Origin of the sequence: Streptomyces griseus, from assembly GCF_900460065.1 — a bacterium.
GTDB classification, from domain to species: Bacteria; Actinomycetota; Actinomycetes; order Streptomycetales; family Streptomycetaceae; genus Streptomyces; species Streptomyces griseus.
Window position 1 is genome coordinate 229921 of the sequence record NZ_UAVD01000029.1, and the last position, 56771, is coordinate 286691.

The following is a 56771-nucleotide window of genomic DNA, read 5'->3' on the forward strand; positions in this document are numbered from 1 at the left end:
GAGGGCCTGCCGCTCCCGCCCGAACAGGCGCTCAGCACTCCCGCCCCGGCGGCCGACGCGGCGAGCCTGCCGAAGGCGCGCCGGCTCAGGGGTCGGCTGCTCGTGGACATCCTCGTCCTCGTTTCTCTGCGGTACGTGTTTCCGGCCGACCCCGGGAACGGGGCTGGTCCAACCTGGTCCAACTGGTAGGACCAGTTGGTCTACGCGGGACCGTAACAGCAGGGAAACCTCTCCGACCAGACCTCGAAGCGAAGATCCCACGGACCGGACGGGCGAATTCCGCCCCGGCCCGATGGGCGGGGGCTACCGCCCCGAAGCGGTCCGGCGGCCCTCGGTCTGCCCGAGCAGCGTCTCGATGTGGTTGCGCGCCATCGTGTCGACCTGGACGTCGAGATCGGGCCCGTACGTCCGCAGGCCCAGCATCAGGTGCTCCCGCATCCGCGCGCAGGCCAGCTCCACGTCCCGTGCCTCGACCGCCTCGAAGATCTCCGGGTGGTGCGGTACCCCGGGTTCCCCGATCGACGGATCGGAGTTCGAGCGGAGCATCATCTCGAACATCATCCCGCCGATCGACGACAGCATGATCCGCAGCACCGGGTTCTTGCTGGCCACCGCGATGGCTTCGTGGAAGTCCATGTCCGCCTGGGCCTTCACCACGACATCCGTCGCCGACTCCAGGGCGTCCCGGGCGACCCGCATCGCCGTGATGTCCTCGTCCGTGGCCCGCTCCGTCGCCAGCCGGACCATCTCGACCTCCAGCGGGATCCGGGCCTCGATGAGCTGCCGGACCGTGGGCCGGCCCGCCCGGTACAGCGCGTCGTACCCCCGGGCCTGCCCGGACGACTGCTCGCGGACGAAGGAGCCACGCCCCGGAGCCACTTCGATCAGATGCTGGGCCTCCAGCCGCCGCAGCACCTCGCGCACGACGTTCCTGCTGGCGCCGAACTGGGCGGCGAGCTCCCGTTCGGAGGGGAGCTTGGTCCCGACGGCGATCTGACCGGAGCGGATGTCGTGCTCCAGCTCACGGGCGATGCGCTCCGTCAGGAGCCCGCGCCGGGCGGGGTCCGCGACCGGACCCGGCCGCGCGGACCCCGACGGGGAGGAGGAGGCGGACGGCTGCATGATCGCAGCGTACAGGCCGGTCGGGGCCGCGCGGGCCTCTCCGGCACCGCCCCGGGGGCGAGGGGGCGGCGCGTTGGCCGGAGGCCGGAACGGGCCCCGCGCACCGCCGGACACCGGGCCGACACATCGCGTGGGTTCGGCGCGATCCGTCCCCTTCGCGCCGAGCTCGCACCGCTCTCGCCCTCTGGCCCCGCCTCCGGCGGTGCCGCGATACTGCGACGAGCCGTCGACCCGAAAGGACCCACGTGACCCCCTCACCCTCCGCCACCACCCGGCTCGGCCTCGGCGGCGTTGCGCTCCTGCTCGTCCTCGCGGGCTCCGCCCTGCCCGCCGCCGCGTCCCCGGCGGACACCGCGGGCGCCCCCACGGCGACGACGGTCGAGGAGCAGCGCCTCGAACGGACCGCACCGCGGGAGATCCTGCGCCGCAGCGGATTCGACTCCCTCGCCCCGCGCTTCGAGCGTGCCCTGCGGGGCTCCGGCGACTACGCGCAGGCCGAGCGGACGGTGACCCGCCACGCCTCGGCGCTGTGGCGGCGCGCCGTGGACCGCGCCCAGGGCCGGGGGCCCGCCACCGGCGACCTGAGCCGGGGCGACGACCGCCCGCTGTACTGGGCCCGCCTCGCGCTCAGCACCGAACTGCGCGCGTGGACACCCCGGTTCGAGCTGAGCGACCAGCAGCGCACGGCCCTGCACACCGCCCTGGAGACCTCCTCGCGCGGCCAGGACGACATCCGCTTCCCGGGGCACCGGGTGAAGCGGGTCCTCGTCACCGGCTTCGACCCGTTCACCCTGGACAGGGACGTCCGGATCGGCAACCCCTCGGGCGCGAGCGCGCTCGCCCTGGACGGCACCCTGGTGCGGACCGCCGACGGGCCGGCCCGGATCGAGACGGTCGTCTTCCCGGTGCGATGGGCGGACTTCGCGGAGGGAGAGGTGGAGCGGGTCCTCGCCCGGCAGCTGCCCCGCCTGGACCTGTTCACCACCGTCAGCCAGGGCCGCCAGGGGCGCTTCGACGTGGAGCGCACCAACGGCGCCTGGCGCGGTGGCTTCCCCGACAACGAGAACACGGCGAGCACCGGGACCGTGCCCGTCGACGACCCCGGCTCCCAGCCGCAGTGGACGACGACCACGCTCCCCTACCGGCAGCTCACCGCGGCGGACTCGGGCCGCTTCCCGGTGTACGACAACACCCAGGTCACCGAGATCCCGGCGGGTGGCACGCAACCGGTGACCAGGCCGGACGGACCCACGCCCGGCTCGGCGGCGCGGGCCGGTGGCGGCGGCGACTACCTCTCCAACGAGATCGCCTACCGGGCCACCCTGCTGCGCGACCGGCTGGGGCTGCCCGACCTGGCCGGCGGTCATCTCCACACCCCGGTGCTCCAGTTCGGCGCGGAGAACACGGACCCGCGGACCGGCACGGTCACCGACCCGGACTTCGAGCGCAACCGGGCGGACATCGTCGGCCAGGTGAGGGAGCTGGTGAGGACGGCGGCGGCGAACACGCCCCCGCGAGGCCAGGGGCTGTCCCGCCGGGAATCGCGGGACGCCCCATAGGGCTGTCGTCAAACTGCCGCCTGCCGGGCGGGGCCCGCGGCGTCGCCGGCAGTCGGAGGGCGGGCCCGCCCCACCGGGCGATCGCCGCCCGCCCTTCCCGCGCCGCCGGACCCTACGGTTTCGACCGCACCACGGGCACCCCGGTCCGGATGTCAGAGCCGTTCGATCCAGATGTCGCGGAATCTCGGATTCTCACCGGGGTCCCCGTGGTCCTGCAGCCTGATGTGGCCGGGTGCGGGGCCCTCGGGGCGGCCCGCACCGGTCGGCCCCGGGATGGCGACGTCTCGGTGGACCGTCCTGCCGTTCCACCGGAGGGTCACCCGTGCGTCCTCGACCTTCGTGCCGTCCCCGTCGAAGCGTGCCGCCCGGAACTCGATGTCGTAGGTCTGCCAAGTGCCGGGTGCTGTGGCCGCGTTGACGTCGGGGGCCTTGCGCAGGTAGATCGAACCGGCGTCGTTGTCGGCCGGTGCGTCGATCCCGAAGGACTCCAGGATCTGGAGTTCGTACCGTTCCTGGATGTAGACCCCGCTGTTCCCCCGGGCCTGTCCGGTGACGTCCGGCGGGTAGTGGGGCTGGTACCACTCGGCGTGCATCCGGAAGTCGCCGTACCGCTCCTTCGTACGGATGTCGCCGCCCAGGGACTCCATGGACCCGTTCGCCACCGGCCACTTCGCCGGGCCGCCGTCGTTCGACTCCCAGGCGTCGAGGTCCGTGCCGTCGAAGAGGGTGGTGCGCTTCGTCGGGGTGACGGTGAGGTTGTCGAGGTTCACATGGCCGTCGTCCTCGGGTTCGTAGGCGTACGTGATCGTGTTCGCGCCCTTGCGCAGCGGCACCGATTCGGTGTGGGTCGCCCATGTGTTCCAGGCGACGGTGGAGTTCAGCCAGATCTGCTTCCACCGCTCGCCGTTGACGTACAGGGTCATCGACCGGGGAGTGGGCTGGGGGTCGGCGTTCTGGCCGTTGGCGTAGCGGAGCGCCAGGTCGTGCTTCCCCTTCTTGCCGGCCCGTACGGCGAAGGTGGTGCGGGAACCCGGCTCCCAGTTGTTGTCGACGAAGCCGCTGCCGGAGTAGCCGGAGTGGTTGTCGTTGAACTTGGTGCCGCCGGACAGGGACGCTGACTCCGCCTCGTACACCGGCGGCGCCTTCGACCCGTCGGGCAGGGTGTTCAGGCTGTACCAGGCCTCGGTGCTCCACAGTTCCGCCCCGGACTCCGCGGCGAAGGGGCGCGGGGACCGGACGTGCACCACGTGGCCGGGGCGCAGACCGTCCATGGTCAGCGTCACGGTCCTACGGTCCTTGGAGAGCGTCGCCGAGGTGACGTCGAGGGTCTCCTCGCCGACCTTCGGGCCGCCGTAGCGCGGGGTGGCCACGTAACGCCACTGCTGGACCTCGTACGTGGAGGCCAGGTCCTCGGCGGTCTCCGCGGAGAGCGGCTGCGTGTACTCGATCGCGAAGCCGCCGTCCACCGCCCGCATGGCGCGCATGTCGAAGGCCTCGTCGCCGGTGAGCGTGAGCTTCTGGAGGCCGAACTTGAGCTTGCCCTCCTGGCCCCAGTTCCCCGCGTCGCCGATGCCGCCGGCGTAGATCGCCCCGTCCGGGCCGAGACTGATCCGGTTGACCCCGGCCTCCAGGCCCTGCGTCATCCGGAACACCGCGCCCTGGTACTCACCGCCGACCTTCTCCAGGTAGGCCCGCTGGAGGCCGCCGTAGGTCACGTCGCCGAAGACCATCTGCCCGGCGAAGGGGCCTTCGGGCAGGAGGAGGGGGTTGCTCGGCGAGTTGGAGATCTCGCCGTGCGGCAGCCAGAGGACGGGCTCGGTCACCGGCCGGTCGTCGTAGACGCCGTCCGGGTTGGTGTGGTGGTTGTAGAAGGCGCCCTGCTCGATCCGGACCAGCTTCGACGTCGGCACGTACGCGCCCTGGTTGTCGGTGGCGAAGATCTCGCCCTCCGGTCCCCGGCCGAGGCCGTTCGGGGTGCGCAGGCCCCCAGCCACGTACGACACCTTGCCGGTCTTCTTGTCGATCTTGAGGGTGGAGCCGCGGTTGGGCACGTTCTGCGGGTCCTGGGTCGCGCCCCCGGGAACCATGGCGATGCCCGTGCTGACGTAGAAGTGCCCCTTCTCGTACAGCAGCCCGAACGCGAACTCGTGGTAGTTGCCGCCGAACGGCCAGGTCGCGATCCGGCGGTACTCGTCGGTGACCTCGTCACCGTCCTCGTCGACCAGGGTGGTCAGGCCGTCCTTCTCGGAGACGTAGATCGTGCCGTCGACGTACGTGAGGCCCATCGGCTCCAGCAGGTTCTCGGCGACCAGCTTCTTGGTCACCTTCGACGGGTCGGTGTTCCCGGTGACGTTGTCGAGCAGATACACCTGCCCGAGCTCGCTCTCCCGGCTGCCGCCCCAGGTGCTGACGGCCAGCCGGCCGTCCGGCAGCCAGTCCATGCCGGTGACCTGCGGTTCGAAGCCGTCGGGACGCAGGTCGGTGAGTGTGTAGTCGGGGTGCACCCCGGCCAGCGGCAGGCTGTCGCCCGGTGACTCGTCGATGCCCTCGCACAGCTTGCGGCCCGGGGAGGTGACCCGGGTGACGTCGGCGTCGGTGCTCAGCACCGAGGTGGGCACGACGGTGTACGCGTCCGATCCGGGTGGCCGCCACTCCAGCAGGAGGCGCTGGTCGTACTCGCCGTCCCAGTGGTCGATGCGCAGCGCGTGCTGGCCCTCGGTCAGCTCGGCCGAGCCCTCCTTGGGCTGGGCGCCGTGCTTGCCCCCGTTGTCGATGATCTCCGTGCCGTCGATGATCAGCCGGGATCCGTCGTCGCTGGTGATGCGGAAGTCGTACGTCCCGGCCGACTCGACCTTCAGGTACGCGGTGACCTCCGTGACGAACTTGCCGCTCAGCCCGAAGTCATCGGCGGTGGTCCAGTCGATGGTCGGCTTCAACTCGTCGACGTTCGGCGTCTGTCCGGGCTTGAGCGTGCAGAAGTCCTCCAGGGCCATCTGCACGTCGAAGACCCGCATGGTCACACCCGGTTGCTGCGGCGGTATGTCGGGGGCTGGGCGTCGGCCCGACCCTGGACGAGGGTGGAGAGGACCACGGCTGAGACGAGTACGGCCAAGCGCCGCATGGGCCTGCCTCCTTGGGGGCCGAGGCAGCCGGCGGTCGGTGGCTGACGGGCTGCCGCACACCAGTGAAGGGCAGCGCTCACGGAAAAGGCAACAGGACGGTAAGCGCTTTCTCTCTATCGTTGGAAAATGATGCACGGTCGGGCGCCGGAGGGGCTCGGATTCCGCCGCGCCGGGAGCGCCTCGTCGGGATGCATCGGCTGTGGCAGTGCACGGGTGACCAGGAGTAGGCGGTGAGACCGACCCCGGATCCCGAAGTGACCCGGGCAGGAAGCGCTGTCTCTCGGTACGCTTCTCCGTGCTGCCGCATCGAGCCGGACGCGCTGCGGACGGCCGGGGGCCGGCTCGCCGAGCGGCGCACGTCATGCGAACGGGGCCCGGACCGGCTCGGCGGCCATCCGCTCGACGCTTCCGGTGCGCCGGAGCAAGGAGGTCCGTCGTGACCGGCCGTTTCGGCACGCACGCCGCGTTCACCCGGGAACGCCTCTGCTCCGGCTATGTCCTGCTGTACCGCATCGACCCGGACGTCGGATTCGTCTTCGGGAAGGGCGCGATGCACTGCCGGACCCGCTGCCGCTTCCGGCGCTGAATTTCCGAAGACCGCCGATCGCGCGGTTGAACGCCGCGACCTGGAAAGGGCGTCGGGCGACTGTGCCGACCCAGGGGAAGCACTGGGCGGCGAACGCGCCCCGAGAAAGCCGCAGAGTGAATCCGGCGTACGCGCGGTGTTTCCCGACGAGATCCGCGAGCCGATGAAAAATCAACCGGCCGCGTTATGCTCCCAGGGTGCCGGGGCCCGATCGGGTGCCCCATTCCCTGTCATTCTCACGTCCGGAGGAAACATGGCGACGCAGGCGATAGTGGTGGGCGAGTACGGAGGACCGGAGGTTCTCGAACTCTCCCCGACCGAGGTCCGCTTACCGGGACCCGGCGAGATCCGGGTGGACGTGGAAGCGGTGGGGGTGAACTTCAAGGACATCTACCAACGCACCGGCGTCTCCGCCCCGGAGGTGCCGTTCGTGCCCGGCCTGGAGGGCGCGGGAAGGGTCGAACGGCTCGGCGAGGGAGTCACCGCGCTCGCCGTGGGACAGCGGGTCGCCTGGGTGGACGCCCCCGGAAGCTATGCGGGCCAGGTGGTCCTCCCCGCCGAACGCGGCATTCCGGTACCCGATCCGGTCCCCACCGACGTCGCGGCCGCCGCGCTGGCCCAGGGCGTCACGGCCCACTTCCTGACGCACTCCACCTACCCCGTGAAGGCCGGTGAGAGCGTACTGATCCACGCGGCGGCGGGAGGTACCGGATTGCTGCTCGTCCAGCTCGCCAAGCACCTCGGCGCCCGGGTCGTCGCCACGGTCTCCACCGAGGAGAAGGAGAAGCTTGCCCGCGGGGCCGGGGCCGACGAAGTGATCCGCTACGACGGACTGAGCTCCGCCCGGACCTCCGCCGAGGTCCGCCGGCTGACCGGGGGCCAGGGCGTCGACGTCGTGTTCGACGGGGTGGGCGCGGCTCCCGTGGCCCGCCCCCGGCGGAGGCCGTCGCCGCCGACGGGGGCGGTAAGGTGCGGAGCCGTGCGCGCGGCGATGGCCCGGCCCGGCAACCGGCCCCGTGGCCCGCCGAGTTCCGCACGGAGACCGCAGAGACGAGTGAGGCCCTCTTGACCGCCGCCGGGGACACCACCGACCTGCCCTCGTCGGAGGACGGCGATGACACCGCCACCTCCGTCGGGGCGATCCTCGTGGCCAGCTTCCCGCTGGCCCCCGGGCAGTGGCTTCCCGCGCACAGCCACACCCACCACCAACTGGCCTGGACCCGCAGCGGCGTGCTGGGCGTCGGAGTGGCCGACGACTACTGGGTCCTGCCGCCCCACCGCGCCCTGTGGCTGCCCGCCGGCGTCGTCCACCGGACCGGCGCCACCCACGACGCCGTGCTGTGCAGTCTCTACCTCGACCCGGAGCGCTGCCGCCTCGACTGGACCGAGCCCACGCCGGTCGGGGTCGACCCGCTCCTCGCGCAGCTGATCGGCTACCTGGACCGGGACGACCTCAAGGAGGGTGCGCGGCTGCGGGCCGAGGCCGTCGTACTGGACCTGCTGACCCCCCTGCCGGTCACCCCGCTCGACGTCCCGCACCCCAGCGACGACCGGGTGCGCGCCGTGGCGAACGCGCTGCTGCGCGACCCGGCGGACGGACGCAGCCTGGAGGCGCACGCCCGGGCTGTCGGCGTGAGCCGCCGGACCATGACCCGGCTGTTCGTCCAGGACACCGGCATGCACTTCGACCGCTGGCGCACCCATCTGCGGCTGCGTGCCGCGCTGCCGCTGCTCGCCGAGGGCCGTCCCGTGTCGCACGTCGCGCACTCCGTCGGGTACGCGACGGCGAGCGCGTTCCTCGCGGCCTTCCGGCGCACCCTCGGCACCTCCCCGGGGCGCTACCTCAGGGGCCACCTCGACCCGGGCACGGGCGCCGCAGAGGCCGAGGACGACTGAACCCACGGGCCCCGGCGGGCGGGGGAATTCGTGGCCCGCTCCCCGACCGGCAAGAGCAATATGAGTGCTTGACCGGCTACGCAGCGCAGTTTACGTTCAGTGCATGTTGTTGAAGTGAATCCGCTTGCGCTCATCCCGGAGGGGCAATGAACCTCAGTACGCGGCAAATTGAGATTCTGTCTCTCATTGCCAAGGGGCATCGTGACAAAGAGATAGCAAAGCATCTCGGCATGTCCGTTCGCACGGTTGATTCCCATCTGCAGCGCCTTTACGACCGGTACGGCGTACGGAGCCGAGCGGCCATTGTCGCCAAATGGCTGCTGGAAGGCGGCACCCCGATGTCCCCGGAATGCGCCACCCCTGTGGGCGCGGTGCCGGCGCGGCGATAGGCGGCGACCAACCTCGTACGCGCGGGGATCGCCGCACCGCGGCCCGTCGGCTTCACACCGGGACCGCGACGACCGCCGCTTTGGGCGGAGGCCGCGCCTGTTCACGTTCGGCGCGGCGGAGCCGCCCCACTGACGCCACCTCCACCCGCACCCCGGGCGAAGGTGCCCTCCCTACTTTCTGACATGATGTTGTAAAGTATGCTCCGTCAAGCGGCCGGGGGAGCCCGTGTCCCGCACAGCCCGGCCGGACGTAGGCGACATCGCCCACACCCTCCAGACCGGCCGGAGGGGCTCGCCGAGGCGCTGCGCGGCGACGACGGCGTCCAGGGCGACACCGGCGGCCAGTGCCACCGAGGTCGCCGATCACATTCAGGAGTGGTTCGAGGCGGGTGCCGCCGACGGCTTCACCGTCATTCCGCCCTACCTGCCCGGCGCGCTGGACGACTTCGTGGATCTGGTCGAGCCCGAGCTGGACAGGCGCGGGCTGCGGCGGGCGGCCCGGGACGGCGAGACGCTGCGCCGGCGGCTCGGACTGGAGCGCCCGGCGCATCGGGCCCCGGCCCGTCGCCTCTTGGCGGTGTTCGGACCGGGGGAGGACGGCATCGCGGCCGGCCCCGCCCGGGTGCGGGGACGGCCGCGATGCCGTGCACGACGCGCGCCGGCCCGGTCGCGCCACCGCGCGACCGGGCCGGCTCCCTCGATGTCTACGGGCGTGCGGGCTCGTGCGTGTCCGGCTGGGGTTCGTCGGACCCGGTCGGCACCTTGCCCAGCAGCGTGCCCACGAAGACCGCCCCGACCACGATGAAGCCCGCGGCGACCATCATGCCGAACGAGAATCCCTCCGTGGCGGCGCGCACGGACCCGTCCGACTCCGTCAGCGAATCCGTGCGACGGGTGGCCAGCATGACGAGCACCGCCACACCGGAGGCGCCGCCGATCTGCTGCACCGAGCTGAAGAGCGCCGACCCGAGACCGGCGTTCTCCCCGGTCGTGCCGGAGACTGCCGCGATGCTCAGCACCGGCAGGCTCAGTCCGCAGCCGAGGCTGGTGACCAGCATGCTCGGCAGGATCCCGGTGACGTAGTCGTCGCCCGCCTCGATGCCGGACATCATCACGAACCCGACGGCGGTGATCAGGAAGGAGACCACGAGGCTCTGGCGGAATCCGAACTTCATCACCACGCGGGAGGAGAGCCACATCCCGGCGAGGAGGGCGACGCAGAAGGGCATGTACGCGAACCCGGCCTTGAGCGGCCCGTAGCCCACGACCGTCTGCAGGTGGATCATCAACAGGAAGGCCATCGCGAAGAGGGCCGCGGAGAAGATCAGGGTCGAGACGTTGGCGACGGCGCGCGTCCGGTTGGAGACGAACTCCAGGGAGACCAGCGGGTCTTCCGTGCGGGACTCGACCACGACGAACACGACGGCCAGGACCACGGCGAGGATCAGGGACCCGTAACTGGTCACATCGTGCCAGCCGGACTCACCGGCCTGGAGGAGGCCGTACACCAGGGCCACCACGGAGAGCGTGCCCAGAACGGCGCCCGGTACGTCCAGGCGGGTGCTCTTGGAGGCCCGGCTCTCGCCGATGAGGCGGGGGAGCAGAACGAGCGCCACCAGGGCCACCGGCAGGTTGATGAAGAAGATCCAGCGCCAGGAGGCGAGCCCGGTCAGCGCTCCGGAGATCACCAGGCCGAAGGTGCTGCCCAGCCCGGCGATGCCGCCCCAGATGCCGAGCGCCCTGGCCCGCTCCTGGGTGCTCGGGTACAGCAGCGTGATCAGCGACAGGGCCGCCGGGCTCGCCATGGCCGAGCCCGCACCCTGGATGATCCGTCCGAGGACCAACTGCCAGGGCTCCTGGGCGAGCCCGCACAGGAGGCTCGCCGCGCCGAAGATCGTGACGCCGAGGAGGAAGATTCGGCGTCGGCCCAGCAGGTCGGCCATGCGGCCGAACAGGAGCAGCAGCCCGCCGAACGAGAGGAAGTACGCGTTCACCACCCAGGCCAGGCCCGCGGAGCTGAAGCCGAGGTCGTCCCGGATGCTGGGGAGCGCGACGCTCACCACGTTGTCGTCCAGGATGAGCATGAACTGGACGAAGCAGAGCACGACCAGAACCAGTCCGCGGCGATTGGCGCCGCGGGGCGAAAGAAGTGTCGACGTCATGCCACGCATCCCGTAGTCGAGGGATCCACCGCGGACTTGTCACAGGAGCGCGGTTCTCGGCAGCGGTAGAGGAGAGGCATGTCTTCAGGCTAGGTATTTACCTGTCTGGCCGCGATGCTTTACTGGGACACATGATAGCGAGATGGGGCCATCGTGTGCGATCTTCGTGCGGGCCCCTGGCAGGTCAGTGCCGCGCGCCGGCCAACAGCCCCGCCAGGATGGTCTCCAGCTCTTGACGGTGGGTGCTCTCCGATTTCCCGGTGCGCTCGGTCCGTTCGACGGCGGCCCGGTTCTCCAGGGGCAGGGCGGTGGCCGGCCGCACCCGTCCTGAGGGCCGTGCCGTCCGGAAGCTGGTACGTGCACGCGCTCGCGCGCAGACCTGACGCGCCCTCAGTGCACGGCGACGCGGTGGGGCCCGTGCTCGGCAGCGCGCCCGACCGGCTCGTGGTGGGGAAGTCCTTCGGAGACACCGTCCTCAGCTGCCCGCACCGCGGGCGCCCCGTGCTGCTCCGGGTCGCCCAGGCGCCGGCGGTGCTGCACGAGCACCCCGCCGACCCGCGGGCCGAGTCCGGGGCCTGACACGCGCCCGCGGGCCGTGCTCGCGGCGGTCGCGCAGGCCGGGGGCACGTGGCCGGTGGGCCACGGATCCCCGGCCGAAGCCCAGGACGTCACGGGCGTCCGGGCCGTGCCGCGTCCGGTCGCCGGCGCGAGGTCCTCAGTAGCCGCGCCCGTAGCCGTAGTCCGGCTTGTGGCTGTGGCTGGGGCTGGGCTTGGTCGGGGTCGGGGTGGGAGTGGCCGTCGGGGGCCGCGTGACCGGGGGAGTGGTCGGCGGCAGGGTGATCGGGGGGACCGTGACCGGCGGGACGGTGACGGGAGGGACCGTGACGGGTGGGATGGTGATGGGCGGGTCGGTCACCGGCGGCACGGTGATGGGGGGCACCGTGATGGGCGGCACGGTGACCGGCGGGATGGTGATGGGCGGTTCGGTCACCGGGACTTCGGTGGGCGGGGGAGTGGTGACCGGCGGTGATGTCGTTCCGGCACAGGTGACATCGACGTGACCGAGTTCGACGTCGACGAGAGGCCCGTCGTACAGCTCCTGGCCGTTCTCGTCGCGCAGGTTGCCGGAGATGGTGATGTCCAGGCCGGCCCGGGCCGAGGTCTGGGGCTGGTAGCCACCGCCGGCCGGGTCTTCGATCTGCTCGTACTGGACGGTGAGGGTCGCCGTACTCACCTCGTCGGCGCCCAGTTCCGCTCCCGTGACCTCCAACTGCGTCGTTCCGGTGGGCACCTGGCGCCCCAGGACCCCGATGGTGTTGGAGTCGGTGCGCGCGTAGGCGAGGGCGAGCGGGCCGATGGGCGCGGGGATGCACTCGGTGTAGGCGTCCAGGGAGCCCACGCTGAGGAAGTCCCTGTCGTTCAGCGACAGGGTGAAGCCGGATGCCTGTGCCTGGGCCCAGTTCTTCTCCGGTTCGGCGCTCGTCCTGGCCACCGCCTGGCCGCGTACGGTCAGGTAGTCCAGCACTCCGGACGGGTCGGAGAGGTCTCCGTTGTCGAGTCCGCCGTTCGGTGGGGAACCGGCGGTGCCGAAGGTGCCGCTGAAGGCGTCCAGCCCGGCCGGGGGCACGTTGGAGATGGTGAGATCGGCCAGGATGCTGTTGGCCACATCACCGTCCGCGGCCCGCGCGCCCGGGCTGGCCATCGTGAAGCACGCGCCGGTCACGGCCGCGGCCGTACAGACAGCCAGCGCGGCGCGGACCGCGGAACGGCGGATGTCGCGGCGCGTTCCGTGGGGGAGGGGCAGTGTTGTCAGCATGCATTAATGGGAGCGGACCGGGCGCGCAAGTTGAGGGATCCGCCGCCGAACAGGTGTGTTGCGACCCGTGCCGGGGCGGACGGAGCCCGCGGCGGTCGCCCACACGGGTGAGGAGCGAGGTCCGGCCCGTTCCACCGGAACACGCGGCACGTCGGGTACGGCCCGTTCCACGAGCGCGCGGCACGTCGAGTGCGGCGGGGGCGGTCAGACGTCGGTGCGGATGACCACGGCGAGGGTGCGGGGGCCGTGGACGCCCTCCACCCGCTCCAGTTCGATGTCCGAGGTGGCGGAGGGACCGCTGATCAGCGTGGTCGGACGTTCCGGTACGAGCCGTGCCACGGCCTCCGGGACGCCCGGCTCCACCGACGACAGGTCGACGACGCAGACGTGCAGGTCGGGGACGAGGGAGAGGGCGCGCCTGCCCTGGTCCGGTGAGCCGTCCAGGAAGATGGTGCCGGTCTCCGCGCAGGTGACGGCCGAGGCGGTCACCACCCCGTCGAGGTCGCCGAGGCTGGGGGGCGGGATGTCCGCGCAGTCGCGCTGTACCCGGCCGGTGTACGCGGTGAGCCACTCCTCGTCGAGCCCCGGGGGGACACCGACGCTGCGGGCTCCCCGCTCCTCCAGCACGGCGGCGATCACCTCGGCCGTCCGGTCGGCGGTGCAGGGGTGCACCTCGGCCTTGTAGTCGAGAAGCCGGTCGGTCAGCAGTGCCAGCCGTTCGCCGTCCGGGAGGGTGCGACCGGTGCGGTACGCGCGGGGGATCTCCGCCGCGGGGACGGGGGCGAGGGCGAGTGCGTCCCTGATGCGGCCGAGCACCGTGTCGCGGGCGGTGGTCCTCACTGTTCCTCCTGGTGGTCGTCGGCGGCCCGCCGGGCCGCGCCCTCGGCCGAGGCTTCGCGCAGGGTGGCGGCTCCCTCCGCGGAGGCCAGCCAGGCGCGGAAGGACTGCTTGGGCGGGGCGGGGGTGTCGCGGCTGTCGCTCCAGCCGTCGAACGGCGCGGGCAGGCGCGAGATGACGCGGTCGCGTCCGCCGACGCCGACGGAGCGGCTGAGGGAGGCGGCCTTCTGCGCGGCCGTGTAGATCCTGGGCGACTTCATCACGCCGGCCGCCGCCTTCATGGCCAGCTTCTCCGCCGTGGTGCCGGCCTGCTCGGTGTGCTGGTGGCGCAGTTCCACCAGCAGCGACGGGATGTCGATCTTGACGGGGCAGGCGTCGAAGCAGGCGCCGCAGAGGCTGGAGGCGTACGGCAGCGAGCTGTTGGGGTCGTCCTTCGCCGCGTGCATGCCCGCGAGCTGCGGGGTGAGGACCGCGCCGATGGGCCCGGGGTACGTCGATCCGTAGGCGTGGCCGCCGGCCCGTTCGTACACCGGACAGACGTTGAGGCAGGCCGAGCAGCGGATGCAGTTGAGCGCCTCACGGCCGATGCGGTCGGCGAGGGCCGCGGTGCGTCCGTTGTCGAGGAGGACGAGGTGGAACTCCTGCGGCCCGTCACCAGGGGTCACGCCCGTCCACATCGAGGTGTACGGGTTCATGCGCTCGCCGGTGGAGGAGCGCGGCAGCAGTTGGAGGAACACCTCCAGGTCCTGGTAGCGCGGCAGCACCTTCTCGATCCCCATCACGGTGATCAGGGTGTCGGGCAGGGTCAGGCACATCCGGCCGTTGCCCTCGGACTCGACGACGGACAGGGTGCCGGTCTCGGCGATGCCGAAGTTGGCGCCCGAGACCGCCACCCTGGCCGTCATGAACTTCTGGCGTAGATAGGTCCGGGCGGCAGCCGCCAGATGGGCGGGCACGTTGTCCAGGTCCGGGTCGACGCCGGGGATCTCGTCGAGGAAGATCTGCCGGATCTCGTCGCGGTTGCGGTGGATCGCCGGCACGAGGATGTGCGACGGCTTGTCGTCGGCGAGCTGCACGATCAGCTCGGCCAGGTCCGTCTCGTACGGGGTGATGCCCTCGGCTTCGAGGTGTTCGTTGAGGCCGATCTCCTGCGTGGCCATCGACTTGACCTTGATCACGTCGCTGCTGCCGGTCGCCTTGACCAGGCGGGTGACGATCGCGTTGGCCTCGACGCCGTCCCGCGCCCAGTGCACGGTGCCGCCCCGCTCGGTGACCTTGGCCTCCAGCTGTTCCAGCAGCTCGGGCAGGCGGTTCATGGTGTCGGTCTTGATGGCCGATCCGGCGTCGCGGAGTTGCTCCCAGTCGGGGAGCTCGCCGGTGACGCCGATGCGCTTGGCCCGGATGGTGCCGGTGGCCCGGCCCAGGTTGCGGCGCAGCTGCTCGTTGAGCAGTTCGTCGTGGGCGGCCCGGGGGAACTTCCGCTCGCCCCGCAGGTTCCCGGTCCCGTACGGGGCGCGCGGCGGGGTGGCGGGCATGCCGAGGAATGTGCTCATCGGGCGGCCTCCGTGAGGGCGTACGGCGCGGTCCGGGTGGATCCGAGGATCTGGGCGAGATGCAGGGTCCGGGTACCGGACTTGATGCGGGAGAGCCCCCCACCGATGTGCATCAGGCAGGAGGAGTCCCCGGCGGAGCAGACATCGGCCCGGGTGGCGGAGATGTTGCGCATCTTGTCCTGGAGCATCGCGGTCGAGGTGTCGGCGTTCTTGACGGCGAAGGTGCCGCCGAAGCCACAGCAGGAGTCCGCCTCCGGCAGCTCGACGAGGTCGATCCCCTCGACGGCGCGCAGCAGCCGGAGCGGCTTGTCGCCGACCCGCAACATGCGCAGGGAGTGGCAGGTGGGGTGGTACGTGACCCGGTGCGGGAAGTACGCGCCGACGTCGGTGGCGTCCAGCACGTCCACCAGGAACTCCGACAGCTCGTACGTCTTGGCCTTCACCGTGGCGACGCCCGAGCGCAGCGCCGCGTCGCCGTAGCGTTCTGCGACGATCTCGTGCTGGTGGCGGACGGAGCCCGCGCAGGAGCCCGACGGCATGACCACGGCGTCGATGGAGGCGTCGCCGAACTGCTCGGCGAAGTTGCGCACCAGCGGGACCGGCTCGCGCTGGTAGCCGGTGTTGACGTGCATCTGGCCGCAGCAGGTCTGACCCGGAGGGAAGACCACCTCGTGGCCCAGGCGCGCCAGCAGCACCGCCGTGGATTTCACCGCCTCCGGGAAGAGTGTGTCTCCCAGGCAAGTGGCGAAGAGTCCGATACGCATGGAGGCCTCTCCGATCGCAAGTTGTGGTCCGACCATACTAGCCTCAGGTCATTCCGGGAAGCGGCGCGCCGACGGGGTGCCGTGGGCGCGGCGGAGCGGACGGCGGGTGCCGCACCCCTCTCGTCGCCCAGGTGCTCGATCAGTGACCTGACCACTATTTTGGTCTGACCTTATTGACATGCGACATATGCAGTGCCCTACTAATGCCTTGAACCGACTGTCCGGTCCCTCGCGACCGCGGCCGCGACCGGCCCGCGACCGTGCGGGGCGAGGCTCGGCGGTCCACGGCCCGCGTCCTGGTTCGCCCCGCCCCGTGCCGCTCGACGAGGAGTAATTTCGTGGCCTCTGCACCACCCGCCCCCGCGCTTGCTTCGTACACACCGGATGTGCACGCCATCGGCGACAGCCTCCTGGCCACCGCCCTGGTCAGCCTTGTTCCACTCGCCGTGTTCTTCCTGCTCCTGATGGTCGCGAAGCGCTCGGCGCTGGTGTCCGCCCTGGGCTCGGTGCTCACCGCCCTGCTCGTCGCGGTCATCGGGTTCGGGATGCCGGTCGGACTCGGCCTGCTCTCGGCCAGCCAGGGACTGGTCTTCGGACTCCTGCCGGTGATGCTGATCGTCGTGGCGGCCATCTGGTTCTACGAACTCACCGTTGTCAGCGGCAGGTTCGAGGACCTTCGCCGTTCGTTCAGTGCCGTCGGCCGCGGCGACCTGCGGGTGCAGGCGATGCTCATCGCGTTCTGTTTCGGCGGCCTGCTGGAGGCGCTCGCCGGCTTCGGCGCCCCCGTCGCCATCACGGCCGTGATGCTGATGGCCCTCGGCCTGCCGCCGGTCAAGGCGGCGGTGACGGTTCTGCTCGCCAACACCGCACCGGTCGCCTTCGGCGCCATGGCCATCCCGATCACCACGGCGGGCAACCTCACCGGCATCCCGGCCGAGGACATCGCCGCGGTGGTCGGCCGCCAGTCCCCGCTGCTCGCACTCTTCGTGCCGCTGCTGCTGCTGTTCGTCGTGGACGGCACCCGGGGGATTCGTCAGCTGTGGCCGATCGCCCTGGTCACCGGAGGCGTCTTCGCCGTCGCCCAGTTCTGGTGCGCCGGCCACTTCGCGTACGAACTCACCGACGTCGTCGCCTCGCTCGCGGGATTCGCCGCCGCCGTGCTGATGCTGCGCTTCTGGCGGCCCAGCACGCCCGAGGACCAGCACTCCGCGGTGGAGAAGGAAGCCCTCACCCCGCGCCGCGTCATCTACGCCGTGCTTCCGTACATCCTGGTCATCGGCGTCTTCGCCCTCGCCAAGCTCAGTGTCGGCGGCCTCGACGTGCCCGGCATCCTCGGCCACCTGAACCTCGTCGTCGAATGGCCCGGCCTGTACGGCGAGCTGCTCACCTCGGGCGGCGAGCCGTCCTCCAGCGCGATCTACAAGCTGGAGGTCCTGGGCAACCCGGGCACCCTGCTGATCATCTCGGGCATCCTGGTCACGCTGATCTACCGATTCGCCGGGGACCGTGACAGCTACCCGATGACCGGGGCCATGGCGCTGTCCGCCGCCGGGCGCACCCTGAAGAACATGCGGGTCGCCATCGCGACGGTCGCCACGGTGCTCGCGCTCAGCTACGTGATGAACCAGTCGGGCCAGACCGTGGCCATCGGCACCTGGCTGGCGACGGCCGGCGGACTCTTCGCCCTGCTCTCGCCGACGCTCGGCTGGCTGGGCACCGCGGTCACCGGCTCCGACACCTCGGCCAACGCGCTCTTCGCCAACCTCCAGCAGACAGCCGGCCAGGCCGCCGGGATCGACCCGACGCTGCTGGTCGCCGCCAACACCTCCGGTGGCGTGGTGGCCAAGCTGGTCAGCCCGCAGAACCTGACCATCGCCGCCACCGCGGTGCGGATGCCGGGATCGGAACGTATCCTGCTGCGCAAGGTCGCCGGCTACAGCGTCGCCATGCTCGCCGTCCTGTGCGTCCTGGTCTACCTGCAGTCCACGTCCGTGCTCTCCTGGATGCTGCCGTAACCACGCACAGCCAACCTGCTTCGTCACACTGCCGCCTGCCCCGCGGGGCAGGCGGCAGTGTGACGCCAGGGCCTAGCTCCCGCCGCCGTCCTCGACGGCGTCACCGGTCCGGTTCTCGTCCACCAGCGTGCCGTGGAAGCCCCGGATGTGGACCTCGGCCAGATCGGCGGCCTCCTCGCCGCGCCGGGAGCGCACCAGGCGCAGCAGCTCGGCGTGCTGGGCGTTGAGACGGGTCCGGGTGGCGGGCCAGTCGGCCACCGCTTCGAGGGCCCGCAGAATGAGGGGCCGCACCGACTCGCGCACCGCCGAGGTCAGTGTGGAGGTGAGCGCGTTGCCCGAACTGCTGGCCACCTTGACGTGGAAACGGGTGTCCAGCTCGTTGAACTCCTCCGGAAGGATGCCCGGCTCCGACATCCGGCGGACCACCTCCTCCGCCTCGTCCAGATCCGCCGCGTCGGCGTGGTGCGCGGCGGCGGAGAAGCTGGAGCGCTCCAGGGCGACCCTGGCCTCCAGCACGTCGTGCAGTCCGTAGCTGCCGAGGGCGAAGTGCAGCCGCAGCAGCCGGCCCAGCGCGTCATCGGGATTGCGCACGATGCGCGCCCCCGAATCCGGGCCCCTGCCGGGCTGTGCGACCAGCACACCAATGGTCTCCAGCACCCGGAGCGCCTCACGCAGAGCCGAACGGCTCACCCCGAAGACCGGGGCCAGCTCCCGTTCGGGCGGCAGCCGATCACCGGCCCTGAGCTTCCCGGCGAAGACCTGCTCCTCGATGCTCTGCAGCACGAGTTCATGCGTGCGCGACTGCTGCACGGGCTGCCACTCGACAGGCATCCGCAACTCCCTGTTCCGGCCGACATGCGTACCTCGACTATGTCACACACGGTATGTGGTCGGACCAGAAGTGGTGGGGGTGGCTGCGCCCTCGCTCCGGGCGCGCGCAGAGCCCGCGCTCACGCGCGCCGTGCCCGCGTTCAGCGCCCCCCCCGAGGGAAGTCCTGGACGGTACGGCATGCCCTGGACCGCCGCACCCGGGTGCACCCCGGACCGTGTTGCCGCTCTGCGTGGCGTTCCGGGGCGAGGATACTCCCCGGGGGTAAGGTGAACCGTGAGTGGAGGGGGTGTTCCGTGGGCGGTTTCGGTGTGCTGGCGGCTCTCGCCGGGCTGACGCTCGCAGGACTCGGGGGCATCGCGGCTCTCGCCCGACTGGCCGCTGTGGGGCCCGTGGTGACGGAGAGTCTGCCGCATCTGGGCGGGCTGCCTCCCGCCGAGCACGCGCTCTCCCGCTTTCACGTGCGCTGGTACACGGTGACCATGGTCTTCCTGGCCTTCGACATGGAAATGATCTTCATGTATCCGTGGACCCTCGTGGTGCCCATGATGGGCACGTCTTCGGTGGTGGAGATGTTCCTCTTCCTCGCCCTCCTGCTGTCCGGCGTTCTCTACGCATGGCGCGAGGGGGCGCTGCGGTGGACCTGACCCGGGCTCTGCTGCGCCTCGCGGCGCGCACCCCGCACGTGCTGATCGTTCCGGTTCCCGGCGCCGCGCGGTTACGGATGGACGTCGAGGACGCGGTCGGTTCCCGTCGCTGGCGCGAGGCGAGCGGTCCGGCGGACACCGACCTCCTGATCGTCGCGGGGACGCCCGGCCCGGAAATGCGTACCGTCCTCGCCCGAGTCTGGGAACTCGTCCCGGCGCCCAGGGTCCGAATCGACCTCGACACGCAGGCGTCACCGGGGGACATCGGCCGGTACCTGGACGAGGTTCCCGGCCGGCTCGCCGACCCCCTCCGTGCGCGCGACGAGGCGAGAACGGCCGCCCGTCGCCAGGCCGCCGACGATGTTCACGGCCATCGTCCCGGCGGCCCGGCACGCGGTGGGGCGCCCGCTGCCGCAGCGGTCCGCACCCGGCTCGACGAGGAACGTCAGTTGCTGGGCGGTGATGGGGGGCCGGACCGCGAGGAGCCCGCCCGGGACGGCGAGCACGAGGGGCATGGCGGGCACGCGGAGCGCGGCGAACATGGCGGGCACGCGGGGCACAGCGAGCACGCGGAGCACGGTGGGCGCGAGGGGCACGCGGGGCACGGTGAGACCGGCGGGCACGGGGGCCATCACGGCCACCACCACATGGACATGCCGCTGCAGGGCGGGCTGGGCATGGCGGACGTGGCCGAGGACCGGGACGGGCTGGCGCTGGACGTGCTCAACCTCCCGCTCGGCCCGGTACTGCCGGACTGGCCCGCCGGCCTGGTCCTCGACGTCGTCATGCAGGGTGACGTCATCGCCTCGGCGGAGGCGCGCTTCCTCGACGGGGCTCGGGTTCCGCGGGGCGCCGGCGAGTTCGGCCCGGTGGTAGGGGATCTCGACGTGACGGCCCGGGTGCTCGCGGTCGCTGGATGGCCGGGACCCGCCGCGCGAGCGCGAGCCCTGCGCGACCGGGTGCGCCGCGGTGCCGTGCGCGAGGAGGTCGAGAACGAACTGACCGCCCTGGTCCGCAGGGTGCGGGGGTCCCGGACGCTGCGGTTGATGCTGCGCGGCCCGGGCGGCGACCGGAAGGCGGACGTCGCCGGTCTCCTCGAAAGCAGGCTGTCCCGGATCGAGGCGCACGCCGCGGGCCGCCCCACCGGGGAGCCGGACGAGCCGGGCCGTCCGTCCGTGCGGGAGCTGGGCGGTCGGCTGGCGGGGGCGGAGTGGGCGGCGGCCCGTCTGCTCATCGCGGCTCTCGATCCGCACCCGGGCCCAACGGCCCGCCACGCTTCGGCCGGCGCGGGGCCGGCGGAGTGATGGCCGCCCCCGCGATGGTGCTCGTGCTGCCGGTGCTGCTGGTGGCCGCGGTGTGGTGCGTCGCCGTGCTCGACGGCGTACTGGCCGACCGTGCCGCCGGACACCGCGGCGGTGCGGGCCGCTCCCTGGTGCGCCCGGGGCAGGAGGTGGCGCGCCTGCTGGCCGGGCAGCGCCGCACCACGCAGGCGGCCGACGGGCTGCTGCGCTGGGCGGGCATCGCCGGGCTGATCGTCGCCTCTGTGCTGGCGGCCGGTGTGGTCCCGCTGGGCTGGAAGGCGCCCGCGGACCTGTCCGTCGGGGTGGTCTGGTTCAACGCGATGGAGGTCGTGGCGTGGGCGGCGGTGTGGCTCGTGGGCTGGGGCCCCGACAGCGCCCTGTCCCTGGTGGGCGGTTACCGGTTCGTCGCCCAGGGCCTGGCCTACGAACTGCCGCACATGTTCGCGATCATCACCGCCGCACTGGGGGCGGGCAGCCTGCGCATGAGCGACATCGTGGACGCGCAGGCGGGGCTGTGGTTCGCCGTCTGGATGCCCGCCGCGTTCGCCGCCTACCTCCTCAGCGCCGCCGCGATGGCCTTCTGGGGGCCGTTCGACGCCCCCCTCGGCCGGGACGTGGCCGGTGGTGCGGCGGCTGAACTGTCCGGGGTGGACCGACTGCTGTTCGAGGGCGGACGCCGGCTGCTGCTGGTGGCCGCGGCGGCTGTGGCGGTGCCGCTGTTCCTGGGCGGCGGACACGGCCCGTGGCTGCCCGCCGGGGCGTGGGTGCTGGTCAAGACCCTGGCGGTCCTGGCGCTGCTGGTCTGGCTGCGCCACCGCCTCCCGGTGGTCCGGATGGACCGCTGGACGGAGATCTCCTGGATCGTGCTGCTGCCCTTGACCATGGTGCAGGCCCTGGCCGTCGCCCTGGTCGTCCTGGCCCGGGGAGGCGGTGGGCCGTGACGCTCGCCGTCCTCCTCGCGCTGGGCGTGCTCGCCGTCGGCGGCGGTGTGCTGGTCTTCGTCGTCGACTCCATGGCGCGGGCCACGTTCTGCCTGCTCGCGTCGTTCATCGCCGTCGCGGTCATGATCCTGATGACCGGCCTGGCCTACCTGGGCACCGTCATCATCCTCATGATGATCATCGAGATGGTCATCATGGCCGTCTTCATGATCATGTACATGATGAATCCGGCGGGGCTCATGCCCATGTCGATGTTCCACAACACCCGCGGTGCGGCCCTCATCTCCGGACTGCTGTTCGCCGGGCTGACGGCAGGGATCTTCCTGGCGGACTGGCCGGAGAAGCGGGGCGAGCGTCCGAAGGACCCGACGACGGCGCTGGGCGAGACCCTGATGGAAGGTCACATGCTGACCATGATGACCCTGGGCGTGACCCTCTTCTCCACGATCGTCGCCACCGTCGTGCTCGCCACCGGGCGTGGCCGGTACGACCGGCTGGGCGACGGCCTGGACGCCGCGCACGCCGATGATCCCGCGGGCGGGGGCGTGGGCAGGTGATCCTCGAAGCGTTCCTCGTGGTGGCGGCGGCGCTGTTCTCCGTCGGCCTGTTCGGTGCGCTGACCCAGCAGTCGGTCGTCATGCTGATGATGGGCCTGGAGCTGATGATCAACGGGATCATGCTGGCGGCCGCCGCGTTCTGGTACTTCCTCGCCCCCGCCCCGGACGGACAGATGATCGTGGTCGCGGTGGTGACCGCGATGGCGATCGAGATGGCGATGGGCTTCGCCTCGGTCACGGCCATCTACCGGGCCAAGCGCATCGACATGACCGACGCGGCCACCGAGCTGGAGGGCTGAGCGGTGCTGCTCCTGATCCTCCTCGCCCTGCCCCTCACCGCCGGGCTGCTGCTGCCGGCGGCACGCGGCGGCCGATGCCCGGTCGTGGCGGGTGTCCTGGCCGCGATGGGGACCCTGGTGGTGGCGGTGGCCGTGGCCGTCGAACGACCGGCGGGGCAGGCGCCGCTGCTGGCCGGTGTCCCGGCCGGCTTCGGCGTGGACGGACTCTCAGCGGTGCTGGTCGTCCTGGTCGCAGCCGTGCTGCCGGCCTGTCTGATCGTGGCGGCGGCCGAACCGGAACTGCGGACGGGCCGGTTCTCCGGGCTGATGCTCGTCTTCACCGGGGCGATGCTCGCCACGGTCACCGCGACGACGCTCGCGCCGCTGCTGATGGCGTGGGAGGTCATGGGCGCGACCAGTTGGGCGCTGATCGGCTACCGGCTGGACGACCGCGGGGCCACCCGCGCGGCGAACGTCGCGTTCCTGACCACGCGCACCGCCGACCTCGGCCTGTACGTGGCGGGCGGCGCGCTCCTCGCCGGGGGCGCCGCGGCCATGGCCCTGGACGACACGGCCACCCTGGACGGGGGGTGGCTGCACCTCGCGGTCGCCGGGTTCGTGCTGGCCGCCCTGGGCAAGTCCGCGCAACTGCCCTTCAGCTTCTGGCTGTCGGGGGCGATGCGCGGCCCCAGCCCGGTCTCCGCCCTGTTGCACTCGGCGACGATGGTCGCCGCGGGCGGCTACCTGCTGCTTCGCCTGGCCCCGGCACTGGAGGCGGCCGGCTGGGCCGGACCGCTGGTCGCCTGGATCGGAGTGGTCACCGCGCTGCTGATGGGGTTGGTCGCCGTCGTCCAGGACGACCTCAAACAGCTTCTCGCCGCGTCGACGTGTTCGCAGATCGGGTTCATCGTGCTGGCCGCCGGAACCGCCGGCACGCAGGCCGGACTGTTGCAGATGGTCGCGCACGCCGCCGCGAAGAGCCTGCTGTTCCTCATCGCCGGGCTGTGGCTGGCCGCCCTGGGCACCCGCAGCCTCAGCGGTGGCCTGCGCGGAGCCGCCCACCGCCATCCCGCCGTCGGCGCAGCCTTCACCGTCGCCGCCCTGGCCCTGGCCGGACTCCCGCCGCTGGGACTGTGGGTGTCCAAGGACGCCGTCCTCGCCGCCGCTGCCGCCACCTCGCCCGCCCTCTACGCCGCCGGACTCGCCGCCGCGCTCGTCGCCGCCTGCTACAGCGGCCGGGCCCTGTGGTGGGTATGGCAGCCCGCCCCCGACAACGGTCCGCACCGGATGCGGGTACCCATGACGGCGACCGCCGTCACCGCCGTGCTCGCCGCGGCCGCCGCCGGGGCCGGGCTCCTCGTCTACGGTCCCCTTTCCCTGCACCCCGACCCCGCCCCGCACCCCGGGGAACTCGCCGTCTCCGCCGTGCTCGCCGCCGTCGGGCTGCTCATCGCCCGGCGCTGGGCCGCCCGGACACCGGCCGCGAGGCCACCGACCCCATGGCTGCGCCTGGAACCCGCGGCCCGACGTGGCATCGCCCGACCCGTGCTCCGCCTCGCCGCGCTCCTGGCCCGGGCCGACGACCAGGTCCTGGCCCGCGTCCCGGAACGCGCCGCACACGCCGTGCTCACGCTCGCCCGCCACACCGACGGTCACGGCGAACGTGCCGTCGAGGGCGCGGTGTCAGGCGTCGCGGACGGTGCGCGCGCCCTGGGCCGGGCGGCCCGGCGCCCGCAGACCGGGCAGTTGCACCAGTACTACGCCCAGGCGTCCACGGGGTTCATCCTCCTCGGCGCCCTGGCCGTTGTCGTGATCGTGGTGAGGTGACCCGATGCTTTCGCTGATCGTCTTCCTGCCCGCGCTGGTGGCCCTGGCGCTGTCCGTGCTGCCCGCGCGCCTGGGGCCCCGGGCGTTCGCCGGAGCATGGACGGCGACCGGACTCGCACAGCTCGCCCTCGTCCTCGCCCTCTGGACCGATCTCCCCGCCTCCGGGTACGGAGCGGTCGAACGGCGGGAGTGGATCCCGAGCGCCGGGATCTCCTACCACCTCGGGGTGGACGGCCTGTCCCTGCCGCTCCTCGCCCTGACGGCCGTCGTGTTCACCGCGACCGCCGTCCACTCCTGGCGCCAGGCGGACCGGCCGAAGAACTTCGTGCTGGTCTTCCTGGCCCTGCAGACGGTCAGCACGGGCCTGTTCGTCTCCCTCGACCTGATCCTCTTCTTCCTCTTCTTCGACCTGTCGATCGTCTTCATGTACTTCGTGATCGCCGGGTGGGGGATCGGCGCTCCCGCCCGCGAAGCGGCCCTGACCTTCTTCCTCTACACCTTCCTCGGCTCCCTCGCCCTGCTCCTCGGCTTCATCCTCCTCGCCCTGGCCGCCGACACCCCGACCTTCGACATCCCCGAACTCGCCGCCCTCAACCCCCTCGCCGGCGGCGGCACGTATGCGGCACTGACGCTGCTCGCCCTCGGGATCGGCCTCGGGGTGAAGACCCCGGTCTTCCCCTTCCACACCTGGCTGCCGCCCGCCCACACCGAAGCCCCCGCCGCCGGATCGGCGATCCTCGCCGGAATCCTGCTCAAGATGGGCACCTACGGCTTCGTACGGATCGCGATGCCTCTCCTGCCGGCCGGCTGGCGGCAGTTCGCCCTCGCCTTCGTGGTCATCGGCGTCATCTCGGTCGTCTGGGGAGCCCTGGTCGCCCTGGCCCAGAACGACCTCAAGCGCATGATCGCCTACACCTCGATCAACCACATGGGTTACGTCCTCCTCGCCCTCGGCGCCGCCGGGATGGTCAGCGCCGACAACGAGCAGGCCCGCCAACTGGCCACTACCGGAGCCGTCTACCAGATGGTCAGCCACGGCCTGATCACCGCCGCACTCTTCCTCCTCGCCGGCGCCCTCCACACCCGCGGCCACACCTACACCATGAGCGCCTACAGCGGACTGGCCACGCGCACACCGCACTTCGCCGCCCTGTTCTCCGTCGCCGCGTTCGCCTCTCTCGGGCTGCCCGGCTTCTCCGGCTTCATCGCCGAGTTCCAGATCCTCGCCGGCGCCCTCACCGCCACCCCCGTCGCCACCGTCATCGCCGCGACCGGCATCCTGATCACCGCCGCCCTGTTCCTGCTGGCCATCAGCCGGATGCTCACCGGCCCCGTCCGTACCCCGGACGCCCCCGGCACACCGCGGCCCTTTCCCGACCTGAGCGCCCCCGAACTCCTCTCCATCACGCCCCTGCTTGCCCTCGCCACCGTTCTCGGCCTGCTGCCGCGCCCCGTCCTGGACGTGATCGAACCCGCCGCCCGCACGCTCAACGACCTGGTCGCCAGGTGAGAAGAGGGAGAGCGACAACCACGTCATGGGCATGAGCGTGAACAGCGATCCGGCCGCCCTGGTCCCCGAGATCACCCTGCTGGTCAGTGCCGTCACCGGTCTGCTGGCCGGGGCCTGGACACCCCGCGAGCGGCAGGGGACGATCCACGTCCTGGCCGCCCTGGCCACCGTGGTGGGCCTCGTGGCCACCGCCCTCGCCGCCCGGCAGCCGGACGAGACCGTGTTCGGCACCTACGTCCTGGACACCGCCACCCACACCACCCGAGCGATCGTCCTGGTGGCGGTCCTCGCGCTGATCGCGCTGAGCCGCGACACCGTCGCCGGGCACAAACGCGAGACCGAGTTCGTCGTCCTGCTGCAACTTGGAGCACTCGGCTCGATCGCCCTGGCCGGGGCCGGGGACCTGATCATGCTGTTCGCCGCGTTCCTCCTGGCCAGCGTCCCCTTCTACGCCCTGGCCGGTTGGGCGAAACAAGGACGGGCGACCGAGGCCGCCCTGAAGTACTACCTCGCCGGAGCCCTCGCGGGAGTCACCACGGCCGCGGGCGTGACGATCCTGTTCGGTGTGGCCGGCGCAACGGACTACGAGAAGGTCGCCGACGGCATCTCCCGCGGCCCCGCCGCGGCCGCCGCCGTCGGCCTGATCGCCGTCCTGGCCGGACTGGCGTTCAAGGCCGGGGCCGTACCCGCCCACTTCTGGGTCCCCGACATCGCCGAAGGCACCCCGCCCCCGGTCGCCGCCGCCCTGACCACCGTGCCCAAGATCGGTGCCCTCGTCGCCTTCTACCGCCTCCTCGACACCGCGATCCCCGCCGCCGCGATCGACTGGCGGCTCATCACCGCCGTCCTCGCGACCGCCGGCATGACCCTGGGAAACCTCGCCGCCTTCGCCCAGACCTCAGCTCTCCGGATGCTGGGCTACTCGACCGTCTCGCAGGTCGGCTACCTCCTCATGGCCGTCGCCGTCGCCGGACGGACCCCGCTCGCCCAGCCCGCGCTGCTGCTCTACCTCGCCGCCTACGCTCTGACCAACATCGCAGGCTTCGCCGTCGTCGCGACCACCCATGAGCACCGCATCGACCGCTACCGGGGACTGTTCCACCGAGACCCGCTGCTCGCTCTCGCGCTGACCGTCGCCCTGCTCGGCCTGGTGGGAACACCCCCGACCGCGGTGTTCGTCGGCAAGCTGGAGATCTTCACCGCGGCCATGGACGGCGGACTCGCCTGGCTCGTCGTGATCGCGGCCCTCAACACCCTCGCCTCCCTCTTCTACTACCTGCGCTGGATCACCCCGGCCTTCCGCCCCGCCGAGGACGACAGCGCAGCCGTGACCCCGCCCAGCCGTTGGGCCCGGGCGGTCGCGCTGACGACCGCCGCACTGACCTTGCTGCTCGGCATCGGCAGCGGCATCGTCCTCAACGCCCTCGGCGCCTCCGGATAGTGCCCCGGGCGCTCGGGGACGGGATCGAGGTCGCGGCCGTCCGGATGGAACGGGAGCGGGAGCCGGAGTGCTGCGCGGACCGGCCGTCCCCGGCCGGGCACTTCGTCGGGGACGAGACGCCCGGCGCAGGGACACGGGAACGGGTGGTCAGCCGGCCCAGAGGACCGGGCTGTCGCGGTAGGCGTCGCCTTCCTCGAACGAGGCGGCCGCGATGGGATCGGTCTTCGTGGCGCTGAGCGAGCAGGTCTCGTAGGACGCGCCCTTGGTGGTGAAGTCGCGCGGTGCCGATGCGCTGTCGCACTTGTCCGGGAGGTCGCCCACCAGGATGACGCCCGTGGGGCCGCCGTCCGCAAGCTTTCCGCGGAGTTTCAGCGAGGAGTACGACAGGTCGGTGCCGCCGACGTTCTCCACCTTCATCCGTATGTAATAGGGCGTCATTCCCTTGGCCTTGTCGCCGAAGGCGGCCATGTCGGCCTCGGCCCCCTTCTCGATCGCCGTGACGGTCACGGCGATGGTGCCCTTCTTGTCGGTCCCGTACGTGAACGGCAGGACCGCGCGGTCTCCGATCTTGACCTTCGTGCCCGGCGCGGCGATGTCACCGGCCGGAGCGTCGTCGTCGCCGGTACCCGTGGACGGGCTCTCGCTGCTCGGGGCGGACGGCGCCGGGGCGGAGGCCGCAGGCGATTCCTGTGCCGCTGCCGAGTCCTCGCCGTCGTCGCAGGCCGTGACGCCGAGCCCCAGGGTGGCGAGGGCGACTGCGGAGACGATGCGTCCCTTGTTAATCATTTTGTCCTAACTCGCGGTGAGGGCTGTCCCTACGACAGCCGGTGCGTTCGACGGAGCGTCAACGAGGCGCGCCGAGACGCCCTATCAGGCTGAGGTGGGAATGACACAGGCTCGCCACAGCCACGGCACAGGTACGGCACACCGCCGAGGGAGTGGCTCCCGCGGCCGCCGATGACGGCGCGGGGCACGCTCGTGGCGTCGGCGGCTCGGTTTACCCCGTCGGGAAGTCCTCCGACCCCGTCAGAAGGTGATGTGGTCGCCCCAGCCGAAGGTGGCGGCATAAGCCCGTCGAACTGCTTCCCGGCCGCCTCCGCCCCTGATGCGGATGACGGCGAGCGCGAGGACGAACCAGGCGGTGAGACCTCCCGCGACGATCACAGTCCACCGAGGGCCGGAGAAGCTCGCGACAACGATCAGAGCGATGATCGTCGCGGCCAGCCCGATGTGGGCGCCCCCGATCTCCGTGGGGGTTCTCTCGCCGTCGCCGCTTGTCATAGGAGCCCCTGCCCGGAGATCGCACTGTTCTGCGTCAGAGCAGATTACGGGGCTCTGCCGACGTCCTCGGCAGAGCCCCGCGACGGAGCGGGACTGCCCCGGGCGGCACCGGACGGCCAGAACGATCACGTGGCTGGACGCGTACGGGGCGTGAAGACCTGGAAGACGCCACGCGACCCCGTACTACGCGGCCAAGAAGGCCCGTGTCGAGCACCTCTACGGCGGCGGTGAAGCCGCGCGGCCGGCTCGACAGCGGCACGCCGGCCGGTCTCGCCCGGCAACTGGCAGGCCGAGGCCTTGGTCTCGGCGACGTGCACGAGGGTGACAAGGGCGGGTCGACGGAGCGTTCACGGTTGGCCAGGACAGACGTGGGCGAACCGGCCCCGCCATGTCCGAACCGTATCCACGTGCAGGCGGTTCTCGGGCGGCGACTGCCGCTGATGTGGTGCCAGGTCACCGATCACGGCCCGGCACGGCCTGGGCCCTCACGTCAACCCCGACGGACTTCCAGCGTTACCCACTCAGCGTCGCAGTCGGCCCCTGCGCGTTGCAGACGGCAGTGTGACGACAGGACCTAGGAGTCCCAGTAGTTGAGCGGTGCCGAGCCCACACTGTGACCGCGCCGGTCAAGGATGCGCCCCACGTGCTTGACCGTGCGGAGCACCACCGCGCGCTCCGTGATGCGCAGGTCCAAGTGCGCCAGGCGGCTGTTGAGCAGCGCCTCGGTGGTGTGAACCTCGGAAAGGGCCGGCAGCCAGATATCGAGCATCAGATTGTGCGCACCCGCCGTAATGCTGCACATGCGCAGACCCGGCAGGGTGCGCAGTGCGTTCACGGTCTCGTCGAGATGCTGGGCGGGCACCGAGCCGAAGTAGACGACCGAGACCGGGAAGCCGGTCAGCGGCCGGGCAAGGGCGCAGCGCAGCGAGAGCCGCCCGGTGCCGGTCAGCACACGCAGCCGGCGCCGCACGGTCGCGGCCGAGGCGCCGACGCTCTCGGCCAGGTCCGTGAGGGGCATCCGCCCGTCGGCGCCGAGGGCGAGGGCGATGCGGCGATCGAGGGGCCGCAGCGGTTCGTCGGGCAGCGCGGGTCGCTCCACGGCGAGCGCGCCGCGCTGCTGCCGGGTCAGGCTGCGCAACCGCCAGGAGGCTCCCTCGAAGGGCGCCGCGGTGATGACATGGCTGCGCACGGCGCGCACCCCGGGCAACTGCGACATCCGCTCGCCGGAGAGCCGGGCCAGGCCGTCCAGGTCGGCGGCGGCGACGATCGCCAGCAGGTCGCGGCCGCCCGAGGTCTGCTTCAGGCTGAGCACCTGGGGATCACGTGCGAGGAGCCCGATCGAGGCCTCGCTCAGCCGTCCGTTCATGTCGATCTCGACCTGCGCGTAGACGCCCTCGTCGTGGTCGGGCGACAGATAGCCGTCGACCCAGGCCACGCCCGCACCCACCAGGCGCTCCCAACGGCGGGCCACCGTGACCGCGTCCACTTCCAGGACCTTGCCCACCCGCACCCAGGGCACCCGCGGCTGGATCTGCAGGGCATGCACGATGGCCAGATCCAGCTCGTCCAGGGCGGGTGCGCGGGGTGTGTCCGTGTCCATGAAAGCTGCCGAATCCTGCGTCGAAGCCGTTGTGGTGAAGGATTCCGGCGATTTTACACAGTCGTTATCCCTCATGCCGAGGATCGTCGCCCATGAGCCATGCACTGTTCTCCTCCCTGCGCATCACCCGGGCCCGCCTCGTCGACGGCACCGGCGCGGACCCTGTGACGGACGCCGTCATCGACATCGACGACGACGGCACCATCGCCTACGCCGGACCGGCCGCCACGGCGCCCACGGCGCCCGCCAGGGCCCGGACGGTGGATGCCGCGGGCCGCACGGTCCTGCCGGGTTTCATCGACACCCACGTCCACCTCGCCGTCGAATCACCGCGCCAGATGGTCCGCCGCCACGAAGGCGATCCGACGCTGGAGATGTTCCGTACCGCCGAACGGCTGCGCATCACTCTGGAGGCGGGCATCACCACCGCCCGCGACCTGGGCGGCCTGCCGGCCGGCTACCGCGACGCAGTCGCCGCGGGCCTGACCGTGGGGCCCCGCCTGCACACGGCGGTGCGCATCCTCAGCCACACCGGCGGCCACGCCGACTTCCGCTCGGAGTGCGGCTTCGACCCCAGTGCCGGGGTGGGCGAGATCGCCGACACTCCCGACGAGGTCCGGGTCGCGGTGCGTCGCCTGCTCCGCTCCGGCGCCGACGTGATCAAGCTCTGTGCGACCGGCGGCATGAGCAGCCCCTACGACCAGCCCGACGACGAGGGGCTGACCGTCGAAGAGATCCGTACGGTCGTCGACGAGGTGGCCCGGCACGGCGGCCGCCCCGTGGCGGCCCACGCCCAGGGCACCGCGGGCATCGTCAACGCCATCCGCGGCGGCGTCAGCAGCGTCGAGCACGGCTACGGCCTCACCGCGCGGGCCCGTGAACTGGCGGGCGAACAGGGCACATTCGTGGTACCGACCCTGTCCACGGTGTTCGACGGCATCGACCGGTCGACCATGGAGCCCTTCCACTACGAGAAGAAGGTCCGCTGGTCCGGCATCACCCGCGAGAACATCGCCGCCGCCATCGCCGACGGTGTGCGCATCGCGATGGGCACCGACGCGGCGATGGTGCCGCACGGCCGCAACCTGCGTGAGCTCTCCCACCTGGTGTCCCTGGGCATGACCCCGGCCCGGGCCATCGAGGCGGGCACCCGCCACGCCGCCGAACTGCTCGGACTCTCCGCCCAGATCGGCACGCTCGAGACGCGCAAGCACGGCGACCTGGTGATGTGCGAGGGCGACCCGCTCGCGGACATCTCCGTACTGTCCGACCCGTCCCGCATCCTGCTCGTCGCCCAGCGCGGCGTCGTACGCAAGGACACCCTCGGCCTGGCCCGCACCGCTCCGGCGGCCGACAGCGCGCAATCGGAAGGAGCCGCCGGATGAGCCCCTCGGCCACCACGGTGAAGACCCCGGCGGGCGGACCGTCTCAGCGGTCCGCGCTCGACAAGGTCATGAACGGCATCGAGCGCGCCGGCAACAAGCTGCCGCACCCGGTGCTGCTCTTCCTCGGCCTGTTCCTGATCATCGGCACGGTCTCGACGGTCTTCGCCGCCACCGGCACCACGGTCACCGTGCCCGGCGAGGACGAGACACTCGCGGTCAAGGGGCTGTTCACCGGCGAGGGGGTGCGCTGGCTGCTCGAGAGCTTCATCCCGAATTTCACCGGCTTCCCCTCCCTGGGCACCGTCCTGCTGATGATGGCCGCGGTCGGTGTGGCCGAGAAGACGGGCCTGCTCGAGACGGCCGTCCGTGCCTCCATCGCACGGGCCCCGCGGCCGCTGCTGCCCTATCTGGTCGCGTTCGTGGCCTGCCAGGCGCACCTCATGAGCGACGTGGCGATCCTGGTGATCCCGCCGCTGGCCGCTCTGGCCTTCAAGAACGCGGGCCGCAACCCGATCGCCGGCCTCATCGGCGGTTTCGCCTGCACCTGCGCGGGCTACGCGGCGGGCTTCTCGATCGGCGCGCTCGACGCGCTCTACACCGGCATCACCCACCAGGCCGCCGCGGTCGTGCCGGGCGGCGAGAGCGCCCCCACGCACATCCTGATCAACTACTTCTACACCGCCGCGGCCAGCTGCGTCCTCGCCCTGATCGGCGGCTTCCTGATCTCCCGTGTCCTCGAGCCCCGGCTGCCCCAGCCGGACCCGGCCGCGGAGGCGGCGGCCGACGCCGCGGAGGAGGACGGTGCCGGGGCCGAGGACGGGGCGACCGCCCGCCCCTCGGTCACCGTCACCGCCCGGCAGCGCACCGGCCTGCTGCGCTCGGGCCTGGCCGTCCTGCTGTACGCGGCCGTCGTGGTCACCTGCTGGCTGCTGCCGGGCTCCCCGCTGCGCGGCGAGGGCGGCGCGCTGGTCCCCTCGCCGGTCCTGGACGGCATCGTGCCGCTGCTGTTCGTCGCCTTCGTCCTGGCCGGTGTCGTGTACGGCCGTACGGTGGGCACGCTCAAGCGGGCCGAGGACGCGCCCCGCATGATGGCCGAGTCGATCACCGGGATGTCCGGGTACATCGTCCTGATCCTGGTGATCTCCCAGGTCATCGGCGTGTTCGGCTGGTCCAACGTCGGCACCCTGCTCGCGGTGAACTCCGCCAACCTCCTGGAGTCCGCGGGCCTGACCGGCTTCACGGGCCTGGTCGTGTTCGTCCTCCTCGTCTGCGTCCTGAACCTGTTCGTCACCTCGGGCTCGGCCCTGTGGTCGCTGGTCGCGCCCGTCTTCGTCCCGGCGTTCCTTCTTCTGGGCATGGAACCGGCCGTCACCCAGGCGGCGTTCCGGATCGGCGACTCCGCGACCCAGATGATCACGCCGCTGAACCCGTACGTCTTCCTGATGCTGACGATTCTGCGTCGCTACGAACCCAGCGCGCAGCTCGGCACGGTCCTCTCCCGCCTCTCGGTGTTCGTCATCCCGTTCCTGATCGCCTGGCTCGCGGTCCTCGGCCTCTTCTACGGCCTGGGCCTGCCGCTGGGCCCGGGCGCGGACATCCACCGCTGACCCGGCGCATCGCCTGTGGGCGCCAAGGTCTTCCGTACGAGGGCGCCAAGGCCTCCGAACCACGTGGATCATTGCGGTCGTTCTCTGACCGGCGGCCCTGCGGTGGCAGGGCCGCGTCGTGGACCGCACCATCGATGGGAAGACGGAGATGACCCTGACCCGAGGAGGCCCTATGGCGATGGAAGCCGATCCCGCAATTCTGCGCGAGCTGGTCAACCGATACGACGAACTGCAGAGTCTTGACGCGTCCCACTGGGACCGCACGGTCAGGCCGGGCACCGAGGGCACGCTCTACACGCTCTGCGTGCTGACCGGCATTCGCGACGAGTCGAAAGCTCTGGCTGCCGCCCGTAGCTCACTCCCGGCTCCCGACCTGCCCCAGAGGTCCCCGCGCAACCCAGCGTCCTGACAGATCCGGCAGCCGCCCCGGCGTCACGGCTACGGGCCGCTCCGCGCGAGAACTACCAGATCAGAGGCCTGTCGACACAGGTCTCTGATCTCTTTTTCGAGCCGGCGACATCGGGCGTGTGTCCGGGGGCGGCTACTGGGCGCCCGGGAGCGGCGGTCCCGTCGGACCCGGCACGCTCCACATTTCGTGGCCCGTACAACTCGCCGAACCGCGACACACCGGCCCACTGCGCCCGCTCATTTCGCGCTTGATGCGAGAATTTCGTGCGCCCGCGTGCGCTGGTGGCGAATAGCCGATCTTTCACCGTATTGTTATTTGCTTTCGAGCGTGCACGCTCAAGAGTGAATTTAGCGGAACTTTGACGGCGGACTTGCCGCGCAAGCGCATCGCTCCACGCAGGAACCTGTGCGAAGGCGTCCGCGTATTCATCCGTCAACTGGCTTCCCGCTGTGCGGCATTGGCGTGCGCATCAGAGAGCTTCACGAAAGCCATTCGAGTTGCCTCTTACACCTCGGATCCGGCGCAGTCGAGCACGCAAAGCAGTGATTGCACCCCACATCAACATCTCCATAGCGTGGCCGCAGTGACGTTTCACGATGCGGACGGGAATGCGCCTACGCATCCCCGGACATCGATGGGGCCGACGGGCACAGCAAGCCGTCAGAGCCGCCTCAGGGAAACGCGCAACCACGAATCCGCGGTCCCGCCACGAGCCCGACCGCCTCCCTCCTTCAGGAGCGGCACACCATGACCGACACAACCAACGTCCTGACCGGCTGGTTTCCCCAGGCTGTCGTCTTCGACTGCGACGGCACCTTGATGGACACCGAAAGCCACTGGCAGGACGCGCGCAACCAGGTCTTCCGGGACTTCGGCATCCACCCCGCTCCCGGCTTTGCCGAGCGGGCCAAGGGCGTCCATTACATCGACTGCGGCCGGCTGATGGCCCAGGAGGCGGACAAGCCCAAGCTGGCAGCGGAGATGACCGACTCGCTGCTGCGCCACTTCACGGTCCAGGTCGCCGAGGACCCGGTCACGATGCCGGGCGCCGCCGACTTCGTGCGTCGGCTCTCCGGCAGCCTGCCGCTCGCTGTGGCGAGCAACTGTCCCCTGTCGGTGGTGGAGTCGAGTCTCGACCGGGCCGGACTGCTCGGACACTTCGAGCATGTGGTGGTCCCGAGCGAGGAGGGTCCCGCGGGTGTGGGTGGGGAGCATGTTCGCCCGAAACCCTGGCCGGACGTCTACGCGACGGCCGCCCGTCTCTGCGGTGCCGCATCGGAACAGGCCCTCGCGGTCGAGGACTCGATGACGGGGATCGAGTCGGCGCTGCGGGCCGGGCTCCGTGTGGTCGGGGTGGGACCGCGCCCGCGGCCCGAGGACGCGGCACGGGCCGACCTGTGGGTGCCGGCCCTGAACGCTCCGGATCTGTCGGCCTGGGTGGAGTCCTGGCCGGCCGACGGGGCACGGGAGTAGGCCGGCACACCCTCAGTCCAGCAGGGTGCTGATGTCCTCCACGACCGCGCGGGCGGACGTGAAGAGCATGCCGATGCCCACCGCGCCCGGATCGGGAACGCCTTCGGCGCGACTCCCGAGGTAGCTGGAACGTCCCATCCGGGCGCGCAGGCGCGCGGTCTCCCTCACGCCGGCCCAGGCCGCGTCGGCGGCCCGCTCCAGGGATTCCCCCGGCAGGGTGTCCGCCGGGGCGGTCAGGAGGGCCTCGGCCGCCGGACCCAATGCGTCGACCAGGGTCTTGTCGCCGGGCGCCGCGTCACCCACTCGGCGGATGGCCGCCAGCCCCTCTCCCGCTCCGGCTGCGAGGGCCGGCGTGGTGGCGGCCCCGGCGTCGGCCACGGCTACGGCCAGTGCCTGGAACAGCAGGCCGAACAGGGGCCCGCTGGTGCCGCCGACATCGTCCAGGAAGGCGGTGGCCGCCGCGTGGAGGGGAGCGGCGGGGTCGTCGCGGGATGCGGGGTCGGCGTCGAGACGTCGCAGGGTGGAGGCGGCCCCGGTGCTGAGGTTGATGCCAAAGTCGCCGTCGCCCACCTCTTGGTCCAATGAGGTGAGGCCGCCCTTGGCGGCCTGGGCGGACTGCACGAACCGGCGCATCCAGGCGTCGGTGGAGAACGCGTCGGGGGACGTGGTGGTCGTCATGGGGTGCCTCCCGTGCTCGGGGGATCTCTGTCGGGCACGGCCGCGTGTCGCCGCCGTTTCCTTTCACCAGTGCAGGGCGGCGGTCCGCACGGGCGCGTCGAACAGGCGCAGTACCTGGGTATCGGCGGTCAGCAGGGTTATGGAGAAGCCGCGCATGTCCAGGGAGGTGATGTACTCACCGACGAGGGAACGGGCGAGCTCGATTCCGCGTGCGTCGAGGAGGTCGCCGAGTTCGGCGTGGACCGCGTACAGCTCCAGCGGGGTGACGGCCCCCAGACCGTTGACCAGGGCGATGACGGAGGCGCCCCGGGCTGGGCCGAGCGCTTCCAGGAGCGCCAGGACCATGCGCTCGACGAGTGGGCCGAGGGGCCCTCGGGGGATGGTCCTGGGGGCGCGCTCGCCGTGGATGCCGACGCCGTACTCCAGTTCCTCCGGATCGAGCGGGAAGGCGGGTCTCCCGGTCGTGGGCGCGGTGTGGGCGGCCGAGGCAACGGCCAGAGTGCGGCAGCTCGCCGCGAGACGGGTGCCGAGCTCCTGGAGTTCCTGGAGGCCGAGGCCGGTGTCGGCCGCCGCCCCGAGTGTCTTCTCGATCAGGACGGTGCCGCCCGTGCCCCGCCGGCCCGCGGCGATGTCCCCGGAGTCGGTGGCGAGGTCGTCGTCGACCAGGACACGGGCACAGGGAACGCCGTGGTGGGCGAGCCGTTCGGCGGCGATGCCGAAGTTGATCCGGTCGCCGGTGTAGTTCTTCACGATGTGCAGCACGCCCTGGGACCGTGCGGCGGCGAGGGATCCTTCGTACACCTGCCGGTTGTGCGGCGAGGCGAAGACGAGCCCCGGGCAGGCGACGTCCAGCATGCCCCGTCCGACGTAGCCCGCATGCAGCGGTTCGTGGCCCGATCCTCCACCCGACAGGAGGCCGACCCTCCGCGCGGGCGCGGTGTCGCGGGCGAGGAGGAAACCGTGGCCGGAGTCGAGCGTGAGCAGACTCGCGTGGGCGCGGGCGAAGCCCCGCAGGGCGTCCGGTACCAGGGAACCTTCACCGTTCTCGAAATACGATGCCATGCCGGTCCTCCGTCGTCGACGGCCACGAGCGGCCGGGCCGGGCCCCTCCCGCCGAGGTGATGTACATGCTGCGCCCCCGGCCACCACAGAGCAATTCGTAGGAAAATCGGTCATTCATTCGTATGCACCTCGCGCAGGCTGCCGATGCGCACCGTTCCGGCACCGGCGCCGCCCATGAGGACGGCAGCGTGCGACCGGCTGGGTATTCGACAGTCGTCCCGAGACTGGCTTGCGTAGGATCCGCGTTCGGAAAGCGGTCCACCGAATTTTGGTCGATGGCCGCGCGGGTGAACCGCGTCCCCTTTTCGCGCTTTTCCGCCGCGCTTCACTCGACCGGCTCTTTTGTTCATCGCGCGCCTCCGTCCTGATGAGGAACTGATTATCGCGGTGCGGGCCGAAACCGGCCGTGGCAAAGCCGGGCATTCGGAACTCCCGTAGCCGCTGTCTCGACGCATGGTGTTTCCGGAGACCCGGCGTCGGCGAGTAACGGCCCACTTCTCCCGGGTCGTTGCAGTGTTCGGCTCGCGAGAGCGGCGAAGCTCCCCCTCGGCGGGCTGACGGGGTGTTGGGTGGGTCGGCGTGAGGGGCCTGAGGGGCCTGGGGGGCTGCTGCCCGGGCTCGCGACGCGTTGTAGAGTGCCGAAATAGCCCTTGACCTGCAAAAGCAGGCAGGGAGCCTACTCGTGGGAGTGCTCCGATGATGCGCACCTTGTTCAAGTCCAAGATCCACCGCGCCACCGTCACCCAGGCCGATCTGCACTACGTCGGTTCCGTGACGGTCGATGCCGCCCTGATGGAGGCGGCCGACCTGCTCCCCGGCGAACTGGTCCATATCGTTGACATCGACAACGGCGCCCGCCTGGAGACGTACGTCATCGAGGGCGAGCGCGGCTCCGGTGTCATCGGGATCAACGGCGCCGCCGCGCACCTCGTACACCCCGGTGACCTGGTCATCCTGATCAGCTACGCACAGGTCGACGATGCCGAGGCGCGTGCTTTCGTGCCGCGGGTCGTGCACGTGGACGCGGACAACCGGATCGTGGCGCTCGGATCCGACGCCTCGGCGCCGGTTCCCGGGTCCCGTACGGAGCGGAGCCCGCAGGCCGTCGTCGCGGGCGGTTGAGTTCGCCGCCCGTGGTTCCGGGCGAGCGACGTCCAGGTTCACGAACGAGAGAGCAGGGGTCATGACCGAGAAGGCGGCTGTGGAGATCAGGGACGACCGGGAGCACGGCAGTCTCGTGGCGTACGAGGACGGCAAGCCGGCCGGGACCATCGCGTACTTCGTCATGGATCCGGCTCCCGGCGCGCTGGTGGCCGTGCACACCGTCGTCCGGCCCGAGCACGAGGGCAAAGGCATCGCGGGGGCCCTGGTCCGGGAGTTCTACACGATGGCCGCCCGCGAGGGAGTTCCCGTCGTTCCGCTCTGCCCGTACGCGGCGAAGTGGGCGCGGCGTCACCCCGACGAGGCTCCCGAAGCGCCGGAGGCGCTCGTCCAGGAGGCGCAGCGGCAGCTCAGGAACCATCCCGAGCTGTTCTGAGGCCCGGCGCTGGGCGGCGGGCGGTGTGCGGAGCGGTCCCCGGCCCGCCGCCCGCCGTTAACCGCGTGCCGGGCGGGGACGCCGCCGCGGAACAGGGGCCCGTCGTCCGGATGGGCGTGGACGACGGAACGCTCGGCACGGGCAGGCCGGACACTTCTCGTGTCGACGGCTCGGTCGCGGATCCGGCCCGATCCGGCCCGGGGCGGCTTACCGGAGTCGTGGCCGGTGCGGGACGGTCCGGCGCACACCGTCCCGCACCGCTCTGTCGCCGGGCGCAGGTGTGGACTCGGCAGGCGCGGGCAGCCGCTCCGGGAGACGGTGGAGGAAAGCTCCATCTATCCCTTTCATGCCGTTGTGGAGGATCGCGATGACCCACCCGTACCCCGACCCCGTACCGCCCGCGCCGACGCCTCCGCCCGTACCCGGTCCGCCCACTCCGGTCCCCGGTCCGCCGCCCGTGCCGCCGGGCCCCGGGCCGGTGCCGCCCGGCCCCGCGCCGGACCCGATCCCGCAGCCGCCCGCGCCGGGCCCCGACCCCGTACCGGATCCGGAGCCCGAACCGCAGCCCGCAGGCACGTGACCGGTGGCCGGCCGGTCCGCCCGGACCGGCCGGCTCCGGCCCGCCGGGTCCCGGGTGTTCGGGGCCGACGGGCCCGTTCAGCCGCCCCGTTCAGCCGCCCCGTCGATCAGTGCGTCCGCGTGCGCGAGACCGCTCTCCGCCGCGATCTCGTCCAGTGACTGCGCGTCCCGCACGGTCACGAACGTCACCTGCCGGCCGTGGCCCGGACCGTCGCCCCGCCCCGGCACCGCCCGGAAGCCGTACACCGCCGGACGGGGCAGGCTGTTGTACGCCCACGGGGTGGAGAAGTAGTACGCCCCCGTGTCGTACAGCACGACCAGATCGCCCTCGGCCAGTTCCGGCAGCTCCCTGCCGTACGCCACCACGTCCCCCGCGAAGCAGCACGGCCCCGCCACGTCCTGCGCCAGGGGCGGGCCGCCCTTGGGCGCGCCGTCCGGGCCGAACGCCCCGATCCGCAGCGGCCAGGCGTCGGGCATGAGGACGGTACGGGTGGCGGTCTGCGCTCCCGCGTGGGTGAGCGCGATCCGCCGGCCCCCGGCGTCCTTCGTGTACTCCACCCGGGCTCCGATGAACCCGTTCTTCGCCAGCAGGGAGCGGCCGAACTCGGTGACCAGGGAGTAGCGGCCCGAGAAGAGGCCGGGCGCGGCGGCCGTCAGGGCCGCCACGTACTCCGGGTAGGTGGGGCGTACGGTCTCGTCGGCGAAGTTGACCGGCAGGCCGCCGCCGATGTCGAGGCTGGTGACCCGTCGGACGCCCGGCGTCGCGTTGATCTCCTCGGCCAGCTCGTACGTCTGCGCGACCCCGGCCGCGATCAGGTCCAACGGGCAGCCCTGGGAGCCCACATGGGCGTGCAGCCGGGTCAGCCACGGTCGCTCCCGGAAGGCCTCCACGATCGCCTCGCGGGCCCCCGGGTCGCGCAGCGCGACCCCGAACTTCGAGGTGTCGGTCGCCGTGCTCATCGGCCCGATGGACCCTCCGCCCACCTGAGGGTTGACCCGCAGCCCGAGGACCGAGGCGGTGCCCGGGGCACGGAGGGCGTCCACACGGCGCAGTTCGTCGAGGCTGTCGGCGTTGACGGCGACGCCGAGGGCGAGCGCCAGGCGGATCTCCTCGCGGGTCTTCGCGGGGGAGTCCAGGACGATCCGGGACGCGGGGAACCCGGCTTCCAGGGCCAGCCGCAGCTCGCCGGGGCTCGCCACCTCGCACCCCATCCCGCAGTCGGCGAGCAGCCGCAGCACCGGGACGAGGGAGCAGGCCTTGGCCGCGAAGGTGTGCAGCACCCCGGGCGTGGCGGCGAAGGCGTCGTGCAGGGCGCCGACGGAGGCCCGTACGCCCTCCGTGTCGATGAACCCGGCGACCGGGCTGCCCTCGCCCAGCAGCCCCCGCCCCGCAGCCGCCCGGACGACGGCGTCGAAGCGGGCGGCCGGCGGTTCCCCACCGTCCCCGTGGTGTGCGGAGGTCGTCTGCGTCATACGGCCAGAGTCCCTGATGGCTGCCCCCGGGTCTTCGGCGGAACGGGGGCGCCCGGTCGCCCGGACCCGGGCCGGTGAGCGCCCCCGGGGATCAGGCGATCAGGCCGACCACGGCCTCCGGCGTCAGCATCCGGAAGGTGAAGGCCTGCTGGAAGTAGAGGTGGACGCTCGTGGCGTCGTGGTCCGCGTAGCCGATCGACAGGTCCTGGCCCAGGCAGAGTTCGAAGTCCCCGCCCCGGGTGGACAGCAGCACCCCGCCCTTGACCGCGGGCGCCCACAGGATCTCGTCGTCCACCAGGCGGCTCAGATGCGTCTTGACCGGGTACCCGTGGTCCGAGGTCTCGGCGGCCTCGGTGAACGCGTCCGCACCGAGCAGCAGCCGGTACGGTCCGTCGACACCGGCCAGCCGCAGCCGCGTCACGGCCTGGCTGACCGCCACCGGATAGTCCCGCGCGTCGGCGGGCAGCGGGAGGGGATCGTGCGAGGAGCCGTCCCGCAGGCCGGTGATCCCGGCCGCCCCGTACCCGTCGATGATCGCCATGTCCTCGGCGAACGCACAGGTGCGCGCCGCGTCCTTGACGGGCTGCCAGTCGCTGTCGGCGGAGCCGCGCTCCACGTCGTCCACGGCCTGGCGGGTCACCGTGAACGGCACCCGCCACTCGATGACCGGCGTCGACGTCCGGGCCCGGGCCGCCACGTCCGGGGTGGGCGGATCGATGTCGGTCAGATGGCCGTCGCCGACGGCGGCCAGTGTCGGACCCGCCGGGTCGGACACGTCGACGACACGGCGGCCGGCGACATGGCGGCGGAAGGTGCGCCGGGCCTCCTCCTCGATCTCCTCCCAGGCGGACGGGGTGACCGGCGCGAGTTCGCGGTGCAGATTGTTCATCACTGGGCGCTTTCTTGCAGGCTGCCGATGCGCAGCGAACCGTGGTCCGCCCCGGCCGCGGGAGGCTCCTGCCGGACCGGTGCGGGCACCGGTTCCGGCAGGTTGCCGGTGCGCGCGGGGGCGGGCGGGGGCGGCGGAGCGTCGAGGAAGTCGGCGCGGGGGGCGAAGAAGAGGGAACCGGTGACCGCCGTGGAGAAGTCGAGGATGCGGTCGTGCGTTCCGGGCGGATCGCCGAGGAACATGTTGCGGAGCATCCGCTCGGTCACGTCGGGATCGGCGGCGTACCCGATGAAGTACGTACCGAACTCGCCCTTCCCGAAGCTCCCGAACGGCATGTTGGCCCGCAGGATGTCCCGTTCGGTGCCGTCCGGGTCGGTGATCGTGTTGAGCGCCAGATGGGAGTCGGCGGGTTTCTCGTCGTCGGGGAACTCCACGTCGTCCGACTTGGTGCGGCCGATGACGCGTTCCTGCTCCTCCACGGAGAGCGCGTTCCAGGACGTCAGGTCGTGCAGGTACTTCTGTACGACGACGTAGCTGCCGCCCTCGAATTCCGGGTCGTCCTCCGCCCCGACGAGCGCCGCCGAGCGGGCGTCGTCGCCCACCGGGTTCTCCGTACCGTCCACGAAGCCGAGCAGGTCGCGGTGGTCCAGATAGCGGAAGCCGTGCGTCTCGTCCACGATCCGCAGCGCTCCGCCGAGCTTGTCGAGCAATTGGGCGGCCCACGCGTAGCAGACGTCCATCCGCTCGGCCCGGATGTGCAGCAGCACGTCGCCCGGGGTCGCCGGGGCATGGTGGAGAGGGCCCCGCAGCTCCGGGAACGGGTGGAGGTGGGCCGGGCGCGGCCCGGCGAACAACCGGTCCCAGGCGCTGGAGCCGAAGCCCGCGACACAGGCGAGACCGGCGTCCGGGTAGCGGAAGCCGAGGGACCGGGCGACCGCGGCGAGATCGGGCAGCACGTCCCGCACCGCGCTCTCGCCGCCCGGCTCGATCGTGCCGACCAGGAACAGCGCCGCGTTGGTCAACGGCGCCACGACGGGCTGGACGGAGACGGGATCAGGGACGGCGTCGGGCATGCGCGCACTCCACTACGACGGTGTACGGACGGCGGTTACGACGGTGTACGGGCGGTGGCGGACCGCCGGTGGCGCACCGTCGGCCGCCGCGGGCCACGGCGAACAGGGCCCGCAGCCACTAACCCACGCCCCGTCCCCGGCCGCACGCCGGGAGCGTCCGGCCGGGGGAGCGCGGCAACGCACGGGCCGGGTGAGCCGGTCGAGCGCGCGGTCGAGGCGCGGGAACACCGGGCCCCGCGTGCCCCCTCCTCCTCGAGCGGGGCGTCAGCCGTCGTGCAGGGCCCTCCGCAGGGCGTCGACGGCGAGCCCGCGAGCGACGTTGGCGGCGCGGGTGTCGCGCAGGCTGTCCAGGAGGAGGAAGTCGTGGACCATGCCCGCGACCCGGACGGACGTCACGTCCACGCCGGCCTCGCGCAGCCTGTTGGCGTACTTCTCGCCCTCGTCGCGCAGAACGTCCGCCTCGTCGGTGATGACCAGCGTGGTGGGCAGGCCCCGGAGCTGCTCCAGTGAGGCCCGCAGCGGCGAGGCGTACACCTCCGACCGGTGGGCGATGTTGCCCGTGTAGGCGTCCCAGAACCACTTCATGCCGTCGCGGGTGAGGTAGTAGCCCTCGGCGAACCGGAGGTACGAAGGGGTGCTGAAGTCGGCGTCGGTGACCGGGTACAGCAGGACCTGCGCCCTGAGGTCGATGCCCCCGCGCTCCTTGTTCATCAGCGCGAACACCGCCGCCATGCAGCCGCCGACCGACTCGCCGGTGACGGCGATCCGCGAGGTGTCCAGGCCGTGTTCCGCGCCGTGCTCCGCGACCCACCGGCCCACGGCGTAGTTCTGCTCGACCTGCGTGGGGTACTTCGCCTCGGGTGCGCGGTCGTAGACGGGGAAGACGCCCGCGGCCCCGGCTCCGACGGTGAGTTCGCGGAAGAGGCGGTCATGGGTACGGTCGTCGCCGAACACCCAGCCGGCACCGTGGATGTAGAACACCACCGGCAGCGGTCCGGTGGCCCCCTTGGGACGGATGACGCGGGTGCGGACCGTACCCCACTGGCCCGCGTCCACGTCGACCCATTCCTCGTCCACCTCGGGGCGGGGCACGCTCTCGTCGCTCTGCAGGCCGAGCAGGATCTCGCGGCCCTTCTCCGGGGGGACCTCGTAGATCCTCGGATGCGGGTCCGTGGCCTCGCACAGTGCCCTCGCGGCGGGTTCGAGGTAGGGCGTGATCGGAGGGGGAAGCGGGGCATCGGTCATGTCGACTCCCTGTCGTGGGCGTGCGTGCGCCTTGGTCGAACGGCTTCGCGGGCCGCCGCAGGTTTCCGCCCCCGCCCGGGGCCCGCCCCCTGTTCCATCCTCGCCCTCCGTCCGGCGAGCGCAACCGCGCCGGGCGCTTCGAACACGGAAGGCGTGTCAGCTCTCCACCTCGGTCCTGTCGCCGCCCCAGAGGGTGTGGAACGTCCCGTCGCGGTCGGTGCGGCGGTAGGTGTGCGCGCCGAAGTAGTCGCGCTGGCCCTGGGTGAGCGCGGCGGGGAGGCGTTCGGCGCGCAGTGAGTCGTAGTAGGCGAGGGCGGCGGCGAAGGCAGGCGTGGGGACGCCTTGGGTGACGGCGGTGGCCACCACGGTGCGCCAGTCGTCCTGAGCGGCGGCGATCTCCTCCGCGAAACCCCGGTCGGCGAGGAGGCCGACCATGCGGGGCCGGGCTTCGTAGGCGCCGGTGATCCTGTCGAGGAACGCGGCCCGGATGATGCATCCGCCGCGCCAGATCGAGGCCACCGCGCCGAGGTCGATGTTCCAGCCGTACTGCTCGCTGCCGGCCGCGATCTCGTGGAAACCCTGGGTGTAGGCGACGATCTTCGAGGCGTACAGCGCCTGCTCGACCCGGTCGGCGAAGGCCGCCGCCTCGTCCTCGCCGAGCGTACGGGCCGCCGGTCCGGCCAGGTGGCGTGAGGCATCGCGGAGGTCGGCGTGGCCCGAGACGGAGCGGGCGAAGACGGCCTCGGCGATCCCGGAGACGGGAACCCCGAGGTCGAGGGCGATCTGCACGGTCCAGCGGCCGGTGCCCTTCTGCTCCGCCCGGTCGAGCACGACGTCCACGAAGGGCTTCCCGGTCGCCCCGTCGACGTGCGAGAGCACTTCCGCGGTGATCTCGATGAGGTAGGACTCCAGGCGCCCGGTGTTCCAGGTGCGGAAGATGTCCGCGATCCGCGCGGGGGAGTACCCGGCCACGTCACGGAGCAGCTGGTACGCCTCGCCGATCAGCTGCATGTCCGCGTACTCGATGCCGTTGTGCGTCATCTTCACGAAGTGTCCGGCGCCGTCCGGCCCGACATGCGTGACGCACGGAGCACCGTCCTTCGCCTTCGCGGAGATCTTCTCCAGCATCGGCCCGAGCGAGGCGTACGATTCCTCGCTGCCGCCCGGCATGATGCTCGGTCCGTCGAGCGCGCCCTCCTCGCCTCCGGAGATGCCGGTGCCGACGAAGTGGATGCCCCGCTCGCGCAGCTCGCGCTCCCGGCGGCGGGTGTCCTCGAAGTGCGCGTTGCCCCCGTCGATGATCACATCACCGTTCTCCAGGAGGGGCGCGAACTCTCCGATCACCGCGTCCGTGGCCTCCCCTGCCTTCACCATGATGACCAGCCGGCGTGGCCGCTCCAGGGCCGCCACGAAATCCTCGGCACTCCCGGTCGCGACGAAATCACCCTCGTCGCCGAAGTGTTCGACGAGCTCACGGGTGCGAGCGGCGGTGCGGTTGTGCAGGGCGACGGTGTATCCGTTGCGGGCGAAGTTCCGGGCCAGGTTGCGTCCCATGACGGCGAGTCCGGTGACGCCGATCTGCGCGGTGCCGCTCATCTGTGTGCTCCTGGGGTTGCGAGGACGTCGGTGGGGCCGGCGGTGCCGGGGCGGGCTTCGGGCAGGGGAGTACGGACCCGGGGACAGGCGCGTTCGGGGACGGGACGCTCGCCGGCGGCCCGCTCAGGGCGCGGGCGGAGTGGCGGCACCCCCGGTGGCGGGGTCGGCGCCGGGCGCCGGACCGGCCTCCAGGAGCGCCTCGTCGTCCCCCGGCTCGGGGATCACGTGCATCGCGGCCTCCTCGGCCGACGCCGCCGCCCCGTCGATGCCCACGTCGCTGGCGGTGAGGGTGGCCGGGACGCTTCCGTCCGCCTGCTGGGTCAGCCGACCGGCGCGGGCGACACCGACCTCGTCGTCCCACGGCTCGCCGTCGCCGCCCACCAGATCGCCCACGCCGTCACCGGCGGAACCGTCCGGCTCGGGCACCTCCCTGGTCAGCCGCGCGTCCAGGGACTCGCCGGTGTGCCGCTCGCCGGCCGTGGTGCCGAGGCCGTCGACGGCCCAGGGGCGGTCCGGCGGCGCGTAGCCCTCGTCCAGGGGGTCGCCGGTGCCGGACGGATCCATGAGCGTGTCCCCGGCGTCGAGCTGTTCGCCGGGGTCGGAAGCCTCCGGTTCCTGGGGCTGGTAGACGTCGTCCCCCCAGTCGGTGTCGCTCATGGCGCGTCCTTTCCTCCGGGAGTACCGCGTACCACTGTCCCCTGTACGCAATTCCACTCCGGTCCCGCTCCGGCCGCAAAGGGAAGATCGGGTCCCGGGGCCCGATACGGGCCGCGCGGACCGGTCCGTCCGCAGGTCGCGGCCCGTTCACCGCGCATCCGGGGAGCCGGGCGCCGGGCGGGACCCGCCCTCGGCCCCGGCCGGTGCGACCGCCGCGATCCCCGGCGCACGGCCGGACCGCCGTGCCGGACCCCCTGGGGCTCCCCGCCCGGAGCGGCGCACCGTCCGGGCGGCGGCGGGCCCCGTCGACGCCGAGCCCGGGGGCGGGCCCCCACCCGCGCCGCGTCGGGACCTCCCGCCTACCCGAAGCCGCCCGAGCGGGCCAGCCAGCGGCCCCCGTGCCGGGACACCTCGATGGGGCGGCCGAAGCAGGCGGTCATGCGCTCCCGCGTGAGGACGTCCCCGACCGGCCCCGCGGCGAGGACCCGCCCCTCACGCAGGAGCAGGGCGTGACCGATGGCCGGGGAAAGCTCCTCCACGTGGTGTGTGACCGTCACCGTCGACAACTCCGCACGGTTCAGGGCGAGATGACGCATGGTGTCGACGAGGTCCTCGCGGGAGGGCAGATCGAGTGCGTTGAACGGCTCGTCGAGCAGCAACAGCGCCGGATCGGCCATGAGGGCGCGGGCGATGAGGATCCGGGCGCGCTGACCGCCCGAGCAGACACCGTACGGGCGGTCGGCGAGCTCCTTGACGTGGAGTTCGGCGAGCAGCCCGTGGGCGCGCTCGCGCACCTCGTCGCCGTACGACTTCCACAGCGGCTGGACGGTGCCGGTGTGGCCGGTGAGCACGGTGGTGAGGCCGGTCAGATCCCCCGGTACGCGCTGGGAGGTGGAGACATGGCCGATGCGGGCGCGCAGCTCCCGCACGTCGACGCGGCCGAGCCGGTGGCCGAGGACGTCGACCGTGCCGGTGGTGGGGAAGGCAGTGGCGCCGACCAGCCGCAGGACGCTGGTCTTGCCCGCCCCGTTGGGGCCGAGCAGCGCCCAGTGCTCGCCCGCCCGGACGGTCCAGTCCAGGCTGTCGAGGATGACCTGGCCGGTGGTGTGGCGGCGCATGCTCACGCCGTGGAGGGCGGCGACGACGCGCCCGTGACTGTTGCCGCTGTTCTGGTCCATGCCGTCCTGTGGCCCCTTCGCCTCGGTGAGTACCGCGTCCGTCGCACGGAGGGTAGCTGTAGGCGGCATTCATGCGCGTGGATGACTGCATCGCGGACACGGACCGGCCCTGGCGGTCTCTCCCCGGCTCCCGCCGGGGCGGTCCTCAGCGCCGGGCCAGGGCGAGCAGGCTCAGCCCGAACATCAGGACCCCCAGGGGGAGGTGGACCGACGGAAGGTGCGCGATACCGACCGCGACCTGCACCGAAGCCAGGACCAGGAAGCCGGACGCGTGCAGGACGGGCCGGGGCGACCCGCCACCCGGCTTCCAGGCCAGTACCGCCGCGAGGAGGTACAGCATCGACGCCCCGTACATCACACGCGCACCGACGCTGTGCAGGGCCTCCCCGTAGGACGAGGTCAGCAGCAGTCCGGAGGAGACGGCCTGGAGGAAGATCGTCAGTGTCTGGAGGGCGATCGCGATCCGCAGGAACGGGAACGCGCGCCGTGTCGCCGTCGGAGTGGTCATGCCAGGCCCCTTTTCCGCCCGTGGGCAGCCGATCGATAAGGTCTCACCAACCCGACGACACGGGCCGGCGAAAGGTAAGGCGAGGGAGGCCGGAGCATGGGGGCGGCGAGGGCGGGCGCCGAGGTGACGGCCGGTGAGCGCGGCCGACTGATCAATGTGGCCTACCGGTTGCTGGGATCGCTCGCCGAGTCCGAGGACGCCGTGCAGGAGGCCTTCGCGCGCTGGTACGCACTGCCGCGGAGCCGGCGGGACGCGATCGTGTCGCCCGGCGCCTGGCTGACCACCGTCACGGGCCGCATCTGCCTGGACGTGCTCGGCTCGGCGCGGATCCGCCGTGAACGCTACGTCGGCGCGTGGCTGCCCGACCCCCTGCCGGACCCCGTCGAGCGCGGGGGCGGCCGGGACGGTGACCTCGCGGACCGGATGGTCCTGGACGAGTCGGTGACCATGGCCTTCCTCGTCGTCCTGGAGACGATGACCCCCGCCGAGCGCGTCGCGTTCGTCCTGCACGACGTCTTCCGCTACCCTTTCGCGGAGATCGCCGACGTGCTCGGCCGGACCCCCGCCGCCTGCAAGCAACTCGCCTCCTCAGCCCGGCGCCGGGTGCCCGATGCCCGGACGCCGGTGGCGGCGGACGCGCGGACCGACGTGGTGCGGCGGGTCAAGGAGGCCTGGGAGGAGAAGAACATCGCGGCCCTCGTGGACCTCCTGGACCCGTCCGCCGTGATGACCGCGGACGGCGGAGGCCTGGTCGGCGCCGCCCTGCGCCCGGTCGAGGGTGACGCGCGCATCGCCTCGTACATGGTCGCCATCGCCGACCGGGCCCCGGGGCTGGAACTCCTTCAGCGGTCGGTCAACGGTGCGCCGGGCCTGGTGGCCCTGCGGGACGGCGTCGTCCTGACCGTGGCCGCGTTCGACGTGACCGACGGCCGCGTCGCCCGGATCTGGGTGGTCCGCAACCCGGAGAAGCTGCGGCCGTGGGCGCCCCGGGGGTGACGGCGGCCGCTACCCGCGCAGGTCGAGCCGCATCAGAACGCGGGGGTGGCCGGCCAGGACCGAGGTGGTGTCGGCGGCGTGGGTGAACCCGGCCCGCTCGAAGTTCTTCCGGACCCCGGGGTACGCCATCGTCGTATCCACCTTGGCGCCACCGCTGTCGAGCGGGTACGCCTCGATCGCCGGCGCACCGTGGGCGCGGGCGAACTCGACCGCACCGGCGATCAGTTCGTGCGAGATCCCCTGCCCGCGGTGGCCGGGACGCACCCGGACGCACCACAGGGACCAGACCGGAGAATCGTCGACGTGCGGGATCGTTCGACTGCGGGCGAAGGAGGTGTCCGCGCGCGGTGCCACGGCCGCCCACCCCACCGGTTCGTCGCCGTCGTAGGCGAGCACCCCCGGCGGGGGCTCCGTACGGCACAGTCCGGCGACGTACTCACCGCGCGCCGGACCGCGGAGCTCGGCGTTGAGCTTGGCGGGAATCCGGTGGCTCAGACACCAACAGACGTTGGCCTCGGGTGACTTCGGGCCGACCAGCGTACGTACGTCTTCGAACACCGAGGCCGGGCGAACTGCGATGGTCATGGCCCAACGATGACACGGGCCCCCGCCGGGGCCCCGGACCGTCGCTCGCGCCGTGGCGCCACCCCCGGCGGCCGGTCGAGGCCTCGGCCCCGGGCCCGGCGCATCCTGCTGCCGGGGACCGGAGCCCCGCGGTGGTCTCGGCGCGGCCACCGCTTCACGGGGAGCGGCTCAGCGCCCGGAGCCGACGACGGCGGTGACGCGGATCTCCACGCGCATGGCGGCGAGGCCGAGAACGGTGACGCCGGTCTCCGTCCAGATCGGCGCGCGGCCGTCGAGGCGACGACGGAACTGCTCGGTCATGACCGAGTTGTGGTCGTCGCCGATGGCGTCGTCTCCGGGTGCGACCTTGTGGTACGAGTTGACGTGGATGACGTCCTTCCACGTCGCGCCGACCGTGGCGAGCGTGCGTTCGACGTTGTCGAATGCCTGGACGATCTCGTCCTCCAGCGAGTCGGGGATGACCAGGTCGTCATCGACTCCGGCCTGGCCGGAGGTCTCGACCCGGTCGCCGACCCGGACGGCCCCGCTGTAGCCGTGGGCCTCGTGCAGCTTCTCGCCGAAGCCCGGGGTGATGCCGAAAGTGACGGTGTCCATGATGCTTCCTCTTCTCGCTCACGGCGGGTGTGTTTTCTCTTCCATGACTTCACGCGTAAAGTGAGACTAGCAAGTGATGACTTCAAGCGCAAAGTGATGACGCGCTGTGGCGGAGGGACTGGACGACCCATGAGCGACACCGGAGAGCCCATGACCGGCACGGGTGGACACGAGGACGACGAGGAGCCGCGGTGGCTCGACGAGGAGGAGAAGGCCGCGTGGACCGGGCTGATCTCCCTGGTCCTGCTCCTGCCCGGCAAGCTGGAATCGCCCCTCCGGCAGGAGCACGGCCTCACGCTGTTCGAGTACCTCGTGCTCAGCCATCTGTCCGAGGCTCCGGAGCGGAGGCTGCGGATGGGGGAGCTCGCCTTCCTCGCCAGCGGGTCGCTCTCCCGGCTGTCCAACGTCGTCAAGCGCTGCGAGCAACGCGGCTGGGTCGTTCGCACCCCCGACCCGGCGGACGGCCGCTACACCCTGGCCGAACTCACCGACACCGGCTTCGCCGTCGTGGACGTGGCGGCCCCCACCCACCTGCGCGCCGTGCGCCGCGTCGTCCTCGACGCGCTCAACGCGACCGACCGGAGGGCCCTCGCCCGGATCGCCGAGAAGCTCCGCATCGTGCCGGACGACTTCGGCTGACCGCGGTTCCGTGCGGCGGCCCCTCCCGCGACCGGCCGGCCGAGTGGAGCGCGAAGCCCCGGACGTCCACCACGCCGGTGAAGCGCAGCCGGAGCAGCGGAATCGTCGGATCGCCGGGCAACTCGGCCGCCACGTGCGCGAATCCGGCACGGAAGTGGACCCTGATGGCGTCCACCTGCCGCCAGTGCCGGCAGGCGTGACGGTTCAGGCGCCGCCGCAGGTCGTGCTGCGTCGATTCCGGGGGATCCTTCGGCACGGGCCCGTTCTGCCGAGTGCGGTCGGGGTGCGCCGCGATCGTCCGCGACCGGAGAGGCTGAGTGTCCGCGAAGTCGCCCGACGGGCGGGGGACGAGACTTCGCGGACACTCCCTAGTACGGCGGCAGCCGCAGCGCCCCCGTACCCTCGCGTACGTCGTGCACGAGCCGGATCCTCCCCACCGGATTGCCGTGCTCGTCCGTGGTCACCAGGGCCGCGTCGTCGCTGTTGACGCACTGCCCCCGTGCGTCCGGCTCGGGGCAGAACAGGACGTAGCCGGTCTGCCGGTCGACGCGGCCCGGCTCCAGCCGCCAGATCCACTGGTAGGTGCTCATGACCACCCGGGGATAGGTGGCGCGCAGTTGCTCCTTCACCGCGTTCTGCACGGTGTCGCCGAACTCCTGGCGCTCCCGGAACGGGCGGACGACCCGGGCACTCCCCGTCGTGTCGACCCGGCCCGCCGCGATCTCGTAACTCGCCGAGTAGTAGGCGTGCTTGGTGAGCGAACCCAGCAGGTCCGACCGGGTCAGCCGCATCACTGTCGGCCAGGAAGCCTGGCCCCGGTCGCGGCGGTCGGCGACCGACGGGGAGACCACGTTCACGTACGAGGCCTGCGCCTTCGCCAACGTGCTGTCGGCCCCGCTCGCCGTGACCCAGCGCTGGACGCACTCCCCGATCTCGCCGAGCACCCTCGTCACGGTGGCGTTCGTCAGCTCGGCGACCACATAGGGCGGGGTGCCCGTCGGGCCCAGGGCGACGACCTCGTAACCGCAGGCGTCGAAGGCGCCCTTGAGCGTACGGAAGTCCTCGGCCTGCTGCCGCCCGCGCCGCACCGCCTCGGCCAGGACGTCCGCGCAGCCCTCGCGGTCGCACGTTCCCCCGTCGGCCCTGTCCGTGTCGATCCGGAGCCGGACCACGGCGTCGCGGTCGTCGGTCACCGCGAACGTGACCTCCGAGCCGCCGGAGCCCGGAAAGAGCGTGCGCGCCCCGATCGCCCTGAGCTGCCCGGGGAAGTGCTTCTCGGCCAGCTCCTCCGCCGCCCGGCGATCGTCCTTCGTGTCCACCACGCCGCACGCGCCCAGCAGCACGGCCAGGGAACCCGCCAGCGCGCCGGTGAGCCCGGCTCTCCAGCCTCTGCGGCGTGATCCGGCCATGATCTGCTCCTCCACCTGGTCCTGCCTTCGGGTGCTGCCCCCTGGTCCTGTGACCGTAGGCCCCGTCTTCGCGGGCCGGATGAGTACGCCTACTCAACCCCGGTGCGCACAGCGCCCCGAACCCCTCCCGCGCACGCCTGTGATTGGCATGGACCTGACCCTTGAACTCCGCTACAGTCCGGGAACGGCACATCTGAGAGCGCTCTCAAAAAGCACGATCGGATCGCGCTCCCGGACGCCTCCCGTTCCACCCCCACGTCGTTGGAACAACAGGAAGGGCCACTCCCTTGAGACACGCAACCCTGCTGCGCACCGGTCTGTCCGCGCTCCTGGTCATCGGGGCCTGGACCGCCGCCGGCCCGGTGTCCGCCTCCGCCGCGCCCGCCCCCGCCGAGCCTCCCGCCTCCGCCGCCCTGCTCTCCGCCATGCAGCGCGACCTCGGCCTCACCGAGAAGCAGGCCCTCACCCGGCTCGCCGACGAGAAGGCCGCCACCGCCCTGGAGAAGAAGGCGCAGCGCGCTGCCGGCTCCGCCTTCGGGGGCTCCTGGCTCGATGCGAAGTCCGGCAAGCTGACCGTCGCGGTCACCACCGCCGAGAAGGCCGAAGCCGTACGGGCCACCGGTGCCGGCGCCCGGCTCGTCGAGCACTCGGCCAAGAGCCTCGACGCCGCCAAGGCGCGGATCGACGCCCTGAAGGCCCCCTCCGGTGTGAGCAGCTGGCACGTCGACCCGGCCACCAGCCGCGTCGTCGTGAACGTCGTCGCCGCCGAGCAGACTGACAACGATGTCCGCGCCTTCGTCACCAAGGCCCGCAAGGCCGGTCCCGTCACCGTGAGGACGACCGCCGAGGCTCCGCAGACCTTCGCCGCCGGAACGGTCGGCGGCGACCCGTACTACACGGGCAACGTCCGCTGTTCCATCGGCTTCTCCGTGCACGGCGGCTTCGTCACCGCCGGGCACTGCGGCGGCACCGGTCAGCAGGTCCGCGGCTGGGACAACTCCTACATCGGCAACTTCCAGGGCTCGTCCTTCCCCGGTGACGACTACGCCTGGGTGAACGTCGGCAGCGGCTGGTGGACCGTCCCCGTCGTGCTCGGCTGGGGCACCGTCCCGGACCAGCTCGTCCGTGGCTCGAACGAGGCCCCGATCGGCGCCTCTATCTGCCGCTCCGGGTCCACCACGCGCTGGCACTGCGGCCGTGTCCTCGCCAAGAACGAGACCGTCAACTACAGCCAGGGCGCCGTCCACCAGATGACCAAGACGAGCGTCTGCGCCCAGGGCGGTGACTCCGGCGGCTCGTTCATCAGCGGCGACCAGGCCCAGGGCGTCACCTCGGGCGGCTGGGGCAACTGCACCAGCGGCGGCGAGACCTGGTACCAGCCGATCAACGAGATCCTCAACCGGTACGGGCTGAGGCTCCACACCGCGTGATCCCGGGGAGCCGTCCCGCCGCCCTCCCCGGCGGAGCGGCCCCCGGCGTGGCGACGTAGGACCATGGAGCGGCCCCGCCGGTGTGCGGGGCCGCTTCCGTGCGCCACCAGCCCTTCGGCAGCGCATCGTTCACAAGCTATTGACACCCTCTCAGCCTCGGCGCAACACTGGCACCGCTTTGGAGAGCGCTCTCCCAAAGGGATCCCGCGGTCCGCCGGCCTCGTGACGCGCAGGGTGGAGTCTCTTCCCGGCTGCACCGTCCAGCTCACCCTTTCCCCCCACCGTGCACCGAAGTGCAGGGATGAAGAGCGGCATGGAGGCCCCTATGGCGACAAGACTCAACCGATCAACCCTGGTGTCCGTGCTGGTCGTGGCCACCGCCCTGGCGCTCGTCGCGCTCGGGCTGTCCGCGATCGCGAACGCCGGCCCGGGCGCCGCCGACGCGGCCCCGGAGGCGGCCGGCAAGCCCGCCGCGGCCTCGCACGTCGCGCAGGGGCACGCGATGGCGCCGGCCAAGCCCGTGGCCTTCGGGGACGACCCCGACGGCGACGGCTACATACCCGCGGAACCGCCGGTCACGGGCGTGGAGCCGTCCGACGAGATCCCGCCGCACCGCTACTTCCACGAGTTCCAGGCCAACTGCTCGGTCAACCACACCGCCCCGGACGACCCGATCGTCTATCCGGGCCGGGCCGGCGCCTCGCACGACCACACGTTCATGGGCAACGACACGACGAACGCGAACAGCACCACCGCGTCCCTCGGCGCGGGCGGCACCACGTGCCTGGCGCCCGGTGACCGGTCCGCGTACTGGATGCCGACCCTCTACAACGGGAACGAGGAGGTCCGGCCGATCGGCCCCCAGACCATCTACTACAAGGCCGGAGTCACCGACTACCGCACGGTGCGGCCCTTCCCCAAGGGGCTGCGGTTCGTCGTCGGCAGCCCCACGCAGACCGCCGAGGAGTTCCGCAACCACCCCGGCATGGTCGAGGGGTACGAGTGCGGCGAGAGCTACCACAACTACGACTTCCCGGCCGCCTGCCCGACCAGCCGGGACACCCAGCTCAACCTGCGCATGCAGGCGCCCAGTTGCTGGGACGGCAAGTATCTGGACACCCCCGACCACAAGGCCCACATGGCCTACCCGGTCGTGATGGGGGCGAACCAGGACGTCTGCCCGCCGAGCCACCCGGTCGCCCTGCCGATGATCGAGTTCAAGATGGCGTGGCCGGTCAACGGTGACATGTCGCGGGTGAGGCTGGCCAGCGGCACCGGCCACTCCTTCCACTACGACTTCTTCAACGCCTGGGACGACGCCACGCTCGACGCCCTCGTCGACCACTGCATCGTCGGCGCTCTCCAGTGCAACGCCCGTGGCTACGACGAGAACAACCCGGGCGAGGGCGCGGCCCTCGACGAGAACTACGAACTGCCCCGACCCTGACCCCTCCCCGTCGCGTCTCCCTCATGGGCGCACCGCACCCATGAGGGAGAGCGCTCTCCAGATTCCCTCGCACCTCGGTACCCCCACCCGCACCCCGACTCCCGTGAGGAGCTTCTCCCCCCATGATCACGTCCCGTTCTCGACGACCGGCCCGCCCCCGTGGCCGTACCACCGCGCGCCTCGCCGTCGCCGGCCTCCTGGCCGCCGCCGGGGCCGCGCTTCCGGCCCCCGTCGCGCAGGCCGCCGGCAGCGTGGTGAAGGTGACCGGCTCCCAGGGCGCCTGGCAGCTGACCGTGGACGGCACCCCGTACACCGTGAAGGGCCTGACCTGGGGCCCGTCCGTCGCGGACGCCGGGCAGTACATGCCCGACGTGAAGTCGATGGGCGTCAACACGATCCGTACGTGGGGCACCGACGCCACCACGAAACCCCTGCTCGACTCCGCGGCGGCGAACGGCATCAAGGCGATCGCCGGTTTCTGGCTGCAACCGGGCGGCGGTCCCGGCAGCGGCGGCTGTGTGAACTACCTGACGGACACCGCGTACAAGAACGACATGCTCGCCGAGTTCCCGAAGTGGGTGGAGGCCTACAAGGACCACGAGGGCGTCCTCATGTGGAACGTCGGCAACGAGTCGGTGCTCGGTCTGCAGAACTGCTACAGCGGCGCCGCGTTGGAGCAGCAGCGCGACGCCTACACCACCTTCGTCAACGAGGTCGCCAAGAAGATCCACGCGGTCGACCCGAACCACCCGGTCACCTCGACCGACGCGTGGACCGGGGCCTGGCCCTACTACCAGAAGAACGCGCCCGACCTCGACCTGTACGCCGTGAACTCCTACGACGCCGTCTGCGACATCAAGGGCACCTGGGAGAGCGGCGGTTACGACAAGCCCTACATCGTCACCGAGGGCGGGCCCGCCGGTGAGTGGGAGGTCCCGGACGACGCCAACGGCGTACCGGACGAGCCCGGCGACGTCGCGAAGGCCGAGGGCTACCAGCGGGCCTGGGACTGTGTGAACGGGCATCAGGGGGTCTCGCTCGGCGCCACGCTGTTCCACTACGGCACCGAGTACGACTTCGGCGGCGTCTGGTTCAACCTGCTCCCCGCGGGCCAGAAGCGGCTCTCCTACTACGCCGTGAAGGAGGCGTTCGGCGCGGACACGTCCGGTGACAACACCCCGCCGGTCATCAGCGGCATGACCGTCGACAACGCCTCGGCCGTCGAGGCGGGCAAGCCGTTCACGTTCAAGGCGTCCGTCTCCGACCCGGACGGCGACCCGCTCACCCACCAGGTGCTGGTCAACTCCAAGTACATCGACAACGGCGGGCAGTTGACGGAAACGGCCTTCACCGACCGGGGTGACGGCACGTTCGAGGTCACCGCACCGGACAGGCTCGGCGTCTGGAAGGTCTACCTCAAGTCGACCGACGGCAAGGGCAACGTCGGCATCGAGACGAAGTCCTTCAAGGTGGTGCCGCCCCGGGTCGACGGGGTGAACCTGGCCTCCGGGAAGCCCGCCGAGGCCTCGTCCTTCCAGCCGGACAGCGTCGGCTGCCCCTGCCCGGCGGCCAACGCCGTCGACGGTTCCTTCGACACCCGCTGGGCCAGCGAGTGGGCCGACCGGCAGTGGATCCAGGTCGACCTGGGCGCGACCACCTCCTTCGACCATGTCCAGCTGGCCTGGGAGGCGGCCTACGCCAAGGCGTACACGGTCCAGACCTCGGACAACGGCCAGGACTGGAACACCGTCCACACCCAGACGGCGGGCAACGGCGGCATCGATGACATCGAGGTGGCGGGGAACGCCCGCTACGTCCGCGTGAGCGCCTCCGAACGCGGCACCCCGTGGGGCTACTCGCTCTACGAGTTCGGCGTCTACCGGAGCTGATCCGGCAGGGCCACGAAGCCCTCCGCGCCGTCCCATCCCCGCTGTCGGCGCGCAGGGAGCCCGCGGCGGCCACGGACATCCGTGACCGCCGCGGGCTCGTCGCGTCCCCGGCCGTGCCCCACCGGCACGGCGCGGGGGGTAGCGTGCCCGGCATGGATCTTCGCAGCGATACCGTCGAGCGCGCTCAGCGCCTCAAGCACCTGCACGCCGAGCACCGGCCCCTCGTACTGCCGACCGTCTGGGACGTCTGGTCGGCGCGGACGGCGGCCGACGCCGGATTCCCCGCGCTGACGGTCGGCAGCCACCCGCTCGCCGACTCCCGGGGGGCCGACGACCAGGAGGGGCAGACCTTCGAGGAGGTGCTCGCCGCCGTCGCGCCGATCATCGCGGCGGTCGACGT

Annotated in this window: 53 protein-coding genes (2 of these 53 only partly in view); 27 read left to right on the forward strand and 26 right to left on the reverse strand. The window is 71.8% G+C overall.

The features are described from left to right. Window positions 1–110: the beginning of an ABC transporter substrate-binding protein gene (locus DTB53_RS20875; protein ID WP_012378083.1), read on the reverse strand. It extends 1198 nt beyond the left edge of the window; the window shows 110 of its 1308 coding nt (coding positions 1–110); it begins with the start codon at window positions 108–110; its stop codon lies beyond the left edge, outside the window. 193 nt (window positions 111–303) lie between these two features. Then, entirely contained in the window at window positions 304–1122 is an 819-nt protein-coding gene (locus tag DTB53_RS20880) for a FadR/GntR family transcriptional regulator (RefSeq protein WP_003964697.1), read from the reverse strand. Between the two features lie 245 nt (window positions 1123–1367). Between DTB53_RS20880 and DTB53_RS20885 the strand changes: the two genes are divergently transcribed. After that, window positions 1368–2681, forward strand: a complete 1314-nt coding sequence (locus DTB53_RS20885; RefSeq protein ID WP_012378082.1) for a pyroglutamyl-peptidase I — start codon at window positions 1368–1370, stop codon at window positions 2679–2681. A 152-nt stretch (window positions 2682–2833) separates the two neighbouring features. On the opposite strand, the gene DTB53_RS20890 is transcribed toward DTB53_RS20885, so the two are convergent. Further along, window positions 2834–5695 (reverse strand): 3-keto-alpha-glucoside-1,2-lyase-like domain-containing protein, encoded by a 2862-nt coding sequence (locus DTB53_RS20890; protein ID WP_012378081.1) that lies wholly within the window; start codon window positions 5693–5695, stop codon window positions 2834–2836. A gap of 544 nt (window positions 5696–6239) precedes the next feature. Here DTB53_RS20890 and DTB53_RS37470 point away from each other — a divergent pair. The 4 genes from DTB53_RS37470 (at window position 6240) to DTB53_RS20910 (ending at window position 8674) form a co-directional block, all read left to right on the forward strand. Then, a complete protein-coding gene (locus tag DTB53_RS37470; RefSeq protein WP_236586358.1) occupies window positions 6240–6389 on the forward strand; it encodes a hypothetical protein in 150 nt (49 codons plus the stop codon). 253 nt (window positions 6390–6642) lie between these two features. Beyond that, on the forward strand, window positions 6643–7458 hold the full coding sequence (locus tag DTB53_RS20900; protein WP_012378080.1) for a zinc-binding dehydrogenase: 816 nt from the start codon (window positions 6643–6645) through the stop codon (window positions 7456–7458). Beyond that, window positions 7455–8285 (forward strand): AraC family transcriptional regulator, encoded by an 831-nt coding sequence (locus DTB53_RS20905; protein ID WP_012378079.1) that lies wholly within the window; start codon window positions 7455–7457, stop codon window positions 8283–8285. Before DTB53_RS20900 ends, DTB53_RS20905 begins: the two co-directional genes overlap by 4 nt. Window positions 8286–8431: 146 nt before the next feature. Next, on the forward strand, window positions 8432–8674 hold the full coding sequence (locus DTB53_RS20910) for a response regulator transcription factor (RefSeq protein ID WP_003964689.1): 243 nt from the start codon (window positions 8432–8434) through the stop codon (window positions 8672–8674). Window positions 8675–9378: 704 nt separating this feature from the next. On the opposite strand, the gene DTB53_RS20920 is transcribed toward DTB53_RS20910, so the two are convergent. Further along, window positions 9379–10836 (reverse strand): DHA2 family efflux MFS transporter permease subunit, encoded by a 1458-nt coding sequence (locus DTB53_RS20920; protein WP_052295620.1) that lies wholly within the window; start codon window positions 10834–10836, stop codon window positions 9379–9381. A gap of 184 nt (window positions 10837–11020) precedes the next feature. Beyond that, window positions 11021–11158: a hypothetical protein gene (locus DTB53_RS36895; protein WP_159402388.1), complete on the reverse strand. Its 138-nt coding sequence runs from the start codon at window positions 11156–11158 to the stop codon at window positions 11021–11023. A gap of 14 nt (window positions 11159–11172) precedes the next feature. Here DTB53_RS36895 and DTB53_RS20925 point away from each other — a divergent pair, with 14 nt between their 5' ends. After that, entirely contained in the window at window positions 11173–11415 is a 243-nt protein-coding gene (locus DTB53_RS20925) for a hypothetical protein (RefSeq protein ID WP_012378077.1), read from the forward strand. Between the two features lie 136 nt (window positions 11416–11551). Here DTB53_RS20925 and DTB53_RS20930 read toward each other — a convergent pair whose 3' ends face one another. The 4 genes from DTB53_RS20930 to DTB53_RS20945 form a co-directional block, all read right to left on the reverse strand. After that, entirely contained in the window at window positions 11552–12652 is a 1101-nt protein-coding gene (locus DTB53_RS20930; RefSeq protein ID WP_012378076.1) for a hypothetical protein, read from the reverse strand. A gap of 204 nt (window positions 12653–12856) precedes the next feature. Beyond that, a complete protein-coding gene (locus DTB53_RS20935; RefSeq protein WP_003964685.1) occupies window positions 12857–13492 on the reverse strand; it encodes a LutC/YkgG family protein in 636 nt (211 codons plus the stop codon). After that, window positions 13489–15042, reverse strand: a complete 1554-nt coding sequence (locus DTB53_RS20940) for a lactate utilization protein B (protein WP_012378075.1) — start codon at window positions 15040–15042, stop codon at window positions 13489–13491. Before DTB53_RS20940 ends, DTB53_RS20935 begins: the two co-directional genes overlap by 4 nt. Then, entirely contained in the window at window positions 15039–15806 is a 768-nt protein-coding gene (locus DTB53_RS20945; RefSeq protein WP_012378074.1) for a (Fe-S)-binding protein, read from the reverse strand. Before DTB53_RS20945 ends, DTB53_RS20940 begins: the two co-directional genes overlap by 4 nt. A gap of 338 nt (window positions 15807–16144) precedes the next feature. Here DTB53_RS20945 and DTB53_RS20950 point away from each other — a divergent pair, with 338 nt between their 5' ends. After that, window positions 16145–17821: an L-lactate permease gene (locus DTB53_RS20950; protein WP_003964682.1), complete on the forward strand. Its 1677-nt coding sequence runs from the start codon at window positions 16145–16147 to the stop codon at window positions 17819–17821. Window positions 17822–17893: 72 nt separating this feature from the next. On the opposite strand, the gene DTB53_RS20955 is transcribed toward DTB53_RS20950, so the two are convergent. Next, the gene (locus tag DTB53_RS20955; protein ID WP_042495572.1) at window positions 17894–18652 is read right to left on the reverse strand and encodes a FadR/GntR family transcriptional regulator; all 759 of its coding nucleotides are present in this window, start codon (window positions 18650–18652) and stop codon (window positions 17894–17896) included. Window positions 18653–18946: 294 nt separating this feature from the next. On the opposite strand from DTB53_RS20955, the gene DTB53_RS37475 reads away from it, so the two are divergent. From DTB53_RS37475 to DTB53_RS20995, 8 genes are read left to right on the forward strand one after another with little or no spacing between them, the layout of a single operon-like run. Then, on the forward strand, window positions 18947–19297 hold the full coding sequence (locus DTB53_RS37475; protein ID WP_003964680.1) for an NADH-quinone oxidoreductase subunit A: 351 nt from the start codon (window positions 18947–18949) through the stop codon (window positions 19295–19297). Then, window positions 19288–20601: a hypothetical protein gene (locus DTB53_RS20965; RefSeq protein ID WP_063744770.1), complete on the forward strand. Its 1314-nt coding sequence runs from the start codon at window positions 19288–19290 to the stop codon at window positions 20599–20601. The genes DTB53_RS37475 and DTB53_RS20965 overlap by 10 nt, the downstream gene beginning before the upstream one ends. Beyond that, entirely contained in the window at window positions 20601–21539 is a 939-nt protein-coding gene (locus DTB53_RS20970) for an NADH-quinone oxidoreductase subunit H (RefSeq protein WP_042495566.1), read from the forward strand. Before DTB53_RS20965 ends, DTB53_RS20970 begins: the two co-directional genes overlap by 1 nt. Next, window positions 21536–22096: an NADH-quinone oxidoreductase subunit J gene (locus DTB53_RS20975; protein WP_003964676.1), complete on the forward strand. Its 561-nt coding sequence runs from the start codon at window positions 21536–21538 to the stop codon at window positions 22094–22096. Before DTB53_RS20970 ends, DTB53_RS20975 begins: the two co-directional genes overlap by 4 nt. After that, window positions 22093–22395 carry an NADH-quinone oxidoreductase subunit NuoK gene (locus DTB53_RS20980; protein ID WP_003964675.1) on the forward strand — a complete coding sequence of 101 codons (303 nt, stop codon included), beginning with the start codon at window positions 22093–22095 and terminating at the stop codon, window positions 22393–22395. The genes DTB53_RS20975 and DTB53_RS20980 overlap by 4 nt, the downstream gene beginning before the upstream one ends. Before the next feature lie 3 nt (window positions 22396–22398). Further along, window positions 22399–24201 carry an NADH-quinone oxidoreductase subunit 5 family protein gene (locus DTB53_RS20985; RefSeq protein WP_012378069.1) on the forward strand — a complete coding sequence of 601 codons (1803 nt, stop codon included), beginning with the start codon at window positions 22399–22401 and terminating at the stop codon, window positions 24199–24201. 4 nt (window positions 24202–24205) lie between these two features. Next, the gene (locus DTB53_RS20990; protein ID WP_012378068.1) at window positions 24206–25711 is read left to right on the forward strand and encodes a complex I subunit 4 family protein; all 1506 of its coding nucleotides are present in this window, start codon (window positions 24206–24208) and stop codon (window positions 25709–25711) included. Window positions 25712–25736: 25 nt separating this feature from the next. Next, complete coding sequence (locus DTB53_RS20995; protein WP_012378067.1) at window positions 25737–27152, forward strand: NADH-quinone oxidoreductase subunit N; 1416 nt, start codon at window positions 25737–25739, stop codon at window positions 27150–27152. Window positions 27153–27299: 147 nt separating this feature from the next. On the opposite strand, the gene DTB53_RS21000 is transcribed toward DTB53_RS20995, so the two are convergent. From DTB53_RS21000 to DTB53_RS21010, 3 genes are all read right to left on the reverse strand, one after another. After that, window positions 27300–27938, reverse strand: coding sequence for a hypothetical protein (locus DTB53_RS21000; RefSeq protein ID WP_003964671.1), 639 nt, complete (start codon window positions 27936–27938; stop codon window positions 27300–27302). 240 nt (window positions 27939–28178) lie between these two features. Then, window positions 28179–28433, reverse strand: a complete 255-nt coding sequence (locus DTB53_RS21005; RefSeq protein WP_030700387.1) for a hypothetical protein — start codon at window positions 28431–28433, stop codon at window positions 28179–28181. A 574-nt stretch (window positions 28434–29007) separates the two neighbouring features. Next, window positions 29008–30033 carry an Lrp/AsnC family transcriptional regulator gene (locus DTB53_RS21010; protein ID WP_012378065.1) on the reverse strand — a complete coding sequence of 342 codons (1026 nt, stop codon included), beginning with the start codon at window positions 30031–30033 and terminating at the stop codon, window positions 29008–29010. Window positions 30034–30125: 92 nt separating this feature from the next. Here DTB53_RS21010 and DTB53_RS21015 point away from each other — a divergent pair, with 92 nt between their 5' ends. From DTB53_RS21015 to DTB53_RS21030, 4 genes are all read left to right on the forward strand, one after another. Next, the gene (locus tag DTB53_RS21015; protein WP_012378064.1) at window positions 30126–31418 is read left to right on the forward strand and encodes a metal-dependent hydrolase family protein; all 1293 of its coding nucleotides are present in this window, start codon (window positions 30126–30128) and stop codon (window positions 31416–31418) included. Then, window positions 31415–33025, forward strand: coding sequence for an AbgT family transporter (locus DTB53_RS21020; protein ID WP_003964666.1), 1611 nt, complete (start codon window positions 31415–31417; stop codon window positions 33023–33025). The genes DTB53_RS21015 and DTB53_RS21020 overlap by 4 nt, the downstream gene beginning before the upstream one ends. Window positions 33026–33197: 172 nt before the next feature. Beyond that, window positions 33198–33434, forward strand: coding sequence for a DUF5133 domain-containing protein (locus DTB53_RS21025; protein ID WP_003964665.1), 237 nt, complete (start codon window positions 33198–33200; stop codon window positions 33432–33434). A 747-nt stretch (window positions 33435–34181) separates the two neighbouring features. Next, the gene (locus DTB53_RS21030; protein ID WP_012378062.1) at window positions 34182–34907 is read left to right on the forward strand and encodes an HAD family hydrolase; all 726 of its coding nucleotides are present in this window, start codon (window positions 34182–34184) and stop codon (window positions 34905–34907) included. A gap of 12 nt (window positions 34908–34919) precedes the next feature. Here DTB53_RS21030 and dhaL read toward each other — a convergent pair whose 3' ends face one another. Further along, entirely contained in the window at window positions 34920–35585 is a 666-nt protein-coding gene (dhaL, locus tag DTB53_RS21035) for a dihydroxyacetone kinase subunit DhaL (protein ID WP_012378061.1), read from the reverse strand. Window positions 35586–35648: 63 nt separating this feature from the next. Further along, window positions 35649–36647, reverse strand: coding sequence for a dihydroxyacetone kinase subunit DhaK (locus tag DTB53_RS21040; RefSeq protein ID WP_012378060.1), 999 nt, complete (start codon window positions 36645–36647; stop codon window positions 35649–35651). Between the two features lie 696 nt (window positions 36648–37343). Between DTB53_RS21040 and panD the strand changes: the two genes are divergently transcribed. Next, a complete protein-coding gene (gene panD, locus DTB53_RS21045) occupies window positions 37344–37769 on the forward strand; it encodes an aspartate 1-decarboxylase (RefSeq protein ID WP_003964661.1) in 426 nt (141 codons plus the stop codon). A 61-nt stretch (window positions 37770–37830) separates the two neighbouring features. Next, on the forward strand, window positions 37831–38184 hold the full coding sequence (locus DTB53_RS21050) for a GNAT family N-acetyltransferase (protein ID WP_012378059.1): 354 nt from the start codon (window positions 37831–37833) through the stop codon (window positions 38182–38184). Between the two features lie 657 nt (window positions 38185–38841). Here the strand turns inward: DTB53_RS21050 and DTB53_RS21060 are convergent. The 8 genes from DTB53_RS21060 to DTB53_RS21095 all read right to left on the reverse strand — a co-directional run bounded on the left by DTB53_RS21060 (window position 38842) and on the right by DTB53_RS21095 (window position 47382). Then, window positions 38842–40236 (reverse strand): type III PLP-dependent enzyme domain-containing protein, encoded by a 1395-nt coding sequence (locus DTB53_RS21060; protein ID WP_012378058.1) that lies wholly within the window; start codon window positions 40234–40236, stop codon window positions 38842–38844. 91 nt (window positions 40237–40327) lie between these two features. After that, window positions 40328–41125: a family 1 encapsulin nanocompartment shell protein gene (locus DTB53_RS21065; protein WP_012378057.1), complete on the reverse strand. Its 798-nt coding sequence runs from the start codon at window positions 41123–41125 to the stop codon at window positions 40328–40330. Then, window positions 41125–42198 carry a Dyp-type peroxidase gene (locus DTB53_RS21070; protein WP_012378056.1) on the reverse strand — a complete coding sequence of 358 codons (1074 nt, stop codon included), beginning with the start codon at window positions 42196–42198 and terminating at the stop codon, window positions 41125–41127. The genes DTB53_RS21065 and DTB53_RS21070 overlap by 1 nt, the downstream gene beginning before the upstream one ends. A gap of 264 nt (window positions 42199–42462) precedes the next feature. Then, a complete protein-coding gene (locus DTB53_RS21075) occupies window positions 42463–43443 on the reverse strand; it encodes an alpha/beta hydrolase (RefSeq protein WP_012378055.1) in 981 nt (326 codons plus the stop codon). A 156-nt stretch (window positions 43444–43599) separates the two neighbouring features. Next, complete coding sequence (gene gnd / locus DTB53_RS21080; protein WP_012378054.1) at window positions 43600–45039, reverse strand: NADP-dependent phosphogluconate dehydrogenase; 1440 nt, start codon at window positions 45037–45039, stop codon at window positions 43600–43602. A 123-nt stretch (window positions 45040–45162) separates the two neighbouring features. After that, the gene (locus DTB53_RS21085) at window positions 45163–45696 is read right to left on the reverse strand and encodes a DUF5709 domain-containing protein (RefSeq protein WP_012378053.1); all 534 of its coding nucleotides are present in this window, start codon (window positions 45694–45696) and stop codon (window positions 45163–45165) included. Between the two features lie 359 nt (window positions 45697–46055). Continuing rightward, window positions 46056–46874, reverse strand: coding sequence for an ABC transporter ATP-binding protein (locus tag DTB53_RS21090; protein ID WP_003964649.1), 819 nt, complete (start codon window positions 46872–46874; stop codon window positions 46056–46058). Window positions 46875–47019: 145 nt separating this feature from the next. Then, complete coding sequence (locus DTB53_RS21095) at window positions 47020–47382, reverse strand: hypothetical protein (protein WP_012378052.1); 363 nt, start codon at window positions 47380–47382, stop codon at window positions 47020–47022. 96 nt (window positions 47383–47478) lie between these two features. On the opposite strand from DTB53_RS21095, the gene sigJ reads away from it, so the two are divergent. Continuing rightward, window positions 47479–48378: an RNA polymerase sigma factor SigJ gene (sigJ, locus tag DTB53_RS21100; RefSeq protein WP_012378051.1), complete on the forward strand. Its 900-nt coding sequence runs from the start codon at window positions 47479–47481 to the stop codon at window positions 48376–48378. Between the two features lie 9 nt (window positions 48379–48387). Here sigJ and DTB53_RS21105 read toward each other — a convergent pair whose 3' ends face one another. Both DTB53_RS21105 and DTB53_RS21110 read right to left on the reverse strand, forming a co-directional pair. Next, window positions 48388–48963, reverse strand: coding sequence for a GNAT family N-acetyltransferase (locus tag DTB53_RS21105; RefSeq protein ID WP_012378050.1), 576 nt, complete (start codon window positions 48961–48963; stop codon window positions 48388–48390). Between the two features lie 168 nt (window positions 48964–49131). After that, entirely contained in the window at window positions 49132–49557 is a 426-nt protein-coding gene (locus DTB53_RS21110; protein WP_012378049.1) for a Rid family hydrolase, read from the reverse strand. A 129-nt stretch (window positions 49558–49686) separates the two neighbouring features. Here DTB53_RS21110 and DTB53_RS21115 point away from each other — a divergent pair, with 129 nt between their 5' ends. Next, a complete protein-coding gene (locus tag DTB53_RS21115; protein WP_042495560.1) occupies window positions 49687–50196 on the forward strand; it encodes a MarR family winged helix-turn-helix transcriptional regulator in 510 nt (169 codons plus the stop codon). Window positions 50197–50564: 368 nt separating this feature from the next. Here DTB53_RS21115 and DTB53_RS21120 read toward each other — a convergent pair whose 3' ends face one another. Continuing rightward, on the reverse strand, window positions 50565–51605 hold the full coding sequence (locus DTB53_RS21120; protein ID WP_012378046.1) for an SCO7460 family lipoprotein: 1041 nt from the start codon (window positions 51603–51605) through the stop codon (window positions 50565–50567). A 287-nt stretch (window positions 51606–51892) separates the two neighbouring features. Between DTB53_RS21120 and DTB53_RS21125 the strand changes: the two genes are divergently transcribed. The 4 genes from DTB53_RS21125 to DTB53_RS21140 all read left to right on the forward strand — a co-directional run. After that, window positions 51893–53035, forward strand: coding sequence for a S1 family peptidase (locus tag DTB53_RS21125; RefSeq protein WP_012378045.1), 1143 nt, complete (start codon window positions 51893–51895; stop codon window positions 53033–53035). A gap of 325 nt (window positions 53036–53360) precedes the next feature. After that, window positions 53361–54482, forward strand: coding sequence for a DUF1996 domain-containing protein (locus DTB53_RS21130; RefSeq protein ID WP_012378044.1), 1122 nt, complete (start codon window positions 53361–53363; stop codon window positions 54480–54482). A gap of 122 nt (window positions 54483–54604) precedes the next feature. Continuing rightward, the gene (locus tag DTB53_RS21135; RefSeq protein WP_012378043.1) at window positions 54605–56371 is read left to right on the forward strand and encodes a discoidin domain-containing protein; all 1767 of its coding nucleotides are present in this window, start codon (window positions 54605–54607) and stop codon (window positions 56369–56371) included. 152 nt (window positions 56372–56523) lie between these two features. After that, window positions 56524–56771 carry the 5' end (the start) of an isocitrate lyase/PEP mutase family protein gene (locus DTB53_RS21140; protein ID WP_003964639.1) on the forward strand. Its footprint extends 517 nt past the window's final position, so 248 of the gene's 765 nt are visible here — the first part of the coding sequence; it begins with the start codon at window positions 56524–56526; its stop codon lies beyond the right edge, outside the window.

Excerpts from the sequence above, each read along its gene's own strand:
- DTB53_RS20945 (WP_012378074.1), bottom strand. The coding sequence starts at position 15,806 with ATGCGTATCGGACTCTTCGCCACTTGCCTGGGAGACACACTCTTCCCG.
- DTB53_RS20990 (WP_012378068.1), top strand. The coding sequence starts at position 24,206 with ATGCTTTCGCTGATCGTCTTCCTGCCCGCGCTGGTGGCCCTGGCGCTG.
- DTB53_RS21015 (WP_012378064.1), top strand. The coding sequence starts at position 30,126 with ATGAGCCATGCACTGTTCTCCTCCCTGCGCATCACCCGGGCCCGCCTC.
- DTB53_RS21075 (WP_012378055.1), bottom strand. The coding sequence starts at position 43,443 with ATGACCGATGCCCCGCTTCCCCCTCCGATCACGCCCTACCTCGAACCC.
- DTB53_RS20920 (WP_052295620.1), bottom strand. The coding sequence starts at position 10,836 with ATGACGTCGACACTTCTTTCGCCCCGCGGCGCCAATCGCCGCGGACTG.
- DTB53_RS20900 (WP_012378080.1), top strand. The coding sequence starts at position 6,643 with ATGGCGACGCAGGCGATAGTGGTGGGCGAGTACGGAGGACCGGAGGTT.
- DTB53_RS20930 (WP_012378076.1), bottom strand. The coding sequence starts at position 12,652 with ATGCTGACAACACTGCCCCTCCCCCACGGAACGCGCCGCGACATCCGC.
- DTB53_RS20970 (WP_042495566.1), top strand. The coding sequence starts at position 20,601 with ATGGCCGCCCCCGCGATGGTGCTCGTGCTGCCGGTGCTGCTGGTGGCC.
- DTB53_RS20940 (WP_012378075.1), bottom strand. The coding sequence starts at position 15,042 with ATGAGCACATTCCTCGGCATGCCCGCCACCCCGCCGCGCGCCCCGTAC.
- DTB53_RS21040 (WP_012378060.1), bottom strand. The coding sequence starts at position 36,647 with ATGGCATCGTATTTCGAGAACGGTGAAGGTTCCCTGGTACCGGACGCC.
- DTB53_RS21105 (WP_012378050.1), bottom strand. The coding sequence starts at position 48,963 with ATGACCATCGCAGTTCGCCCGGCCTCGGTGTTCGAAGACGTACGTACG.
- DTB53_RS21065 (WP_012378057.1), bottom strand. The coding sequence starts at position 41,125 with ATGAACAATCTGCACCGCGAACTCGCGCCGGTCACCCCGTCCGCCTGG.
- DTB53_RS21120 (WP_012378046.1), bottom strand. The coding sequence starts at position 51,605 with ATGGCCGGATCACGCCGCAGAGGCTGGAGAGCCGGGCTCACCGGCGCG.
- DTB53_RS21025 (WP_003964665.1), top strand. The coding sequence starts at position 33,198 with ATGGCGATGGAAGCCGATCCCGCAATTCTGCGCGAGCTGGTCAACCGA.
- DTB53_RS20890 (WP_012378081.1), bottom strand. The coding sequence starts at position 5,695 with ATGCGGGTCTTCGACGTGCAGATGGCCCTGGAGGACTTCTGCACGCTC.
- gnd (WP_012378054.1), bottom strand. The coding sequence starts at position 45,039 with ATGAGCGGCACCGCGCAGATCGGCGTCACCGGACTCGCCGTCATGGGA.
- DTB53_RS21005 (WP_030700387.1), bottom strand. The coding sequence starts at position 28,433 with ATGACAAGCGGCGACGGCGAGAGAACCCCCACGGAGATCGGGGGCGCC.
- DTB53_RS21060 (WP_012378058.1), bottom strand. The coding sequence starts at position 40,236 with ATGACGCAGACGACCTCCGCACACCACGGGGACGGTGGGGAACCGCCG.
- DTB53_RS21070 (WP_012378056.1), bottom strand. The coding sequence starts at position 42,198 with ATGCCCGACGCCGTCCCTGATCCCGTCTCCGTCCAGCCCGTCGTGGCG.
- DTB53_RS21090 (WP_003964649.1), bottom strand. The coding sequence starts at position 46,874 with ATGGACCAGAACAGCGGCAACAGTCACGGGCGCGTCGTCGCCGCCCTC.
- DTB53_RS21135 (WP_012378043.1), top strand. The coding sequence starts at position 54,605 with ATGATCACGTCCCGTTCTCGACGACCGGCCCGCCCCCGTGGCCGTACC.
- DTB53_RS20880 (WP_003964697.1), bottom strand. The coding sequence starts at position 1,122 with ATGCAGCCGTCCGCCTCCTCCTCCCCGTCGGGGTCCGCGCGGCCGGGT.
- DTB53_RS20995 (WP_012378067.1), top strand. The coding sequence starts at position 25,737 with ATGGGCATGAGCGTGAACAGCGATCCGGCCGCCCTGGTCCCCGAGATC.
- DTB53_RS21050 (WP_012378059.1), top strand. The coding sequence starts at position 37,831 with ATGACCGAGAAGGCGGCTGTGGAGATCAGGGACGACCGGGAGCACGGC.
- DTB53_RS21000 (WP_003964671.1), bottom strand. The coding sequence starts at position 27,938 with ATGATTAACAAGGGACGCATCGTCTCCGCAGTCGCCCTCGCCACCCTG.
- DTB53_RS20955 (WP_042495572.1), bottom strand. The coding sequence starts at position 18,652 with ATGCCTGTCGAGTGGCAGCCCGTGCAGCAGTCGCGCACGCATGAACTC.
- DTB53_RS21020 (WP_003964666.1), top strand. The coding sequence starts at position 31,415 with ATGAGCCCCTCGGCCACCACGGTGAAGACCCCGGCGGGCGGACCGTCT.
- DTB53_RS21115 (WP_042495560.1), top strand. The coding sequence starts at position 49,687 with ATGAGCGACACCGGAGAGCCCATGACCGGCACGGGTGGACACGAGGAC.
- dhaL (WP_012378061.1), bottom strand. The coding sequence starts at position 35,585 with ATGACGACCACCACGTCCCCCGACGCGTTCTCCACCGACGCCTGGATG.
- sigJ (WP_012378051.1), top strand. The coding sequence starts at position 47,479 with ATGGGGGCGGCGAGGGCGGGCGCCGAGGTGACGGCCGGTGAGCGCGGC.
- panD (WP_003964661.1), top strand. The coding sequence starts at position 37,344 with ATGATGCGCACCTTGTTCAAGTCCAAGATCCACCGCGCCACCGTCACC.
- DTB53_RS20910 (WP_003964689.1), top strand. The coding sequence starts at position 8,432 with ATGAACCTCAGTACGCGGCAAATTGAGATTCTGTCTCTCATTGCCAAG.
- DTB53_RS21085 (WP_012378053.1), bottom strand. The coding sequence starts at position 45,696 with ATGAGCGACACCGACTGGGGGGACGACGTCTACCAGCCCCAGGAACCG.
- DTB53_RS21095 (WP_012378052.1), bottom strand. The coding sequence starts at position 47,382 with ATGACCACTCCGACGGCGACACGGCGCGCGTTCCCGTTCCTGCGGATC.
- DTB53_RS21130 (WP_012378044.1), top strand. The coding sequence starts at position 53,361 with ATGGCGACAAGACTCAACCGATCAACCCTGGTGTCCGTGCTGGTCGTG.
- DTB53_RS21010 (WP_012378065.1), bottom strand. The coding sequence starts at position 30,033 with ATGGACACGGACACACCCCGCGCACCCGCCCTGGACGAGCTGGATCTG.
- DTB53_RS21030 (WP_012378062.1), top strand. The coding sequence starts at position 34,182 with ATGACCGACACAACCAACGTCCTGACCGGCTGGTTTCCCCAGGCTGTC.
- DTB53_RS21110 (WP_012378049.1), bottom strand. The coding sequence starts at position 49,557 with ATGGACACCGTCACTTTCGGCATCACCCCGGGCTTCGGCGAGAAGCTG.